This is a genomic window from Clostridium peptidivorans, assembly GCF_900205925.1.
In the GTDB taxonomy this organism is placed as follows: Bacteria; Bacillota; Clostridia; order Clostridiales; family Clostridiaceae; genus Clostridium_AK; species Clostridium_AK peptidivorans.
Genome location: NZ_OAOD01000015.1, coordinates 1 through 57,671 on the forward strand (window position 1 = coordinate 1; position 57,671 = coordinate 57,671).

57 protein-coding genes, 3 tRNA genes, 1 riboswitch and 1 other annotated feature (1 of these 62 running past the window's edge) are annotated in these 57,671 nt (G+C 31.1%); of the genes, 32 read left to right on the forward strand and 28 right to left on the reverse strand.

The window, feature by feature from the left end; all coding sequences use genetic code 11:
* The first annotated feature begins 64 nt into the window (after positions 1-64).
* The 3 genes from CRN98_RS12180 to CRN98_RS12190 all read left to right on the forward strand — a co-directional run bounded on the left by CRN98_RS12180 (position 65) and on the right by CRN98_RS12190 (position 313).
* Positions 65-139: transfer RNA gene (locus tag CRN98_RS12180), tRNA-Thr, on the forward strand.
* Between the two features lie 16 nt (positions 140-155).
* Positions 156-230 (forward strand) — tRNA-Glu (locus CRN98_RS12185).
* A 7-nt stretch (positions 231-237) separates the two neighbouring features.
* A tRNA-Val gene (locus tag CRN98_RS12190) sits at positions 238-313 on the forward strand.
* 58 nt (positions 314-371) lie between these two features.
* Here CRN98_RS12190 and CRN98_RS12195 read toward each other — a convergent pair.
* Positions 372-1,352 carry an ATP-binding protein gene (locus tag CRN98_RS12195; protein ID WP_097027704.1) on the reverse strand — a complete coding sequence of 327 codons (981 nt, stop codon included), beginning with the start codon at positions 1,350-1,352 and terminating at the stop codon, positions 372-374.
* The gene (locus CRN98_RS12200) at positions 1,352-2,326 is read right to left on the reverse strand and encodes a DnaD domain protein (protein WP_097027705.1); all 975 of its coding nucleotides are present in this window, start codon (positions 2,324-2,326) and stop codon (positions 1,352-1,354) included. The genes CRN98_RS12195 and CRN98_RS12200 overlap by 1 nt, the downstream gene beginning before the upstream one ends.
* A 234-nt stretch (positions 2,327-2,560) precedes the next feature.
* Here CRN98_RS12200 and CRN98_RS12205 point away from each other — a divergent pair, with 234 nt between their 5' ends.
* From CRN98_RS12205 to CRN98_RS12275, 15 genes are all read left to right on the forward strand, one after another.
* Complete coding sequence (locus CRN98_RS12205; RefSeq protein WP_097027706.1) at positions 2,561-3,352, forward strand: M23 family metallopeptidase; 792 nt, start codon at positions 2,561-2,563, stop codon at positions 3,350-3,352.
* Positions 3,353-3,442: 90 nt separating this feature from the next.
* Positions 3,443-4,258: an amino acid ABC transporter substrate-binding protein gene (locus CRN98_RS12210; protein ID WP_423237101.1), complete on the forward strand. Its 816-nt coding sequence runs from the start codon at positions 3,443-3,445 to the stop codon at positions 4,256-4,258.
* A gap of 11 nt (positions 4,259-4,269) precedes the next feature.
* Entirely contained in the window at positions 4,270-4,911 is a 642-nt protein-coding gene (locus CRN98_RS12215) for an amino acid ABC transporter permease (protein WP_097027708.1), read from the forward strand.
* Between the two features lie 91 nt (positions 4,912-5,002).
* Positions 5,003-6,085, forward strand: a complete 1,083-nt coding sequence (locus CRN98_RS12220; RefSeq protein WP_097027709.1) for an NAD(P)H-dependent flavin oxidoreductase — start codon at positions 5,003-5,005, stop codon at positions 6,083-6,085.
* The gene (locus CRN98_RS12225) at positions 6,069-6,521 is read left to right on the forward strand and encodes a MarR family winged helix-turn-helix transcriptional regulator (RefSeq protein ID WP_097027710.1); all 453 of its coding nucleotides are present in this window, start codon (positions 6,069-6,071) and stop codon (positions 6,519-6,521) included. Before CRN98_RS12220 ends, CRN98_RS12225 begins: the two co-directional genes overlap by 17 nt.
* Before the next feature lie 19 nt (positions 6,522-6,540).
* The gene (locus CRN98_RS12230; protein WP_097027711.1) at positions 6,541-7,548 is read left to right on the forward strand and encodes a beta-ketoacyl-ACP synthase III; all 1,008 of its coding nucleotides are present in this window, start codon (positions 6,541-6,543) and stop codon (positions 7,546-7,548) included.
* Between the two features lie 33 nt (positions 7,549-7,581).
* Positions 7,582-7,806 (forward strand): acyl carrier protein, encoded by a 225-nt coding sequence (locus CRN98_RS12235; RefSeq protein WP_097027712.1) that lies wholly within the window; start codon positions 7,582-7,584, stop codon positions 7,804-7,806.
* Positions 7,807-7,844: 38 nt separating this feature from the next.
* Positions 7,845-8,786 carry an enoyl-[acyl-carrier-protein] reductase FabK gene (fabK, locus tag CRN98_RS12240; RefSeq protein WP_097027713.1) on the forward strand — a complete coding sequence of 314 codons (942 nt, stop codon included), beginning with the start codon at positions 7,845-7,847 and terminating at the stop codon, positions 8,784-8,786.
* Positions 8,787-8,803: 17 nt separating this feature from the next.
* Positions 8,804-9,706 (forward strand): ACP S-malonyltransferase, encoded by a 903-nt coding sequence (gene fabD, locus CRN98_RS12245; protein WP_097027714.1) that lies wholly within the window; start codon positions 8,804-8,806, stop codon positions 9,704-9,706.
* A 39-nt stretch (positions 9,707-9,745) separates the two neighbouring features.
* Positions 9,746-10,492: a 3-oxoacyl-[acyl-carrier-protein] reductase gene (fabG, locus tag CRN98_RS12250; RefSeq protein ID WP_097027715.1), complete on the forward strand. Its 747-nt coding sequence runs from the start codon at positions 9,746-9,748 to the stop codon at positions 10,490-10,492.
* 1 nt (position 10,493) lies between these two features.
* Complete coding sequence (fabF, locus tag CRN98_RS12255; protein WP_097027716.1) at positions 10,494-11,735, forward strand: beta-ketoacyl-ACP synthase II; 1,242 nt, start codon at positions 10,494-10,496, stop codon at positions 11,733-11,735.
* On the forward strand, positions 11,735-12,202 hold the full coding sequence (gene accB / locus CRN98_RS12260; RefSeq protein WP_097027717.1) for an acetyl-CoA carboxylase biotin carboxyl carrier protein: 468 nt from the start codon (positions 11,735-11,737) through the stop codon (positions 12,200-12,202). Before fabF ends, accB begins: the two co-directional genes overlap by 1 nt.
* 22 nt (positions 12,203-12,224) lie before the next feature.
* Positions 12,225-12,656, forward strand: a complete 432-nt coding sequence (fabZ, locus tag CRN98_RS12265; RefSeq protein WP_179632127.1) for a 3-hydroxyacyl-ACP dehydratase FabZ — start codon at positions 12,225-12,227, stop codon at positions 12,654-12,656.
* Between the two features lie 4 nt (positions 12,657-12,660).
* Complete coding sequence (locus CRN98_RS12270) at positions 12,661-13,998, forward strand: acetyl-CoA carboxylase biotin carboxylase subunit (RefSeq protein ID WP_097027719.1); 1,338 nt, start codon at positions 12,661-12,663, stop codon at positions 13,996-13,998.
* 3 nt (positions 13,999-14,001) lie between these two features.
* Entirely contained in the window at positions 14,002-15,750 is a 1,749-nt protein-coding gene (locus CRN98_RS12275) for an acetyl-CoA carboxylase carboxyltransferase subunit alpha (protein WP_097027720.1), read from the forward strand.
* Positions 15,751-15,797: 47 nt separating this feature from the next.
* On the opposite strand, the gene CRN98_RS12280 is transcribed toward CRN98_RS12275, so the two are convergent.
* From CRN98_RS12280 to surE, 6 genes are all read right to left on the reverse strand, one after another.
* Entirely contained in the window at positions 15,798-16,994 is a 1,197-nt protein-coding gene (locus tag CRN98_RS12280; protein ID WP_097027721.1) for a S8 family serine peptidase, read from the reverse strand.
* Between the two features lie 125 nt (positions 16,995-17,119).
* Complete coding sequence (locus CRN98_RS12285; RefSeq protein ID WP_097027722.1) at positions 17,120-17,551, reverse strand: DMT family transporter; 432 nt, start codon at positions 17,549-17,551, stop codon at positions 17,120-17,122.
* Positions 17,552-17,636: 85 nt separating this feature from the next.
* Entirely contained in the window at positions 17,637-18,128 is a 492-nt protein-coding gene (locus CRN98_RS12290; RefSeq protein WP_097027723.1) for a dUTP diphosphatase, read from the reverse strand.
* A 220-nt stretch (positions 18,129-18,348) separates the two neighbouring features.
* The gene (locus CRN98_RS12295) at positions 18,349-19,287 is read right to left on the reverse strand and encodes an AEC family transporter (protein WP_097027724.1); all 939 of its coding nucleotides are present in this window, start codon (positions 19,285-19,287) and stop codon (positions 18,349-18,351) included.
* A gap of 26 nt (positions 19,288-19,313) precedes the next feature.
* Entirely contained in the window at positions 19,314-20,705 is a 1,392-nt protein-coding gene (gene asnS / locus CRN98_RS12300; RefSeq protein WP_097027725.1) for an asparagine--tRNA ligase, read from the reverse strand.
* 88 nt (positions 20,706-20,793) lie between these two features.
* Positions 20,794-21,031, reverse strand: a binding site (T-box leader).
* Between the two features lie 68 nt (positions 21,032-21,099).
* Positions 21,100-21,855 (reverse strand): 5'/3'-nucleotidase SurE, encoded by a 756-nt coding sequence (gene surE, locus CRN98_RS12305; protein WP_097027726.1) that lies wholly within the window; start codon positions 21,853-21,855, stop codon positions 21,100-21,102.
* Between the two features lie 231 nt (positions 21,856-22,086).
* On the opposite strand from surE, the gene CRN98_RS12310 reads away from it, so the two are divergent.
* Positions 22,087-23,499, forward strand: a complete 1,413-nt coding sequence (locus CRN98_RS12310; RefSeq protein WP_097027727.1) for an alanine/glycine:cation symporter family protein — start codon at positions 22,087-22,089, stop codon at positions 23,497-23,499.
* A gap of 63 nt (positions 23,500-23,562) precedes the next feature.
* Here the strand turns inward: CRN98_RS12310 and CRN98_RS12315 are convergent, their stop codons facing one another.
* The 3 genes from CRN98_RS12315 to CRN98_RS12325 form a co-directional block, all read right to left on the reverse strand.
* Positions 23,563-24,108 (reverse strand): permease, encoded by a 546-nt coding sequence (locus CRN98_RS12315; protein WP_097027728.1) that lies wholly within the window; start codon positions 24,106-24,108, stop codon positions 23,563-23,565.
* Positions 24,105-24,584: a permease gene (locus CRN98_RS12320; protein WP_097027729.1), complete on the reverse strand. Its 480-nt coding sequence runs from the start codon at positions 24,582-24,584 to the stop codon at positions 24,105-24,107. The genes CRN98_RS12315 and CRN98_RS12320 overlap by 4 nt, the downstream gene beginning before the upstream one ends.
* Positions 24,585-24,681: 97 nt before the next feature.
* The gene (locus CRN98_RS12325; protein WP_097027730.1) at positions 24,682-25,986 is read right to left on the reverse strand and encodes an alkaline phosphatase family protein; all 1,305 of its coding nucleotides are present in this window, start codon (positions 25,984-25,986) and stop codon (positions 24,682-24,684) included.
* A 150-nt stretch (positions 25,987-26,136) separates the two neighbouring features.
* Between CRN98_RS12325 and CRN98_RS12330 the strand changes: the two genes are divergently transcribed.
* A complete protein-coding gene (locus tag CRN98_RS12330) occupies positions 26,137-29,742 on the forward strand; it encodes a S8 family peptidase (RefSeq protein WP_179632129.1) in 3,606 nt (1,201 codons plus the stop codon).
* Between the two features lie 26 nt (positions 29,743-29,768).
* Here CRN98_RS12330 and CRN98_RS12335 read toward each other — a convergent pair whose 3' ends face one another.
* Together CRN98_RS12335 and arcA are read right to left on the reverse strand one after the other, a co-directional pair.
* Complete coding sequence (locus tag CRN98_RS12335; RefSeq protein WP_097027731.1) at positions 29,769-30,449, reverse strand: PHP domain-containing protein; 681 nt, start codon at positions 30,447-30,449, stop codon at positions 29,769-29,771.
* 134 nt (positions 30,450-30,583) lie between these two features.
* Complete coding sequence (gene arcA, locus CRN98_RS12340) at positions 30,584-31,807, reverse strand: arginine deiminase (protein ID WP_097027732.1); 1,224 nt, start codon at positions 31,805-31,807, stop codon at positions 30,584-30,586.
* A 175-nt stretch (positions 31,808-31,982) separates the two neighbouring features.
* Positions 31,983-32,093, forward strand: a riboswitch (SAM riboswitch).
* Between the two features lie 111 nt (positions 32,094-32,204).
* Between arcA and CRN98_RS12345 the strand changes: the two genes are divergently transcribed.
* The 4 genes from CRN98_RS12345 (at position 32,205) to CRN98_RS12360 (ending at position 35,540) form a co-directional block, all read left to right on the forward strand.
* A complete protein-coding gene (locus CRN98_RS12345; protein WP_097027733.1) occupies positions 32,205-33,284 on the forward strand; it encodes a methionine ABC transporter ATP-binding protein in 1,080 nt (359 codons plus the stop codon).
* The gene (locus tag CRN98_RS12350) at positions 33,232-33,912 is read left to right on the forward strand and encodes a methionine ABC transporter permease (RefSeq protein WP_097027734.1); all 681 of its coding nucleotides are present in this window, start codon (positions 33,232-33,234) and stop codon (positions 33,910-33,912) included. The genes CRN98_RS12345 and CRN98_RS12350 overlap by 53 nt, the downstream gene beginning before the upstream one ends.
* A gap of 41 nt (positions 33,913-33,953) precedes the next feature.
* Positions 33,954-34,787 (forward strand): MetQ/NlpA family ABC transporter substrate-binding protein, encoded by an 834-nt coding sequence (locus tag CRN98_RS12355; RefSeq protein ID WP_097027735.1) that lies wholly within the window; start codon positions 33,954-33,956, stop codon positions 34,785-34,787.
* Between the two features lie 78 nt (positions 34,788-34,865).
* On the forward strand, positions 34,866-35,540 hold the full coding sequence (locus tag CRN98_RS12360) for a uracil-DNA glycosylase (RefSeq protein ID WP_097027736.1): 675 nt from the start codon (positions 34,866-34,868) through the stop codon (positions 35,538-35,540).
* Between the two features lie 86 nt (positions 35,541-35,626).
* On the opposite strand, the gene CRN98_RS12365 is transcribed toward CRN98_RS12360, so the two are convergent.
* The 4 genes from CRN98_RS12365 to CRN98_RS12380 form a co-directional block, all read right to left on the reverse strand.
* Positions 35,627-36,010 (reverse strand): hypothetical protein, encoded by a 384-nt coding sequence (locus CRN98_RS12365; RefSeq protein WP_097027737.1) that lies wholly within the window; start codon positions 36,008-36,010, stop codon positions 35,627-35,629.
* A gap of 53 nt (positions 36,011-36,063) precedes the next feature.
* The gene (locus CRN98_RS12370; RefSeq protein WP_097027738.1) at positions 36,064-37,236 is read right to left on the reverse strand and encodes a TolB-like translocation protein; all 1,173 of its coding nucleotides are present in this window, start codon (positions 37,234-37,236) and stop codon (positions 36,064-36,066) included.
* Positions 37,237-37,322: 86 nt separating this feature from the next.
* Positions 37,323-38,774, reverse strand: coding sequence for a sensor histidine kinase (locus CRN98_RS12375; RefSeq protein ID WP_097027739.1), 1,452 nt, complete (start codon positions 38,772-38,774; stop codon positions 37,323-37,325).
* Positions 38,764-39,459, reverse strand: a complete 696-nt coding sequence (locus CRN98_RS12380) for a response regulator transcription factor (RefSeq protein ID WP_097027740.1) — start codon at positions 39,457-39,459, stop codon at positions 38,764-38,766. Before CRN98_RS12380 ends, CRN98_RS12375 begins: the two co-directional genes overlap by 11 nt.
* 393 nt (positions 39,460-39,852) lie before the next feature.
* On the opposite strand from CRN98_RS12380, the gene CRN98_RS12385 reads away from it, so the two are divergent.
* Entirely contained in the window at positions 39,853-40,131 is a 279-nt protein-coding gene (locus CRN98_RS12385) for a CD3324 family protein (protein ID WP_097027741.1), read from the forward strand.
* A gap of 291 nt (positions 40,132-40,422) precedes the next feature.
* Positions 40,423-41,082, forward strand: a complete 660-nt coding sequence (locus CRN98_RS12390) for a FusB/FusC family EF-G-binding protein (protein WP_097027742.1) — start codon at positions 40,423-40,425, stop codon at positions 41,080-41,082.
* A gap of 166 nt (positions 41,083-41,248) precedes the next feature.
* On the opposite strand, the gene CRN98_RS12395 is transcribed toward CRN98_RS12390, so the two are convergent.
* From CRN98_RS12395 to CRN98_RS12425, 7 genes are all read right to left on the reverse strand, one after another.
* A complete protein-coding gene (locus tag CRN98_RS12395; RefSeq protein WP_097027743.1) occupies positions 41,249-42,109 on the reverse strand; it encodes a damage-control phosphatase ARMT1 family protein in 861 nt (286 codons plus the stop codon).
* A gap of 76 nt (positions 42,110-42,185) precedes the next feature.
* Positions 42,186-42,665 carry a 23S rRNA (pseudouridine(1915)-N(3))-methyltransferase RlmH gene (gene rlmH, locus CRN98_RS12400; RefSeq protein ID WP_097027744.1) on the reverse strand — a complete coding sequence of 160 codons (480 nt, stop codon included), beginning with the start codon at positions 42,663-42,665 and terminating at the stop codon, positions 42,186-42,188.
* Positions 42,666-42,775: 110 nt separating this feature from the next.
* On the reverse strand, positions 42,776-43,279 hold the full coding sequence (locus tag CRN98_RS12405) for an SEC-C metal-binding domain-containing protein (RefSeq protein WP_097027745.1): 504 nt from the start codon (positions 43,277-43,279) through the stop codon (positions 42,776-42,778).
* Between the two features lie 96 nt (positions 43,280-43,375).
* Entirely contained in the window at positions 43,376-43,939 is a 564-nt protein-coding gene (locus CRN98_RS12410; RefSeq protein ID WP_097027784.1) for a GerMN domain-containing protein, read from the reverse strand.
* Between the two features lie 14 nt (positions 43,940-43,953).
* The gene (locus CRN98_RS12415; protein ID WP_097027746.1) at positions 43,954-44,739 is read right to left on the reverse strand and encodes an MBL fold metallo-hydrolase; all 786 of its coding nucleotides are present in this window, start codon (positions 44,737-44,739) and stop codon (positions 43,954-43,956) included.
* A gap of 18 nt (positions 44,740-44,757) precedes the next feature.
* Entirely contained in the window at positions 44,758-46,017 is a 1,260-nt protein-coding gene (locus tag CRN98_RS12420; protein ID WP_179632125.1) for a UDP-N-acetylglucosamine 1-carboxyvinyltransferase, read from the reverse strand.
* Between the two features lie 210 nt (positions 46,018-46,227).
* Positions 46,228-46,392, reverse strand: a complete 165-nt coding sequence (locus CRN98_RS12425; protein WP_097027748.1) for a DUF1540 domain-containing protein — start codon at positions 46,390-46,392, stop codon at positions 46,228-46,230.
* A gap of 150 nt (positions 46,393-46,542) precedes the next feature.
* Here CRN98_RS12425 and CRN98_RS12430 point away from each other — a divergent pair, with 150 nt between their 5' ends.
* Positions 46,543-47,091 carry a 2'-5' RNA ligase family protein gene (locus CRN98_RS12430; protein ID WP_097027749.1) on the forward strand — a complete coding sequence of 183 codons (549 nt, stop codon included), beginning with the start codon at positions 46,543-46,545 and terminating at the stop codon, positions 47,089-47,091.
* Positions 47,092-47,192: 101 nt separating this feature from the next.
* Here CRN98_RS12430 and CRN98_RS12435 read toward each other — a convergent pair whose 3' ends face one another.
* A complete protein-coding gene (locus tag CRN98_RS12435; RefSeq protein WP_097027750.1) occupies positions 47,193-49,091 on the reverse strand; it encodes a type I glutamate--ammonia ligase in 1,899 nt (632 codons plus the stop codon).
* 223 nt (positions 49,092-49,314) lie between these two features.
* Here CRN98_RS12435 and CRN98_RS12440 point away from each other — a divergent pair, with 223 nt between their 5' ends.
* The 3 genes from CRN98_RS12440 to CRN98_RS12450 all read left to right on the forward strand — a co-directional run bounded on the left by CRN98_RS12440 (position 49,315) and on the right by CRN98_RS12450 (position 51,811).
* Positions 49,315-49,692, forward strand: coding sequence for a DUF3783 domain-containing protein (locus CRN98_RS12440; RefSeq protein ID WP_242960938.1), 378 nt, complete (start codon positions 49,315-49,317; stop codon positions 49,690-49,692).
* A 23-nt stretch (positions 49,693-49,715) separates the two neighbouring features.
* Complete coding sequence (locus tag CRN98_RS12445) at positions 49,716-50,384, forward strand: helix-turn-helix domain-containing protein (protein WP_097027751.1); 669 nt, start codon at positions 49,716-49,718, stop codon at positions 50,382-50,384.
* Between the two features lie 80 nt (positions 50,385-50,464).
* On the forward strand, positions 50,465-51,811 hold the full coding sequence (locus CRN98_RS12450) for a peptidoglycan-binding domain-containing protein (RefSeq protein WP_097027752.1): 1,347 nt from the start codon (positions 50,465-50,467) through the stop codon (positions 51,809-51,811).
* Between the two features lie 31 nt (positions 51,812-51,842).
* Here CRN98_RS12450 and CRN98_RS12455 read toward each other — a convergent pair whose 3' ends face one another.
* Complete coding sequence (locus CRN98_RS12455) at positions 51,843-53,609, reverse strand: SpoIID/LytB domain-containing protein (protein WP_097027753.1); 1,767 nt, start codon at positions 53,607-53,609, stop codon at positions 51,843-51,845.
* 170 nt (positions 53,610-53,779) lie between these two features.
* Between CRN98_RS12455 and CRN98_RS12460 the strand changes: the two genes are divergently transcribed.
* Positions 53,780-55,579: a heme NO-binding domain-containing protein gene (locus CRN98_RS12460; protein ID WP_097027754.1), complete on the forward strand. Its 1,800-nt coding sequence runs from the start codon at positions 53,780-53,782 to the stop codon at positions 55,577-55,579.
* A 62-nt stretch (positions 55,580-55,641) separates the two neighbouring features.
* Positions 55,642-56,295, forward strand: a complete 654-nt coding sequence (locus CRN98_RS12465; RefSeq protein WP_097027755.1) for a phosphatase PAP2 family protein — start codon at positions 55,642-55,644, stop codon at positions 56,293-56,295.
* Between the two features lie 20 nt (positions 56,296-56,315).
* Here CRN98_RS12465 and CRN98_RS12470 read toward each other — a convergent pair whose 3' ends face one another.
* Both CRN98_RS12470 and CRN98_RS12475 read right to left on the reverse strand, forming a co-directional pair.
* Positions 56,316-57,212 carry a radical SAM protein gene (locus CRN98_RS12470; RefSeq protein ID WP_097027756.1) on the reverse strand — a complete coding sequence of 299 codons (897 nt, stop codon included), beginning with the start codon at positions 57,210-57,212 and terminating at the stop codon, positions 56,316-56,318.
* A gap of 61 nt (positions 57,213-57,273) precedes the next feature.
* Positions 57,274-57,671, reverse strand: partial view of a YkvI family membrane protein gene (locus CRN98_RS12475; protein ID WP_097027757.1) — the 3' end only. Its footprint extends 655 nt past the window's final position; the window shows 398 of its 1,053 coding nt (coding positions 656-1,053); the start codon falls outside the window, past its right edge; the stop codon is at positions 57,274-57,276.

Consider the following 57,671-nt stretch of genomic DNA (forward strand, 5'->3'; position numbering starts at 1 on the left):
TAGAGTGCCGGCCTGTCACGCCGGAGGTCGAGGGTTCGAGTCCCTTCTGGGTCGCCATAATATTGCTGGCATGGCTCAACGGTAGAGCAGCTGACTTGTAATCAGCAGGTTGTAGGTTCAATTCCTATTGCCAGCTCCATTAATTTAATAAATAAGGCCCCTTGGTCAAGCGGTTAAGACACCACCCTTTCACGGTGGTAACACGAGTTCGAGTCTCGTAGGGGTCACCAATAATATGGGAGCATAGCTCAGCTGGGAGAGCATCTGCCTTACAAGCAGAGGGTCACAGGTTCGATCCCTGTTGTTCCCACCATTTTTTTTTATTGGAGCTAAAAAGTAAGGTATACATTTTAAATGTATACCTTACTTTTTTACTTTCTTCTTGCTACATTTTTTCTTACTCTTATATCATCACCATAAAATTTATATAAGTTAAAATTCCCAAGTAATCTAGATGATATTCTTTCCGAGTATGTCTTTAAAATTAATTCTAGAGTAAAGTTTGTAGAAATAATCATTTTTTTACCTTTAAGAAGCTTTCTGTTTAATAAGTTAAATAATTCTCCCTTAGAAAATTCAGTCATAGGTTCAGTACCTAAGTCATCAATTATTAATAAGTCGCAATTTAACAGTAAATCTTCTAATTCATCATTATCTCTGTAACGTATTTCCTTTAAGTTTTCAATTAAATCTACTGCTGTTCTATATATAACTAAATATCCGTTGTCAAAAAGCTCTTTTGCAACACAATTAGCTAAAAAACTTTTCCCAGTTCCAGAATCACCGTAAAACAACAAGTTTTCATTTGTATTAGAAAAGTTATTTATAAAATTCCAGCAATTATTTGCTATTTTCTCCATGTTTTTTCTAGGGCTTTCAGGCTCATTTGGTCCTGCATTGGTAGAAAAGTATTCAAAACTAAAATTGTCAAAGTTATTAGTTTTAAGAAGAACATTTAATTCCGAGTTTTGATATAATATTCTTACTAAGTTATGTTTATAGCAACTACACTGAATATTGCCTATACGTCCAGTATCTTTACACTTAGTACATTTATAATGTAATTCTAGGTAATCTACAGAATATCCGCTAGAAACTAACAGCTCTGACTTTCTTATTCTTAATTCTGTTATTTTTTCCTTTTGACTATTTATATAAGAATTTATATCTTCTCTACCCCTTAATATATTTAAGGAAAGCTCTAAGGAAAGCTTTCCTACTTCTTTTTCCAATTTTATAACTTCGGGGAGTTTTTTTTCTATTTCTTCTCTTCTTTTTAAAAGAGCCTGTTCCTCTTGTGTCCTTATATTTTCATAAAGCTTAAGAACTTTTTCATGATAAACTTTAAGCATTATTTATCCCATCCTAACAATTTCTTTTCTAATTCATCAAAATTATAATTTCTTTGATCATAACTATTGAAACTATCCATTTTAACTTTGTAAGAACTATTCTTTTTAATAGTCTTTTTATTATCTTTCTTGTCTATATCTTCTAAGGTTTTAATACCGTCTCTTTGCCAACTATTTAAAATTCCATCTATATATTTAAAGTCAGCTTTATTTATTCGTTGAAAACATATATCACAAGCTCTATGTATTATATCCATGCTAAAGCCATATGTATATAACCACTTAGTTAGCATTTCTTCTTGAGGTTTCATTATTTCTCCATCTTTTATTCCTAAATAAGCTAGGATCTTTCTCATATTAGTCCATTTATTTTCATGTTTTTTTATAAAAGCTTGTGCATCCTCAATGGATTTTATATTAGCATCATACCAAGCAATTGCAATGGTTTCGATATATCGACAGTCAGTTTTGCCTTTAGAAACGCAATATTGAATTAGGAGAAGTATTACTTCAGGTAAAAATGCATAATCTTTAATCCAACCTATATACATAGTCATTTCCTTGCTAGAAAGAGGTCTTCCTAAAAGTTTTTCAATATCTTGAAGCATATCTTTAGTAGAGTTTTTATTTAATTCTTCAAGTAAGTTTATATTATTTTCATTTTCTGCTGATATAGAAGTTGTAATATCCAAAAATTCTATGGTATAGTTTCCCATATTATCTACAGGTATCATCTTCACAAGTCCTTCATCATTCCAATAACTCCAAGCATTAAGTACATCTGTTTCAAGTAAGTGTAGACTACTTGCCATTATACTGGAATTTACTCCAAGTTCTCCAGATACACAATATTTTAGCCCAAGAAGATATACTTTTACAAACTCTCCACGGGCTTTCGGCATGTACTTATCTATAAATATATTGCTTACAGGAGTATACTCGGAATGCTTATTTTTAAATACAAATGTACTCATTTATAAGCCTCCTAAAAATTCCTAATTATTTTACTTCAATTAATTATAACAAAGTATATTTATTATCTCAATAACAAATACTTGATAACTTAGCTAAAAAATAGGATATAACTATATTAAATAAATAATAAATAATAAATAATAATAAATTTATAAAAAACGCATATAATAAATAAAAATTGGTTAAAAATACATTAATATAGCATATAGGGAAAATAGAAAGGAAAATAGAGAATGAACAGAAAGTTAATAATTGCGGTGCTCTCAATAAGTATAACTTTTACTTCTACGGCTTATGTCATAAGCAGCAAGGAGTTATCAAAAGAAGCGAAGTATACCTCTAGTAGTACTATGCAAGAATCAGATATTAATATGGTTGAAGTTATATCTGTAAAATCAGATGGTAGAGAAGTTGCATTAGTTAAAGATAAATCTGAAATTAAAAAGTTGCTTGATATGGTAAAGGAAAAAGCTATAAAGGAAAGTGACGTAAAGGAAGTAGAGGAAGTAAAGCTAAATAGTAAAATTACATATGAACCAAAAAGAGTAAATTATTCAGAGATAAAGGACTTAACACATTATGTTTCAAATATAGTTACAGATCATGATAACAATTGGTCTATAAAGTTTGATATAAAGGGTTATAAAGAAGGAGATAAGTGGATACCAGTTTCAAGAGGAACTATTTCCTCTAGCTTCGGAGAAAGATGGGGAAGGATGCATAAAGGAATAGATATAGCGGCGCCTACGGGGACTCCTATATATGCGGTAAGAAAGGGAAAGGTTATATTTTCGGGGTGGCAAGATGGATATGGAAAAGTAATTAAGATAGATATAGGAGAGGACACTGTTATAATATATGGTCACTGTAGTGTTTTAAATGTTAATAAAAATGATTTGGTAGATGCAGGTGAGAAAATTGGAGAAGTAGGAAGCACGGGAAAGAGTACTGGACCTCATCTTCATTTTGAAGTAAGAAAAGATAATATTCCACAAAATCCGGAGCCGTATTTAAAAAAATATTAAAACAATGAACATTTTAATAATTTAGCGCTTTACAAATTTATCATGCTAAAGTATAATAAGTTTATAAATTTTAAAAGCATAGGGGGATTAATTATGAAGAAGAGATTTTTATTAGGAGCAGCAGCTTTGATATTAAGCTTTAGCATGATAGGATGTTCATCATCACAGGGAAGTAGCAGCAAGGAAGATAAATCTTTAGAAGCAATAAAGCAAAAGGGTGAGTTTGTTGTAGGACTTGATGATACATTTGCACCTATGGGATTCAGAGATGAAAAAGGTGAAATCGTAGGACTAGATATAGATTTAGCAAAAGAAGTAGCAAAGAGAATGGGAGTTAAGGCAGTATTCAAACCAGTTGAATGGGATGGAATAATAATGAGTTTAAATAATGAAGATATAGACCTTATATGGAATGGATTAAGTATTACTGAAAAGAGAAAAGAACAAATAAATTACTCAAGTCCATATATGCTTGATGGACAAGCTATTATAGTAAAGGGAAATTCAAGTATAAAATCTAAGAAAGATTTAAAGGGTAAAATAGTAGCATTACAAATGGGAAGTACTAGTGAAGATGCAGTACAAAAGGAGCCTGAAGTTTTAAATTCATTTAAAGAGTTAAAAAAATATGGAAATTATGCAGAGGCTCTTATGGATTTGCAAATAGGAAGAGTTGATGCAGTAGTTATTGATGAAATGGTAGGAAGATACTATATGACTAAAAAGCCAGGAGTATATACAGTATTAGATGAGGGCTTTGAAGCACAAGAAATGGGAATAGGATTTAGAAAATCAGATATAAGTTTTAAAAATGAAGTAAATAAAATCCTCGATGAGATGAAGGCTGATGGAACAGCTAAAAAGATATCAGAGAAGTGGCTTGGAAAGGATCTTATTGAAAAATAGAGGTGAAATAAATGGATAATCTTCAATCATCAGTACTATTCATATTAAAGGGAAGTATAGTAACAATTAAACTATTTTCTGTAATATTTTTATGTTCTATACCAGTTGCAGTAATATTATCACTTATGAAGGTTTCAAATAATAAAATACTAAAAGGAATAATTGGAGTTTATACATGGGTGTTTAGAGGAACACCCCTTTTACTCCAATTGTTTTTTGTATACTTTGGCCTTCCAGTTGCAGGAGTGAAATTATCTCGTTTTACGGCAGCATCAATTGCTTTTATATTAAATTATTCAGCATATTTTACAGAAATATTTAGAGCTGGAATTCAGTCTATAGATAAAGGACAATATGAGGCAGCAAGGGCTTTAGGAATGAGTTATTCACAAATTATGAGAAGAATTATAATACCGCAAGCAGTAAAAAGAGTAATACCTGCTACTTGTAATGAGAGTGTAAGTTTAGTAAAAGATACAGCACTAGTAGCAACCATAGGTATGGAAGAGTTATTAAGAGCAGCTAAGCAAATTCTTTCAAGAGATTTTACTATTACACCTTTTTTTATAGCAGCATTTATATACTTGATATTAACTTCCATAGTAGTGATATTTTTCAAGAATGTGGAAAAAAAATACTCTGTTTTTGAGTAAATTTTCAATTATTTTATTGACTTTATTTTTTTTTAGATATATACTTTGACTATCAAAATATTTGAATATCAAATAGTAAGGAGGGGAGCTTATGAATATTCCTCCTTTGCAAATTGGAGATCTAACCTTAAAAGTTCCTATTATACAAGGGGGCATGGGAATAGGAGTTTCCTTGTCAACTCTTGCAGCAGCAGTAGCAAATGAAGGAGCTTTAGGAGTAATTTCTGGGGTGCAGATAGGATTTAGAGAGGAAGACTTTAAATCTAATAGCAAAGAGGCTAATATTAGAGCTTTAAGAAAAGAAATAAGAAGAGCTAAAGAACTAAGTCCAAAGGGAGTTATAGGGCTAAACCTAATGGTAGCTATGAATAATTACGAGGACATGGTAAAAACAGCAGTAGAAGAAAAAATAGATATTATAATATCAGGAGCAGGATTACCAACTGTCTTGCCAAAGCTTGTAAAAGGAAGCACTACTAAAATAGCACCTATAGTTTCATCAGCTAAGGCAGCTAGAGTTATATTAAAGTTATGGGGGGAAAAACATAATTATATCCCAGATTTAATAGTACTAGAAGGACCTAAGGCAGGAGGACATCTTGGCTTTAAGAGAGATGAACTAGAAGTTATAGAAAAATATGATTTAAAGAATATATTAAAGGAAGTACTGGATACTGTAAGTGAATATGAATCTAAGCATAATTGTAAGATACCTGTTGTAGCAGCAGGGGGAGTATATTCAGGAAAAGATATAGCAGAACTTTTAAGTATTGGAGCTTCTGGAGTGCAAATGGGTACTAGATTTATAGGAACCTATGAATGTGATGCTCATGAAAATTACAAAAAAGCATTTATAGAAAGTAAAAAGGAAGATATAGAAATAATTCAAAGTCCAGTTGGAATGCCAGGAAGAGCTATAAAAAATTCATTTATAAAAAGTGTAAGTGAAGAAAGACCTAAAATAGATAAATGTTATAATTGTTTAAGAAAATGTGACCCTAAAACTACCATATATTGCATATCTAATGCATTAATGGAGGCGGTTAAGGGAAACATTGAAAATGGGTTAATATTTACTGGAAGTAATGGGTATAAAATAACTAAATTAACTACGGTAAAAGAACTCATAAATGATCTTATTAAGGAAGTGATGGAGTATGAGCAAGTCAATTAGCATACTAAATGAGTTACTGGTGGAATTGTTCAATGACATCCTCACTATAGAGCAAAATGCATTACAATCTGGAGAGTTTAAGGATTTATCTGTAACTGAAATACATACTATAGATGCAATAGGTATGTATAGTAAAAGAACTATGTCTGAAGTTGCACAAGAATTAAGGATTACTGTAGGAACTCTAACAACTGCAATTAATCATTTAGTAAGAAAGGGCTATGTAGAAAGAAATAGATCAGAGGAAGATAGAAGAAATGTATATATAAGCCTTACTAAAAGAGGAAAGCTTGCCTATAGAATTCATCAAAAGTTTCATTTAGATATGGTTAAAAGTACCATATCAGGACTTAAGGATGAAGAGGAAAGAGTTCTTATGGATTCTCTTGAAAAATTAAATACTTTCTTTAAAAGTCATTACGACATAAAAAATTAAAAGAAGGAGACGTAATTAAATGAATGAGGTAGAAATTATAGCAACAGGTAGCTATGTTCCAGAGAGAATAGTTACTAATAAAGAGCTTTCTGAATTCGTAGATACAAATGATGAGTGGATAAGAAGTAGAACTGGTATATCCGAAAGAAGAGTTTCAATTAATGAAAATACGTCAGATATTGCAGCAAAGGCAGCACTTAATGCCTTAAAAAGTTCTAACTTATCTGCTGAAGACATTGATCTCATAATAGTTGCTACAGTTACACCGGATTGTTACACTCCTTCTACTGCATGTATTGTTCAGGAAAAAATAGGAGCAAGTAAAGCAACTTGTTTTGATATTTCAGCAGCTTGTTCAGGATTTATATTTGGATTAAATATCGCATCTCAATTTATAAAAACAGGGGCTGTAAACAATGCATTGGTAATAGGAGCAGAAACACTATCAAAAATTTTAAACTGGAATGATAGAGGTACCTGTATATTATTTGGTGATGGAGCTGGTGCAGCTATTGTAAGAAAAAGCGAAAAACAAGGCATAATAAGCTTTCATACTGGATCAGATGGAACAGGTGGCAAGTTTTTAAGTTGTACTGCTGCACCTTTAAAGATAAATAATGAATACTTTAATGAAAAGCTTAAGGGATCTTATGAAAATTTAATTCATGAAGAATTATTTTTATCCATGGAAGGTAAAGAAGTTTTTAAGTTTGCGGTAAGGGCTATGAATGAAACAATTAAAGAATTATTAAAATCAAATAACTTAACCATTGATGATGTAGATTATGTAATTCCACATCAAGCTAATTTAAGGATAATAGAGCATGTTGGAAAGAAACTAAATATAGATAAGAATAAATTTTACGTAAATTTACACAAATATGGAAATACATCTGCAGCAAGTATTGCAATAGCACTAGATGAAGCAAATAAAAGTAATCTTATTAAAAAAGAAGATAAATTGATATTAGTAGGATTTGGCGGAGGACTTACTTGGGGTGGAACTTTAATAAAATGGGCTATATAAATAAGTATATTTAAATTTGAGGAGGGTATTAAAATGATTTTTGAAAAAATAAAAAATATTATTGTAGAACAATTAAATGTAGAAGAGGAAGGCCTAACTTTAGAAACTAGTTTTGAGGAATTAGGAGTAGATTCACTAGACCTTTTCCAAATAGTTATAGAAATTGAAGAAGAATTCAATCTTCAAATAGAAGATGCAGAAGCAATAAAAACTATAGGCGATGCAGTTAAATTTGTAGAAAGCAAAATAGAAGAATAAAATAAGGCCTTTTACTATTAAAATTTGGGAGGTCGATTATGAATAGTAATAAATTTTGTGAAATGATAGGTATAGAATATCCAATTATCCAAGGGGCTATGGCGTGGATAGCAGATAGTACTTTAGCTGCTGCTGTATCTAATGCGGGAGGACTTGGAATAATCGCTACTGGCAATATGCCTATAGAACTTGTAAAAGAAGAAATAAGAAAAGCAAAAGAGCTTACAGATAAGCCATTTGGAGTTAATATAATGCTTTTAAGTCCAAATGCTGAAGAAGTTGCAAAGATAGTTTGTGAAGAGAAAATAAAAGTGGTAACTACAGGGGCAGGAAGTCCAGGAAAGTATATGGAAATGTGGAAGAGCCACGATATAAAGGTTATTCCAGTAGTAGCTTCAGTAGCACTTGCAAAAAGAATGGAAAAAGCAGGTGCAGATGCAATTATAGCAGAAGGATGCGAATCAGGTGGCCATGTAGGAGAGCTTACGACTATGTCATTAGTGCCACAGGTAGTAGATGCTGTAAATGTTCCTGTAATTGCAGCAGGTGGAATTGGTGATAAAAGAGGAGTAGCAGCAGCTTTTATGCTTGGAGCAGTAGCAGTACAAGTAGGAACAAGATTCTTAGCTGCTAGGGAATGTAATATACATGAAAATTATAAGCAAAAGGTTTTAAATGCTAAAGATATAGATACTGTAGTTACAGGAAGAAGTACAGGTCATCCTGTAAGAGTACTTAGAAATAAACTTACAAGAAGGTTTCAAATTTTAGAAAAAGAAAATGGTCCTTCTGAAGAATTTGATAAACTAGGAAAAGGTGCATTAACAAAGGCAGTTAAAGAGGGAGATTTAGATAATGGATCCTTTATGGCAGGCCAAATTGCTGGACTAATAAATAAAGAGGAAACCTGTAAAGAAATAATAGAGGAAATGTTTGATTTAGTAAGTTTAGTAGAAAAGATTAATAAAGATATAAGATAGATAAAGAGGAGATAAGTATGAGTAATTCAAGTAAAGTAGCTTTCATTTTTCCAGGACAGGGAGCTCAATATATAGGAATGGGTAAAGATTTATATGAGAATTATCCTAAGTGTAGGGAAGTATTTCAAGAGGCAAGTTATGCTTCGGGTTTTGACATGGCAAAGTTATGTTTTGAGGGTCCTGAGGAAAAATTAAACAGTACAGAATTTACTCAACCAGCTATTTTAACTGTAAGTATTGCAGCATTAAAGCTATTAGAAGAAGAAGGAATAAAACCTGACATAGTAGCGGGATTAAGCCTTGGTGAATACTCAGCACTAGTTACGGCAGGAGCAATTAAGTTTAAAGATGCAGTAGCTTTAGTAAAAAAAAGAGGAAGATTTATGCAAGATGCTGTTCCTAATGGAATAGGTGGAATGGCTGCAGTATTAAAACTTGATGAAAAACAAATTTATGAAGTATGTGAAATAGCTAAGGAAAAAGGCATAGTAGAACCAGCTAACTTTAATTGTCCTGGCCAAATAGTAATTGCCGGGGAAATGGAAGCTTTAAGTTATGCTTGTGAAATAGCTAAGGAAAAGGGAGCATTAAGAACTGTAATGCTTCCTGTAAGTGGACCTTTCCATAGTTCTATGCTAAAAGGAGCGGCAGATAAGCTTTATGAGGAACTACAAAATTTAGAAATATCAAAGCCTAATGTACCTGTTATAACAAATGTTACAGGGGAATATATGAATGAAGATAGTATAAGAGAAACATTAAGACTTCAAGTTATGACTTCTGTAAAATGGGAACATAGTACAAGAAAAATGATAGAAGAAGGTGTAGAGTCCTTTATAGAAATTGGACCTGGAAAAACCTTAAGTTCTTTTGTAAAGAAAATAGATAGAAAATTAAAAACTATTAATTATGGAGCATGATAAATTGCTCCATTATAACTTAAAAAAGGAGTTGTTAGTTTGAATAGGGCATTGGAAGGAAAGGTTGCTATAGTTACTGGAGGAAGTAGAGGCATAGGAAAGGCAATATGCTTTAAACTTGCAAGCCTTGGAGCTAATATAGTAATTAACTATAGAAGTAGTAATAATTTAGAAGAACTAGTTGAAGAAATCAAAGCCATGAACGTAGAATGTATTGCTATTAAAGGAGACATAAGTGATTTTAATGAATCAGAAGTCATAATAAAGGAAACAATAAATAAGTTTGGAAGAATAGATATTCTTGTAAATAATGCAGGTATAACTTTAGATGGATTAATCATGAGAATGAAGGAAGAAGACTTTGATAATGTTATAAATGTGAACTTAAAGGGTGCATTTAATTGTATTAGACATGTATCTTCTATAATGGTTAAGCAAAGATATGGTAAAATAATAAATATGTCTTCTGTGGTAGGGATTACAGGAAATGCAGGTCAAGCAAACTATGCTGCTGCAAAGGCAGGAATAATAGGTCTTACTAAAAGTGTAGCTAGAGAACTAGCATCAAGAGGGGTAAATGTAAATGCAATAGCACCTGGATTTATAGAAACCGATATGACAAGTGGCTTATCAGATAAGGTTAAAGAGGAGTCAATAAAGGGTATACCACTTAAGAGATTTGGAAAAGCAGAAGATGTAGCAGAGTTAGTGGCGTTTTTAGCTTCTGATAGTGCTTCGTATATAACAGGTCAGGTTATAAATGTAGATGGAGGAATGGTGATATAGCTTGGAAAATAGAGTAGTAATTACAGGGATGGGAGCTATAACTCCCCTAGGAAATAATGTTAAAGATTTTTGGAATGGTTTAAAAGAAGGAAAGTGTGGAATAGATTTTATAAAAGCATTTGACACAGAAAATTTTAAGTCTAAATTAGCAGCAGAGGTTAAAGACTTTAAACCAGAAGATGTAATTGATAAAAGAGAAGCTAAAAGAATGGATAGGTATTCACAGTTTGCAGTGGCAGCTGCTGAAGAAGCTATGAAAGATTCAAAGCTTGATTTAGAAGCTATAAATAAGGATAGACTTGGAGTAGTTGTAGGTTCTGGAATAGGTGGAATAGACACTGTTGAAAAGCAACATGGAAATCTTGTAGAAAAGGGACCGGGTAGAGTACATCCATTATTTATACCAATGATTATAAGTAATATGGCAGCAGGAAATATTGCTATAAGATTTGGAGCAAGAAATATATGTACAACAGTTGTTACTGCTTGTGCCACAGGTACAAATGCCATTGGTGAAGCATTTGAAATGATAAAATCAGGAAGAGCAGATGTAATAATAGCAGGAGGAACAGAAGCATCTATAACTCCTCTTTCAGTAGCAGGATTTATAACATTAACTGCTTTAAGTAAAAGTGCAGATCCAAGTAGAGCGTCAATACCGTTTGATAAGGAAAGAGCAGGATTTGTAATGGGAGAAGGAGCAGGAATAGTTATTATAGAATCCTTAGAACATGCATTAAAAAGAGGAGCAAATATATATGGTGAAGTAGTTGGCTATGGTTCAACTTGTGATGCTTATCATATAACATCTCCAGCACCAGGAGGAGAAGGTGCTGCAAGAGCCATGAAAATGGCGTTAAAAGAAGCTAATATTAAACCAGAAGAGGTTTCTTATATTAACGCTCATGGAACTGGAACAGAAGTTAATGATAAACTTGAAACAGCAGCAATAAAACTAGTATTTGGTGACAAGGTTAAGGAAGTACCGGTAAGTTCCACTAAATCTATGACAGGGCATCTTTTAGGAGCAGCAGGTGCGGTAGAAGCTATAGCTTGTATAAAAGCTATGGAAGATAGTTTTATACCTCCAACCATTGGATATAAAGTTTTTGATGAAGAATGCGATTTAGATTGTGTTCCAAATAAGGGAAGAGAAAAAGAACTTGAATATACAATGTCAAACTCATTAGGTTTTGGTGGACATAATGCAGTTATTTTATTTAAAAAATGGAGTGATAAGTAATGGATTTTAAGGGAATTACTGAACTTATTAAGGTAATGAGTAGTTCTAATATAAAACTTCTTGAGGTTCAAGAAAATGGAATATCAATAAAGATGGAAAAGGATTCACAAGGTATAGTTATTAAAAATGAAGCACCTGTAGTCAATTCATCAAGCTATGATATTCTTGATGAGGAAGTAAGTAGAGATTTAGCTGTGGAAAAAAAGGAAACAGTGAATGATGAAAATATATATACTATTATTTCGCCTATAGTGGGTACTTTTTATAGTTCACCATCACCAGATAAAGATGCTTTTATAAAAGAAGGAAAAGAAGTAAAGATAGGTGATACTATTTGTATCATTGAAGCAATGAAGCTTATGAATGAGATACAAAGTGAAGTAAATGGTGAGGTAATAGAAGTTCTTATAAGAGATGGAGAAATGGTTGAATACGGCCAAGAAATAGTAAAAATAAAAAAGCTTTAATATATAAGTAACCTAGGAGGCTATTATGGAAGGTTTAGATATAAGAAGTATTATGGAAACAATTCCTCATAGATATCCATTTTTGTTTTTAGATAAAATAGAGGAATTAGAACCAGGTAAAAGAGTAGTAGGAATAAAAAATGTTACCATGAATGATAACTTTTTTCAAGGTCACTTTCCAGGCAATCCTGTTATGCCAGGAGTGCTTATAATTGAAGCTTTAGCCCAAGCTGGTGCTGTAGCAGTTTTAAGTCTTGAGGAATTTAAGGGCAAAACTCCATATTTTGCAGGAGTTAATAAGGCTAGATTCAGAAAAAAGGTTGTACCAGGAGATACTTTAAAGCTTCAAGTAGAACTTACTAAATTAAGAGGAAATTTTGGTGTTGGAGATGCCGTTGCATTAGTAGATAATGAGAAAGTAGCGGAAGCCGAAATTATGTTTATGATAGGGTGATTATATGTTTAAGAAAATATTAATAGCAAATAGAGGAGAAATTGCAGTAAGAATAATAAGAGCATGTAGAGAAATGGGAATAGAAACTGTTGCAGTTTATTCCACTGCAGATAAAGATGCCCTACATGTTCAAATGGCAGATGAAGCAGTTTGCATTGGACCTCCTGCGTCAAAGGATAGTTACTTAAATGTAAAGAATATTTTAAGTGCTACAGTACTTACCGGTGCAGAAGCAATACATCCTGGATTCGGATTTTTATCTGAAAATAGCAAATTTGCACAAATGTGCAGCGAATGTAACATAACATTTATAGGCCCTGATGCTGAAACCATAGACTCTATGGGTAATAAATCCAATGCCAGAAAAATGATGATAGAATCAGGAATCCCTGTAATCCCTGGAGTAGAAGAAAAAATTACGGAAGAAAATATAAAGGATATAGCAAATAATATAGGATATCCAGTTATGATTAAGGCATCAGCAGGCGGTGGCGGAAGAGGAATAAGAATTGTAAGGGAAGAAAAAGAATTATTGGATGCGTTTTTTGCAGCAAGAGAAGAATCCAGGGTAGCCTTTGGAGATGATGATGTATATGTAGAAAAATATATAGAAAATCCTAGGCATATAGAAATTCAAATTCTTGCAGATAACTACGGAAATGTGGTATATCTAGGAGAAAGAGATTGTTCTATTCAAAGAAGAAATCAAAAGGTTTTAGAAGAAGCTCCAAGTCCAATAATGACTGAAGAATTAAGAAGTAAAATGGGAGAGGCAGCTGTAAAAGCAGCTAAATATGTAAATTATAAAAATGCCGGAACCATAGAATTTTTAGTAGATAAACACATGAATTTTTATTTTATGGAGATGAATACAAGAATACAAGTGGAACATCCTATAACTGAATTTATTACTGGGGTAGATTTGATAAAAGAGCAAATTAAAATAGCATCAGGAGAGAAATTGAAATTTTCACAAGAAGATGTTGAAATAAAAGGGCATTCTATAGAATTTAGAGTAAATGCAGAGGACCCTTCGAAAAACTTTATGCCATGTCCAGGGAGAATAGATGGATTATTTATGCCAGGGGGATTGGGCGTAAGGGTAGATAGTGCAATATACGAAGGATATACCATTTCTCCATATTATGATTCAATGATAGGAAAACTTATTGTATATGGAAAAGATAGAAATGAAGCTATAAATAAAATGAGAAGAGCATTAGGTGAATTTTTGATAGAAGGACTTACAACTAATATAGAGTATGCCTTTAAGATCATTGATAATGAGGAGTTTAGTAAAGGAAACTATGATACAGGATTTGTAAGTAGAAACCTAATGTAGGAGATGATTTTGGTGTTTAAAGGATTATTTAAAAAGACTAAATATATAACCGTAAGTACTCAAAATTTAAATACATCAGTAAATGATAAAGAGGAACAAAAACCTAATATTCCAGGAGGAATGTGGGAAAAGTGTGAAAAGTGCGGGCAAATAATATATATCAATGATTTAAAGGAAAATAATAAAGTATGTAGCTTTTGTAAGTATCATTTTAAGATGCCTGCATATGAAAGAATAGAATCTATTTTAGATGAAGGAAGCTTTCAAGAGTTAAATAAGGATATAAGAACCTTAAATCCATTGGATTTCAAGGGGTATGAAGAAAAGGTAGAATCTTTAAAGAGTACTACAGGACTTAACGAAGCTGTTGTCACAGGAATAGGAAGTATAAATGAAGAAAGTGTTGTAGTTTGTGTTATGGATAGCAGATTTTTGATGGCAAGCATGGGATCTGTAGTAGGAGAAAAGCTTACAAGGGCAATTGAATTTGCGACTAAAGAAGGATTACCTCTTATAATTTTCACAGCATCAGGTGGTGCTAGAATGCAGGAGGGAATGTTTTCTCTAATGCAGATGGCTAAGGTTAATTCAGCGCTAGCAAGATTTAAGGAAAAGGGATTACTATATATATCTGTAATTACAAATCCTACAACAGGAGGAGTTACTGCTAGTTTTGCAATGGTGGCAGATATAGTAATTGCAGAACCAGGAGCACTTATTGGTTTTGCAGGAAAAAGGGTTATTGAACAAACCGTTAATGAAAAGCTTCCAGAAGGATTTCAAACAGCTGAGTTTATGTTAAAACGTGGATTTATAGATAAAATAGTCCACAGAAAAAATTTAAGAAATGCATTAGGGTATTTAGTAAAAGTTCATAAAGGTAATCACATTAGGGGTATTAATAACATTGAAAACAATGAAGACAGTAAGGAAAGTGCTGAAGAATATAATGAATTAACGGCTTGGGAAAAGTTAAATCTTGTAAGAAAAGCTAATAGACCTACTGCTCTTCACTATATAGATAATATATTTGATAATTTTGTGGAAATGCATGGAGACAGATACTTTGGAGATGATGGATGCATAATAGGTGGAATAGCTACTATAAATGGCATGCCTTTTACAGTAATAGCTCAGCAAAAGGGTAGGGATTTAAAAGAAAATATAAAAAGAAATTTTGGAATGCCAAATCCTGAAGGATATAGAAAGGCACTAAGGCTCATGAAACAAGCTGAAAAGTTTAAAAGACCTATTATTTGTTTTGTAGATACACCAGGGGCTTATCCAGGTATAGGGGCAGAAGAAAGAGGTCAGGGAGAAGCTATAGGAAGCAGTATTTTAGAAATGAGCCAGATCAAGTCTCCTATTATTTCTATATTAATAGGAGAAGGTGGAAGTGGAGGAGCTTTAGCTTTATCAGTAGCTGATGAAGTATGGATGCTTGAAAATGCCATTTACTCTATATTATCCCCTGAAGGATTTGCAAGTATATTATGGAAGGACTCTTCAAGAGCTGAAGAAGCTTCAGAGATAATGAAAATAACTGCACAAAACTTAAAAGAGTTTAAAATAATAGATAAAATATTAAGAGAGCCATCAGGAGATGCCTCAACAGATGTAGAAGGTTTATCTGAAGAGTTAAAGGTAAATTTAATAAGCAAAATTAATAAATTACTTTTATTATCAGATGAAGAGTTGTTACAAAAAAGATATGATAAATTTAGAAATATGGGTGTTTATTCAGAAGTTTAATTTATTAGGGAGTAATGCAATATAAGATTGTATTACTCCTTAGTGATTTATGGAAGTAATTTTTCTATATCTATTACTCCAGCACCTTGTATCCACCTTGAAATGTTTAGCATATTACAAGATATTTTTAAAAGAGAAGTAACGTCTTTAAATGTAAGATCGGGATTACTTTCAAATAATAAAGCACAAAGCCCTGATATATAGGCTGCTGCACAGGAAGTACCAGTATATGTGATATAGGGGTCATCTAAAGACTTAGGATATATACGCCTGTTATTACGTTCAGATATATAGTTTATATTAGAATTTAGAGAACATATATCTACACAAGATGCAGATAAGTTAGGTTTATCTAATTTACCTACAGGTCCTGAAGATGAATTAGCATAAGCCTTTAAATCATCAGAAGAGGCATCAATTCCGCCTACAGTTATACAATTTGATAAAGTTGCTATACCTCTTATAGAACATTCTATGTTTCCATTATGCCCAGAAGGGACAACAATAACTATTTCATTATCAATTGCCTTTTGAAATAACTTAGAGAATAAGGAAAGTATAAATTCATTGTTTTCATGAAGTTCACAAGGTAAGCATATGACCTTTATGTTATAAATATCCTTTTCTTCTATTAGCTTATTTAAAGAAAATAATATATCAGATACATAACCTTTTCCTAAGTCATCAAAGGCTTTTATACAATATAAATTGCTATTAATAGCTACCCCCCGATAAATCCCTTTAGATGCAGAACCATTGCCACATAATATGCCACTTATAAAGGTCCCGTGTCCATTATCATCATATGGATGCTTATATTGATTTATCAAATCAATAAAGCACTTAATTCTATTATAAGGATTTACTAAATCTGCATGTGGATAAACTCCACTGTCAATTAAGCCAATGGTAATTCCTTTTCCAGTAAGCTTATGATTACTTTGTAAAGCACATCCATTTGACTTTAATATGCTTTTAGCACAAAGAAAAGCTATTGTATCTAAGCTTATATAACTTATACTAGGAAATTCCAATAGTCTTTCTATTGCATTAGGAGATAAATTAGCTACAATACAATTTATATTAGGAAGTGAATGAATAACATGGCCTCTATAGCTTTTTATTTTCCCCTCTATTTTTTCTTGAAATAGCTTACAATGAATGATAACTCTTAAGCTTTTATAAAGCTTATTTTTTACAAGTACCTTTAAATCAGGGCTTAATTTACTTTTAAAAAAATGCATAGTAAGGTACTCCTTAAAATTTATTCCATTATATATTATAGTAGGGAAAGGGCATATATGTGATAAAAACTATATAAATTTTTAAAATAAATACTTAGGAGGCACAAAATGCACCTCCCAAGTATTTAACATTTCCATTTAAATATAATAATTCCTATAATCATAACTCCAACTCCAATTATTTTTGTTAAGCCAAATTTAATTTGTGTGGAATCAAAGAGCCCAAAGGCATCTATGATGGCAGCTGCAGTTAACTGTGCTACTAATATGGTTGCAATTGAGCAGGTAGGACCAAGTGATTTTATTCCCATCATAACTGTATATATTATTATTACACCTAGTATTCCACCAGTAAGATATAACTTATTTGCTTCACGTAAGTTTTTAAAACTACCACTTCCTGAAATTAGAAGCGCTATTAAAGTAACAATTAATCCTGTACCTTGAACAAATACGTTTGTTTCCCAAATGCCTATTTTTTCACCAAGTCTTGTATTGAATACTCCTTGAAAGCTCATAGCTATTCCTGCAATTATTGAAAAAATTACTCCTAGCATAATTAATTGATCACTCTCCTCTTTTTTTTAGTGTAACCAAAGGAGAATGTAATTATAAAAAAAAGAAGCAGTTAAAAACTACCTCTTAGTATCCAATAACCTGCCTTTGATGATTTATAAAATTTTTTTTATGATAACCTTTTTCAATATCTTCATCTGTAAACCTTAAATATTTTCCTAATAAAAGAAAGTCTTCAAATAAAGTTTGATAATGGTCTTTAGAAGGGCAAATTATAAAGTCATTTACATCTATATACAAATTTGTGAATTTATCTGTTATATCTGCCTGTAGGCTAACATCAGGTATAGTAAGTGATACATCAGTATAGTTTTTTTCAAGGCCTATTGTTAATATAAAATGAAGACAATCTACATATTCTTCCAAGATAACATCTTTTGAAGATGGACCTTTAGTACTCCAATATTTAAAGCAACGCGTTTCATTAGCAAGCTCTGCTATTTCAACTTGAAGTGCAAGTAACTTTTGCGGCAAAAGAGGTTTATCTTGAAGATTATGTTGGTTTATTATATACTCATCCAGCTTTTTTTGCATTACAAAAAGATTTTTAAGATTCATATTGTAAGGCCGCCTTTCTATATACTCTTCTTAAGATTTTAGTTACATAATATATTTTATATAAACTTCTTAAAAAGTTAAAGATACAGCAATCGGTTACATAAAAAAAAATTTATATATACGTGGAAAATGGATTAAATGAAATGTGAAAACGATTTTCTTCAGTCAAATCACTAATAAATAAAAGAAACACCGAAAATCGGTGTTTCTTAACTTCACATTAGGTTAATAAAACCTTATAAATAGGAATAACAAGTATACTTAGTAATGTGCTAATTGCAACCATAACAGCTGCATATTTATAGTCTGCATCATAAATTCTCGACATAATAGCTGTATTAGTCATGGCAGGCATTGCAGCTTGTATAGTAAATACGTTTTTCATTAGGGGAGGAAGTGGATAAATAAGAATAATAAGAAGAACTAATATAGGGGAAATTACAAAGCGGCCTAAGAGAGCTCCAATCATATCTTTATCCACTTTAATTCCTTTTAAATCTACATAATAAATAGTATTACCTATAAAAATCATAGATAAAGGTGTAGTGATATTTCCTAAATATCTACAGCTATCTAATATAAAGCTTGGAAGTTTAATTCCTAAAAGAATTAATATTATTGCCGAGGAAAAGCCTAAAAGTGGAGGAGAAATTATTCTCTTTAATGTAGCTTTAGAAAATAACTTAGTTCCGCCAATTTTTCCATCTTTACTTATTTCATAAACTCCGATTGTCCAAAAAAATGTAGTATTTGCTATATAATATAAAAGTACATAAGGAACACTTTGTTCTCCAAAGAGAGCTAGATTCACAGGAAGTCCCATATAAATAGTATTTGATACAAAGAATATAGATTGAAATGTTCCCTGTCTTCCCTTTCTTACTCTAAATACACGGCAAAAGACCTTAGCACAAAGATAAGATAAAGCGATAGAGGCAAAGGGAACAAATAGCCCCTTGCCAGCATCTAAAAGTTTTGCCTTGTCGAAGTTAGTCATTAAGTTATTTATCATCATAGTAGGAAGCCCTATATTGGTAATTAATTTTGCAAAAACCTTAGCATTTTCTTCATCAATCCATTTTTTATGTGTAAGAAAATACCCAAGTGCTATCATTATTACTATGCTAAATACACTTCCTAAGGCATCTAAAAAAGCCATTAAACTACCCCTTTAAAAGTTATTTATTAAAATTCAGCAGAACCTGTAGTTCTTGGATAAGGTATAACATCTCTAATGTTAGAAATTCCAGTGATGTACATTATTATTCTTTCAAAGCCTAAGCCAAATCCAGCGTGTTTAGTACCACCATACTTTCTAAGCTCTAAATACCACCAGTAATCTTCCTTTTTAAGTCCAAGTTCTTCCATTCTTTCTTCAAGTACTTGAAGACGTTCTTCTCTTTGGCTTCCACCTATTATTTCTCCAATGCCAGGAACAAGTAAATCAGCAGCAGCAACTGTTCTATTATCATCGTTTAATCTCATATAAAAGGCCTTTATATCCTTTGGATAATCAGTAACAAATACAGGTTTTTTAAATATTTTTTCTGTTAAATATCTTTCGTGCTCAGTTTGTAGGTCTATTCCCCATTCAACTGGATATTCAAAGCTTTCTCCACAATTTTTAAGAAGTTCTACAGCTTCAGTATAGGAAATTCTTTTAAACTCTGAACTCACTACATTATTTAATCTTTCAAATAAACCTTCATCTACAAAGTTATTAAAGAACTCCATTTCTTCAGGAGCATTTTCCATCACATAGTTAATCACATATTTAACCATATCCTCAGCTAAATCCATGTCATCTTGTAAGTCTGCAAAGGCCATTTCAGGCTCGATCATCCAAAATTCAGCTGCATGTCTTGCAGTATTAGAATTTTCAGCTCTAAATGTAGGGCCAAAGGTATATACATTTCTAAAAGCTAATGCATAGGTTTCAGCAGATAACTGACCGCTTACTGTAAGATTTGATTCTTTGCCAAAAAAGTCCTGTGAAAAATCTATAAGACCATCTTCAGTTTTAGGAATGTTATTTAAATCCAAAGTGGTAACTTTAAACATTTCTCCTGCACCTTCGCAGTCGCTGCCAGTAATTATTGGAGTATGAACATATACAAAGGCTCTTTCATTAAAGAACTTATGTATAGCAAAGGCAGCTAGTGAACGTACTCTAAATACTGCAGAGAACATATTACTTCTTGGTCTTAAGTGTGCTATAGTTCTTAAAAATTCAACAGTATGTCTTTTCTTTTGTAAAGGATAATCGGAAGATGAAAGTCCTTCAATTATTATCTTTGAAGCATGTAATTCAAAAGCTTGCTTTGAATTAGGTGTAGCCACTACTTTTCCTTCTACTGTTAAGGATGAGCTTATAGCAAGTTTTGTAATTTCTGCAAAGTTATCAAGCTTATCATCAAATACTATTTGGACGTTTTTAAAAAAACTTCCATCATTTAATTCTATAAAACCAAATGTTTTAGAGTTTCTTTGAGTTCTTATCCATCCAGATATGCTAACTTCTTTGTCTGTAAACTTTTCTGTTTCTCTGTAAAGTTGTTTAATTAATATATTTTCCATATTTATCCTCCCTGTATCTAATTATATTATGTAAAAATTTATTTATATGTTATAAATAATTTGTAAAAATAAAAAAAGACTTTCATCCTAAAGGGACGAAAGTCTTATATTCGCGGTACCACCCAATTTGCCAAAAGGCCTCTTAACTATATAGAAAAATCTATATGCCAACTATAAGGTGTTGGGAACCTCTAAGCCTACTTTTATGTAAAATTTCGGTTAGAAACTCAAGGATGTTCTTCTGTAAAGGCCTCACACTGATCTTACACCATCATCAGCTCGCTTTGGTTATATCCGATACATACTCTTCCTATCATAGTTTTTATATATTATTATATCTAATAATTATAATAATTCAAATATTTTCTGTCAAGGTAAAGTTTAATAAGATTATTTATTTAAACCAGTTATCAACTTCATGTAATATTTTAAAATTAGTCAAATCATAATGAAGTGGAGTAATAGTTACGTAACCATTATTAAAATAAAATTTATCAGTACCTTCCCCTATATTACCATTTAAGGTACCTCTTAAGAGTACTGAAATTTCATTGCTTTCAGTAGTTGATTCTAAATAATAATTGTCATAAGTTTTATCACCTATGGGGCAAACCTTTATTCCTTTAATATCTTCTTCCTCAATACAAGGTACATTTACATTTAAAACTAAATCTTTATAAATTCCATTTTTAATTGCTATATCTAAAATTTTAGGTGCAAATTTTGCAGCTATATCATAGCAAAGTTTATCTTTGCGGACTTCCGAAGAAATAGCTATTGAAGGAATTTTGTAAATAGCAGCTTCTATTGCAGCAGATACAGTTCCAGAATAAAGTACATCAGTTCCTAGGTTAGTTCCTAAGTTTATTCCTGATATAACCATATCAAAGTTATCACTTGCAAGCTTATCTATTGCAACTCTTACACAATCTGCAGGAGTACCGCTTATGCTATATGCCTTTGATGAGATTCCTTCCAAACTTACTGGTCGTATTATAATAGGACTTTCAATTGTTATAGAATGCCCAGTTGCACTTTTTTGAGCATCTGGAGCTGCTATTATAAGCTCATGTTCCTTTTCTAATTCTTTTGCTAAGGCAAGTAATGCTGAGGATTGTATGCCATCGTCGTTAGTAAGTAATAATTTCATAGTTACCTCCTAAAAATATATTAAAGAATATATTAATATAATTAATTACGCTATTTATTATTTATTATATATTAATATTATATATTTATATATAAATTATTATCTACAAAATTTTTGTGAAATATTTGAATTATTATATTCAAAAAAACATCTATAGCAATAAAAAAGATTAAATTTTTATAAATTGTTTGATATAATTTTAATTATAATAAATAAACAGGAGGAAAGAATATGGGGGAGTTTTTAACTAATACCATTGGTCAAGTAAATAATATATTATGGTCTTATGTATTAATTGCAGTTCTTGTAGGCGTGGGTTTATACTTTGGTTTTATAACAAGATTTGTTCAAATAAGATATTTTAAAACCATGTTTAAACTTTTAGGAGAAGGTGCAGGAAAGGCTATAACACAAAAAAATAAAAATCATGTCTCATCATTTCAAGCATTTTGTATAAGCACAGCTTCAAGAGTTGGAACAGGTAATATGGCCGGGGTAGCAATTGCTATTGCCGCTGGAGGCCCTGGAGCAGTATTTTGGATGTGGGTTATAGCAATCATAGGAGGAGCATCTAGTTTTGTAGAAAGTACATTAGCACAAATTTATAAGGTTAAGGATGGTAATGGAGGATATAGAGGTGGCCCTGCATATTATATGGAACAAGGGTTAAATAAGAGATGGCTTGGTATAATATTTTCCATTCTTATAACAGTAAGTTTTGGATTAGTTTTTAATTCAGTACAAGCCAATACCATATCTGTGGCTTTTGAAGGAGCTTTTGGCGTCAATAAGCTTATAGTAGGCATAGGGCTAATAATTTTAACATCTATTATTATATTTGGAGGAGTAAAAAGAATAGCACAAGCTGCAGAAGCTATAGTACCTGTAATGGCAGTGGCATATGTATTAATGGCATTATTTGTAGTCATAAGAAACATAAATTTAGTACCACATATGTTTAATCTTATAGTTACTAGCGCTTTTGGCATAAGACCTTTTGTGGGAGCTGCCATAGGTACCACTATTATGATGGGAATAAAAAGAGGATTGTTTTCAAATGAAGCAGGTATGGGAAGTGCTCCTAATGCAGCTGCAACTGCAGAGGTTACTCATCCTGTAAAACAGGGATTTATACAAACACTTGGAGTATATACAGATACCATTTTAATATGTAGTTGTACAGCATTTATAATACTTCTTTCAGGGGTTTATACTGAGCCTAATTTAACAGGAATACAGCTTACTCAAAAGGCTTTGAGCTCACAGGTAGGAAGTTGGGGCAATACATTTATAGCAATATGTATATTTTTATTTGCCTACAGCTCTATAATTGGAAATTACTATTATGGAGAAACAAATATTGAATTTATTAAGGCAAATAAGGGATGGCTTTTGGCATATAGAATAGCAGTACTTGGCATGGTTATATTTGGAACAGTAGCTAAAGTACAAATAGTTTGGGATATGGCTGATTTATTTATGGCATTTATGGCACTTATAAATCTAGGTGCTATTGCTATGCTTGGTAAAGTAGCTTTTGCTGCATTAAAGGATTACGAAGTTCAATTTAAACAAGGAAAGGATCCTCATTTTAATAAAAATAGCATTCCTAATTTGGAGAATATTGAATGTTGGGATAAATAAAATATACAAAAGTTTATAAGTTTAAAAGGCATGCAGTGTATTAAATACTACTACATGCCTCTTTTATTTATCAGTGTTTCCAGCATTTAAATAAATATTTTCAAGTTCATCATGGGATAAGAGTCCTTCTATTATAAAGCCCATGAGGATTATGCCAGGGAGATTTATAAAAAGTCTTGCAAAGGTAAACTTATAACCTAAAGCTGTAAGTTCAAATAAAAATGTTGATATCTTTGTGACGCACCAAGCATTCATAAATATTAGTATATTACTAAATCGTACACCCTTTTGTAATAATACAGTTGTAAAAGGAAAGGCTGCATACATAGGACCAGCAGCAAGAGAACCTATAAGTATAGAAAGTAGAATTCCTACAGCACCCGAATTTTTCCCCATATACTTCATCATTGTTTCTCTAGAAACCCATGAATCCATTAGTCCTAGCATTATCATTATTGGAGGTAGTACTGAAATCATTTGTTTAAAACTCGACAGTGCTATAGTAAATGATTTTAAACCTATATTTTTATTAAAGAAAGTTAGCAAGATAGTAGTAAGAATAGCAAATAAAAAAAACCTATATCTTTTTAATATTATAGTAAACTTCATTTTAAAAACCACCCTATGACAAATGCTACTATAAAGGAAAATAAAAAAGCTACAAAGTTTCTTAAAAAAGCAGCTTTTTTACCAATGTATTTAGATTCTAAGGGAAAAGTAATTACTCCTACCAGTGTTAATGTAGATACAAGTGCTCCAACTTGCGCATAGCCAGCACCACTTTTAAGAAGCATGTCAGCAGTTGGAAAAGCAACAAAGGTTGGCATCATTGTTATGGAGCCAATTATTGAAGATAAAAATACTCCAAAAATTCCAGAATTCTTGCCAATAAAGGTTGATATAGTTTCTGGTTTAAGCAGTGCAAGCATTATTCCAACTATAAATATTATCCCTAAAAATTGAGGCATTATATTTTCAAAGGACTTCAGGGATTTAATAAGTGCTTTTTTAGTTTTATTTTTATCTTTAAAATAAGATAATATAAGTAAAATTCCAGCACTTATATAAAGTATTAAAGATGACATTTATACCTCCAATGTGATAAGTGCTAATATACTATTAGTTTATTATAAAAATGCAAATAGGTGATAAGAGTCACTAAACTTTATAAGATACATTACTTTAAATAAATAAATCATCAATTACTTTTCCATCGGTATTCTTCATTGAAATGCCAATTATTTTAGCAAGGGTAGGGCCTTCATCAACAATGTTAGCTTCTTTAATTACTCCGCCTTTTTTTATATTTCTCCCCATAGCCGTAAATATTGTACTGTAATTAGGTTTTAAAGGAGAGTACCCATGAGTAGCCATTGTATAGTGTTTTTTAACTCCTATGAGGGATTCATCTATTTTCTCAAAAATGCTTCCAGTATATTTTTCTAAAAAGTAATATCCTTTTTTAGCTTCAAGCATAAATGAACATTTATCATTAGCACCTAGGCTTATTGCTTGGTCTTTATTAAGTAAAGCTTCTATTCCACTATCTCCACTTTTTATAAAATTTAAAAGTATATCTTCAACCTTCTTAATTAAATGACTATTGTGAGGGTTTTTTAAATAAACATAGCCGCTTCCATCACAGCTGCTAAAGTAAGCCTCCCAATCCTTTAAGCGTCCATTTGAATCTAATGTAATTAGTCCCTTTTCTTTAAATAACACATTTATATTTATTATGGTATGTTCATCTAATGCACTATGGTCACCTAGTATAACAAATGTAGTGTCTTCATATATCCCTATATCTTTAGTAGCTTTTAATATTTCACCTAATCTAAAGTCATGGCGGTGGATAGCATCTATAGATTCTTTAGCGTTATACCCAAATAAATGCCTATTGGTATCTACATCTGTAAAGTGAACTAAAAGCAAATTAGGCTTCTTTTTTTTAATAGTATACAAGGTAGACTGTAGTATAAAATCATCTAAGAATGGTTGAGATATTCCTTTTCTTAACTTACCGAACTTATCATTTAACTTAAGTATATAGCAGGGAGCTCCGCTTAAAAGAGAAACTAGAGCTTGATTTTCATACCATTTATTTGGCCATATTTCAGGAAGATTATAATCTATATTAGCACCAGCAGTTACAGGCCAAAGTAGTGCTGCAGTTTTTAATCCATTTTCTTTAGCTAAATCATATAAGGTAGGGCACTTTACATATTTTCTATACCAGTGCCAATCAGGACTCATTCTTCCAGGTTGAAATAATGTATTATTTACTATACCGTGATTTTTAGGTAGCATACCTGTAATAATAGATGTATGAGCAGGATAAGTTAGGGTTGGATATACAGAAGTTACCTTTTCTATATGGGTACCATTATTCAAAATAAACTTGAAGTTTGGAAGGTCTTTCATATAGTGATAGTCTTCTGAAGACATAGCATCAAAGGATAACACTATTAAGTATTTAGAAGATGTCATTTTATCACCCTTTCAGGTTAATTGTATTTTATATATATTATGTACGTATAAAGTTAATTCCCAAATATTATTAAATATTTTATTATATTGTAACATGTATAGACCATTAATCATAAAATAATTTGATAAACAATTTTTGGGGGGATACTTATAAAGTCTGATGGTTTATTAAATCTTTTAATAAATGTACCGGAAAGCATTTTGGGAAAACTAGCTGAGCTATCAAAAAATGAACAATTTTTAACTGGAAAAGTAGAATTAACTGTAATATATAATGTATCACCTGGGGAAATATCTAGGCAGGTTACAGCTATAGGAGGGACATTTGAGGATTTAGGTTATAACTTTGGAATTATAATTTTAAATGTAGGAGATATTAAAAGAGTATCTGAAATAAGGGGAATACAATATTTAGAGCTTCCGAGAACTCTATTTACTGCGGACTTAAATAGTAATAGAGCTTCTTGTGTTCCGCCGCTATGGGGCAGTGGATTAACAGGTAAGGGAACACTAGTGGGATTTATAGATTCTGGTATAGATTATACAAGTCTTGCATTTATAAAAGAAGATGGGACAACAAGGATTGATTATATATATGATTTATCTCAAGGTGGAGTAGTATACAATAGGGAAGATATAAATAGGGCACTTCAATCTGAACATCCATTTAGTATAGTCCAACAAAGGGATACTCTTGGGCATGGTACTCATGTGGCTGGTATTGCATGTGCTGGCGGAAAAATCCCTAGAGAAAACTATGGAGCCGCCTATGAAAGTTCTATAGCAATGGTTAAGATAACTGCAGGAGGACAAATAAATTATACTAAGGATACTTTAATCATGAGAGCAATAAAGTTTCTTTTAGAAAAAGGTGTAGAACTTAATAAGCCGTTAGTAATAAATTTAAGTTTTAGTACTAATGATGGGTCCCATACGGGAAGCACTTTGTTTGAACAATATATTGATACTGTATGCAGATTAAATCCAATTAGTTTTATAGTTGCAGCTGGAAATGAAGGTGATAGGGCACATCATGCAGGCGGAGAACTAAAAGAAAGTCAAACAGTACCTTTGAACATAGCATCAGATGAGAGAGGGATCATATTTCAATTATATAAGCCTGTATTAAATGATATTACTATACAAATGGTAAATCCAAGTGGAATAGTTTCAGAACAAATTAGCATAGTACAAGGATACAAAGAAGGAACAATAGGGCAAGATAAATACTATATTTATTATACAGGACCTAAACCTTTTAATATGAATGGAGAGATTACAATAAGCTTAATACCTACAGGAAATTTTTTGCTATCAGGAATTTGGAAGCTTAATATTACATCTAGAGGAGAATACCAAGGAAGATATAATATATGGCTTCCAATAGCACAAGGTTTAAACCCCAGCACAAGTTTTTTGGAACCAGATGTATACTTTACTATAGGTATACCAGCTACTGTACAAAGTGTATTTTCTGTAGGAAGTTATAATGGAATTACAAATACAATTTCAAGCTTTTCAGGGAGAGGACAGCTTAGTACAGATATAATAAAACCAGAATTAGTAGCCCCAGGGGAAAATATTGAGTCTGTAATACCTGGTGGAAGGTTAGACACTAAAAGTGGAACTTCTATGGCAGCTCCTAATGTAAGTGGAATATGTGCACTTCTTATGCAGTGGGGCATGGTAGATGGAAATGACCCATTTTTACATGGGGAAAGGCTTAAATATTATCTTGTTCGTGGCGCAAGAAGGGGTAGGCCTCAAGTTGTTTATCCTAACCCTACTTGGGGTTATGGGCAGGTGTGTGCACAAGCATCCTTTGATTCATTAAAACTTCTCAGAGGTGATTTATTGAATATAAATAATAACTATGATAATAAGCTAATCCGTGAGCAGCAAGGAGCTCAGCCAGCAACAGAGGGTCAAACATCTCCTCAAGTTCAAGAAATTAATCCAGAGCCAATTTTTTTAAACTATCTTGTAGAATATGATGGGGATATAGTTGCAAGACTTAAGCAAGTGCCCTATGCAGGTGTATCAATTTTAGATGAAAATTATGCAATAGTATCGGTAGAACGAGGTAGGGAAGCAGAAATTTTAAAAATACCAGAAATAGTCTTTGTAGATAGGACTGCTTTATATACTTTAATGCAAATACAGCCTCAGGAAGCTGCAAATATATATCAATTTCATGTAAATCCATATCTCAATTTATTAGGTACAGGGGTATATGTAGGACTAATAGATACGGGAATAGATTATTTAAATAAAGAGTTTATATACGAGGACGATACAACAAAAATATTTAGTATATGGGATCAAAGTGATAATGGGGGACCCCATCCACAGGGATTTAATTATGGTACTGAATATAATAGGACACAAATAAATCAAGCAATAACTATTTCAAAAAATCAAGGAGATCCCTATGGCATTGTAAGAGAAAGAGATATTATAGGACATGGGACGCAAATGGCAGGGCTTATAGGATCAAGGGGGTATAATAAGGAAATTATAGGTACTGCTCCTGACTCGCAATTTATAGTTGTAAAGCTTAGACAGGCAAGTGCTGATGCTATAGATGAGGGAATAGCGAGCATTTCAACTCCAGTACCTGTGTATGAAGGGACGGACATTATAACGGCAATAAAGTACGTATATAATGTAGCAAGATCATTAAACAAACCTACAGTGATTTTTATACCACTGGGAACCAATTCTGGACCACGTGATGGAAATACAATTATAGAAAGATATATAGATGAAGTTTCAAAAGTAAGAGGAATAGCAGTGGTAACAGGTACTGGAAATGAAGGAGACCAAAACGGACATACTTCTGGAACTTTAGAAAAACAGGGTGATAGAAAAGTTATTGAATTAAATATGGCTCCAGAACAAAGAAGCTTAGTTTTTGAAATATGGGTAAGAAAGCCTGATGTATTTTCTATAGGTATAGTATCGCCTTCGGGGGAAACCATAGATAGGATTCCAGCTAAGCTTCAAGAAGTAGAACAGATAAACTTAGTATTTGAAAGAAGCAAGATATTTGTAGAATATTCACTTCCTGAAGCGTTAACAGGAGATGAGTTGATAGTAATACGAATTGAAAATGCTAGACCTGGAGTATGGAAGTTTATACTATATGGAGACATTGTTTTAGATGGAAGATATGATGCATGGCTTCCTCAAAAGCCATTAGTTAAAGAAGGAACGAGATTTTTAAATCCTACACCTCTTATTACAGTTCAAACACCATCTACTGCAAGGCAAGTATTAGTAGCTTCCTTTTATAATCAGAATACTAATGCAATAGTTGTAGAATCTGGCAGAGGATATACTAGGGACGGAAGGATAGTCCCTAATATAGCAGCTGGTGGTATAAATGCTAAAACTACGGCAGTAGGAGGAGGGGTTACTACAGTTAGTGGCAGCAGTGTGGCAGCAGCGGTTTATGCTGGGGCTTGTGCATTACTATTTCAATGGGGACTAGTAGATGGAAATGATCCTACTCTTTATGTAGGGAAGATGAGAACTTATTTTATAAGAGGGGCAAGAAGAAGGGAGGGGGATATCTATCCCAATCCTGAATGGGGCTATGGGCAATTGGATTTAGAAAAGGTCTTTGAAGCAATTCGTGCTAGAAATAGAAATCTAGATGAAAAAGTGCTAGGAAGTAGAGAAATATTAATAAAAGAAGACTGTATAGAGTGTAGTATAGGTAAAATATTTTTAAGAATACCAAAAGATATGTAAAGTCGCCATTTAGGCGACTTTATAATTTAAAACAGTATCTTTAAAAACTTATCTATTTCCCGGGAATTTAGGTATATGTCTCCGATTAGTCCATGCTTTAAATTAGTTTGCTTATTTGTATGAAAGTCAGAACCAGCAGTATAAAACAATCCACTTTCAACAGCTATTTTTATGAAAAACTCTATATCGCTAGGCGTATGTCTAAAGTGCTTTGCTTCTATACCATCAAAGGGCATATTAATAATTTCTGTAAGACAATTTTTGTTTATAAGAATTGGATGGGCTAAAACTACTATTGCTCCAAATAATTTTAGAGCCCTAATTCCTTCATAAACGGATAGCCTATAGTTACTTTTATTAATACCACTATTTAGGTTTATTAAGTGTTTTGCATCCCTTGCCTTGTGATTTTTCACAAGTCTTAAAAATCTTTCAAAATTCTTATCTTTATATCTATCATCTTTAAAATAACCTAATATGTGAACACTTTTATTCTTATGGCGTGTAGATAGTTCAACGCCTGGAATTACAGTAACTCCAAATTTAGCACCTGATTTAACAGCTTCATCTATACCTAATATAGTATTGTGATCTGTAATAGATATTATATCCATATGTTCATCACTGGCAAGGCGTACTATTTCAGTTGGAGTAAGGTCACCATCGGATGCAGTAGAATGTATATGGAAATCGCCTTTATAAAACATTTAAAAATCCTTTAATTTATTACTATACATTTATATTATTAAAAAACATTGATAAAGGATACTAGCAATTATAGATATTATAATAAAAATGTAACTTTAAATAGATCATTATTAATATAAAGCTTAATATTTATCTACAGCTTTTCTCTAACTATAGGCATACTCATACACCTAGGACCGCCACGTCCACGAGATAGTTCATAGGATTGAAATTCCAATACTTCTACATTATTTTTTCTAAGTGCTTCATTTGTAATATAATTACGGTCATAGCAGACAACTTTTCCAGGAGAAATAGCTAAAGTGTTACTTCCATCACTCCATTGCTCTCTACTAGCTGCAATAGGATCTCCATTCCCACACCTTATTAAATTTACTGCAGGCAAGTTTAGGTATTTTTTTAATATGTCACATAAATCATCGCATTCATAATTAATACGTACTTCATTATTTTTAGCTTTAGTTATGCTATATACATCTAATGGTTCTTCAATTCCTGGATATATGCTAAACTTATCATAGTCCACCATTGTAAATACTGTATCTAAGTGCATATATGCCCTTGCTTTTGGAATATCTAAAGCTAAAACTACTTCAAAGGATTCATCTGAAGCTAAAAGCTTATGTGATAATCTTTCAATAGCCATTGGGTCTGTTCTATCACTAATACCTATAGCTAATATTTTGTCAGAAAGAACTAAGATATCCCCACCCTCAATAGGATGTGTTTTATCTCGATTATACCAACGGTTTACATCTTTAAACCTAGGATGATAGTTAAAAATATACTTAGCAAATAAGGTTTCTCTGTTTCGAGTGGTATTTGCCATAACATTTAAAGAAATCCCTCCTCCAATGGAGGCAAATGGATCTCTTTGAAAATAAAGATTTGGAATGGGATCCAAATAAAATGGATAGGGGTTTTTTACCATGTCTCCTAGGGATTTTGGTTTAATATGCCTAAGCTCTTCTTTACGAACTCCTGATATACATTTTCTTATAAGTTCGTGAGGGGAACATGGATTAAATAATTCCATAAGAGCTTCTTGTAAGCCCCATGTAACAACTCCGCCTTCTTCCATAAATTCCGTTAAAAATTCTTGCCTGATTTGTGGATATTGTAAAATTTCTGCCATTAAATCTATCAAATATAAGACCTCTACGCCTTCTTTTTTTAAAATGTCCGCAAATTCAGTATGCTCTTTGCGAGCTTGCTTTAAATAGGCAATTTCATCAAATAAAAGTCTTCTTAAATAGTCTGGTACTATATTTTCAATTTCTTCCCCTGGGCAGTGAAGTAGTACACATTTTAGTTTTCCTATTTCATTGTAAACAGAAATACTTGGGTTAGAATACATAGACTTCATCCTTTCTATCATCTATTCTAACCATTAGTTTATCAATTCAATAAAATATTATGCTAATTTATGTTTACATAGGAACTATTAAATAAAAATTTCTATTGACATTTAAAAAATAGGATAATATAATAAGTCTCAAGCAGAAAATGCCAACTTAAAAATCGAATATAAATCCTTATCTAGAGAAGCTGAGGGACTGGCCCAATGAAGCTTCAGCAACCAGCAATGCTTATTTGCAAAGCAAGGTGCTAAATCCTGCAGACATTAGTCTGAAAGATGAGGGAAGGTAATAGTTTAAAAGCGGCCCTTCCATGGGGCTTTTTTTATTAAATTTATCCTCTTCCTCATTTGAGAAAGAGGATTTTTTATTTTATTTGTTTTAGGAGGGAAATAAATGATTTATTTAAAGGATGTTAAGAAGATCTATGAAACTAAAGAACATAAAATAGAAGCAGTAAAGGGAGTTAACTTACATGTGGAAGTTGGAAAGATTATGGGTATTATTGGATACAGCGGTGCGGGAAAAAGTACTCTCATAAGATGCATCAACTTGCTTGAAGCCCCTACTTCTGGGGAGGTAATTGTAAACGGCAAGGATTTAACTAAACTATCACCAAAGGAACTTAGAAAAACAAGAGAAAAAATAGGTATGATTTTTCAGCATTTTAATCTTATGAGAAGTAGAAATGTATTTGAAAATGTAGCTTATCCTCTTAAAGGAAAAGGCCTTGCTAAAGAGCAAATTAGAGAAAAAGTAGAAAATCTTTTAGAATTAGTTGGATTAAGCGATAAAATTAAAGTTTATCCTGGAGAGCTAAGTGGTGGACAAAAGCAAAGAGTTGCAATTGCTAGAGCACTAGCAAATGATCCACAGGTACTTTTATGTGACGAAGCTACTTCAGCATTAGATCCTCAAACAACTAGATCAATTTTAAAGCTTTTAAAACAAATAAATGAAAAATTAGGTCTTACAATAGTTATCATTACTCACCAAATGGAAGTTGTTAAAGAAATATGCCATAAGGTAGCGGTAATGGAGGGTGGACAGGTTATTGAAGAAGGAGATATTCTTCAGATATTTGTAAATCCTAAGGCACAAATGACTAAGAATTTTGTATCTACAGTATTTCATTATGATAAAATTTATGAAGTTTTAGATAAGGAATCATTTATAGGAGAGCTTACTGAAGAGGAAGTAATTGCAAAAATATCATTTATGGGTCAAAAAACAGGCCAAGCCTTTATTTCAAAGGTTTCTAGAAAATTTAAAGTTGATGCAAGTATTTTATTTGGTAATATCGAGCTGATTCAAGAGGTGCCTATAGGAAACTTAATTGTTAAATTTAATGGTTCTAAAGAAGGAATAATTCAATCAATGAATCATTTAAAACAAAATGATATTTATGTGGAGGTGATTAAAAATGCTAGAACTTCTGAATACCTTTATGCCGAATGTAGTAGAACTCTTTCCTGATATGATGAAGGCATTAGGAGAAACCATACTTATGGTGGTCATAGCAGGAAGTATTTCAACTGCTATAGGAATAATAATAGGAACAATTATTGTAGTAACAAGGCCAGGAAATATACTTGAGAATAATGCTATTTATAGTACTGTGGGAAAAATAATAAATATATTTCGTTCAATTCCCTTTGTAATACTTTTAGCAGCAGCTGTACCTTTTACCAGACTTATAGTCGGAACAACAATTGGATTAAAGGGTGCCATAGTTCCACTAGTACTTGGGTCTGTTCCATTTGTGGCAAGGCAAATTGAATCAGCTCTTTTAGATATTGATAAGGGGATAATAGAGGCAGCACAGGCCATGGGGGCAAGTCCTTTTGAGATAATCTACAGGATTTTATTAAAGGAAGGACTCCCAGGTATCGTTTATGCTCTAACAATTACAACAGTTAGCTTAATAGGATTTTCAGCTGTTGCAGGAACTGTAGGAGGGGGTGGACTAGGAGACTTTGCAATAAGATATGGCTATCAATACTTTAAAACTGACATTATGGTAGCTACTATAATAATTCTTCTTATCCTAGTTAATGGAATACAAAGCTTTGGTGATTTTTTATTAAAGAAGTTAAGTCATTAATAAGATGAAAATATTTAAGATAATTTAAGGGGGCTTTAATAATGAAAATAAAAAGATTAGCAGCGTTAGTATTAGGGGTAGTAATAACTTCTACAGCATTTGTTGGATGTGGACAATCAAAAGGGGCATCTGCAGATGCAAATAAGAAACAGGTTATAAAATTAGGGGTTACAGGGGATGATCATGAAGTTTGGGATAATGTAAAAGAGAGATTGGCAAAGGAAAACATAGAGCTTAAAATTGTAAGCTTTAGTGATTATGTAAGACCAAATATGGCGTTAAATGATGGAGAAATAGATGCAAATGCCTTTCAAACTGCGGCATATTTTGAACAATTTAAAAAAGATCGTAATTTAGATCTTACTGCCATCGCAAATACTGTTTTAGCACCAATGGCTATATATTCAAGTAATTTAAAGGACTTAAAGGAATTAAAAAATGGAGATAAAATTGCCATACCTAATGATGCAACCAATGGTGGAAGGGCGCTTCTACTTCTTCAAGAAGCAGGATTAATTAAACTAAAAGAGGGATCAGGTATCACACCAACTGTTAAAGATATAGTGGGAAATCATAAGAATCTTGAAGTAATACCACTTGTAGCAACACAAATTCCAAGATCCATAAAAGATGTAGCGGCTGCAGCTATTAATAATGGTGTTGCAGTAGAAGCAGGTTATTCTCCACTAGAGGATTCTATATACGTTGAAGATACTAAAAAGGAAAGTGCAAAAAACTATTTTAATATTATAGCTGCAAGAACTAAGGATAAAGACAATGCAGCGCTTAAAAAACTAGTAGAAGTGTATCAAACTGATGAAACTAAAAAGCTTATAAAGGAAACAACTAAGGGGTCATCTATTCCAGTATTTTAAAGTTTTAATTAAAACAGTCATATCTTTTAAGCAGGGATATGGCTGCTATTTTATGATATAATATATCAGGGTGATGACATGAAAATATTAAAAAATGATTGGCAAAATTTATTGCAAGATGAATTTAAAGAGGATTACTACTTAAAACTTAGAAAGTTTTTAATAAATGAATATGAAACAAAAACTATATATCCAAATATGTATGATATATTTAATGCCCTACACTATACAGAGTATAAGGATGTAAAAGTGGTTATATTAGGTCAGGACCCATATCATGGCCCTAATCAGGCTCATGGCTTGAGTTTTTCTGTAAAGCCAGGTGTACCAGCTCCTCCTTCTCTTATGAATATCTATAAGGAGCTTAATAGTGATGTAGGTTGCTATATCCCCAATAATGGTTACTTAAAGAAATGGGCTGACCAAGGGGTTATGCTTCTTAATACTGTGTTAACAGTTAGAGCAGGTGAGGCAAACTCCCATAAGGGTATGGGTTGGGAACACTTTACTGATAAGGTAATTAGCTTATTAAATAATAGGGAAGAGCCTATTGTTTTTATATTATGGGGAAAAAATGCTCAATCTAAAGTTAATATAATAAAGAATTCAAAGCATTACATAATAAAATCTGTTCATCCAAGTCCACTATCTGCTCATAGAGGTTTCTTTGGAAGTAAGCCCTTTTCTAAGACTAATAAATTTCTTATATCTATAAGTAAGCAGCCTATAGATTGGCAAATTGAAAATATATAAAGCTGTAGAAAATAAGATAATAGAAATGTGTGGCTGTATCAAAATAATTTTTTAAATTATTTTGATACAGCCCATTTTAAGGAATATTACTTTATGTTGGTACAACGAGTATTAGGCCATTCTCTATAAATTACAAATGCCAATATCATATAACCTAAGATTAATGGACTATTTTCTCCCAGGTTTCTTAGTGAAATCATTAAATCTGAGTGCTCTATAAACCCAGATAAAAGACAAAGAGCTAAAAAGAATGTGGAAAGTAATCCATAGGTTATAGATAACACAATACTTGTAACTGACTTTATTTTTAAACTATTAATTTTCATTGATAATTTATATAATAGGGGTAAAATCATTAATGTTATTACTTCCCAACCCACAGGATGTCTTAGTGTAGATATGCCACAATATAAAATTATTGTTAATATAGATACATTAATTATTTGATTATTTGTCATATGATTTTTCATTTATAAATAATTCCTCTCATTATAGCTGATATAATAAACCATCCACAGGTTTACTAATCTAAAGTAATTATATTTGTAATATCAACTGTACTTCCATCTTTTTGTTCTGTACTATGAACCATTATTTTTTTACCAGATGGACTCCATGCAGAAGGTGTATAATACTCCCCTTTAGAAATTAATGATTTTTTCTTTGTTCTGATATCTACTACATAAATACCTTCATTTCCATCTTCATTGGATATATAAGATACCTTTGTTCCATCTGGTGACCAATTCTCACCAAATATAAATCCTTCATCTAAGGTTTGTACATTCTCACCATTTAAGTCTGTTACTATTAAAGCATTATTTTGTTTATTAGGATAATTTACTTCCATAATAAAGTGATTTTTATCAGGAGATAATTTAAAGTTAAAAATTTGCTCGTTAGTGAATTCTTTAGTTTGTTTTGTTTTAATATCATAAACCTTCATTTTTTTCTCTTCACGCTGTTGTGTTCTATAATATATCTTATTTCCAACCATTACTGGATTCATTATACACATTCCATTAAAAAGGGCTTCATTATGGAAGTTTGGTGCATCTCCTGTTGCCATTTGTTCTTTTTCTACATTTGCTATTTTTGTCGAAGTTCCATCAATTTTTACAATGTAAAAGCCTTTAATATTCATATATGGCATAATTAATTCTTCATTATTAATCCATTGAGCTTGTGTTAAATCAGCCATATCCATAGACGGCTCATTAATCTTAACTTTTATATTCCCTTCTGAATCTGTAATACATCCCATATTCTCTTTTTCAAAATCATTTACATAAAATACATGTTTCTTATCAGGTGAAGAAATAGCATAACTTTGTAGCTTTGATTTATCAGCAATACTTTTTTCTGTTTTAGAATTTAAATCATATGAATAAAGACTTTGCACTTTAAATTCTCCAAGGTTATTTTTTATAGGATCTAATTCTTTATTTTCCTTTGAAACAAGCATTTTATTTTCTGATAACCAATCATATCCTATTAATCCTTCATAAGTATTAATTTTAGATGCAGTAACATTATCTGCTAAAATATCTTTTGTGTCTTTTACAATATGTATTTTTTTATCTCCCATTTTAATTATATTTTGGCCTTTTAATTGTTTGTGTGCAAGTACTGGAATTGCTGATGCCGCTAAAGAGCATACAACTACTGTTAATATTAATAATCTTTTCTTTATCATGTTTAATCCCTCCAAATCTCTTATGAGTTTACTATATCAATTTGATTTTTCAAAAGTATATCTACTTGTTTCAATACTGTAAACTTTTATAAAAATGGAAAAGAAATTAAGAAGGTTGTACCTTTTGGTTCATTATCTTTTAAAGAAATAGTTCCGTTTTGTTTCTCTATTAACTCTTTTACAATTGAAAGTCCAAGACCTACTCCACCATATTTTTTCGAGCGATCCTTATTAACTGTATAAAAAGCATCAAATATCCTTTCTTTTGATTCTTTTGGAATTCCTATTCCTGTATCTATTACTTCTATGCATACATATTTATCTTTAATATAACTGTTTATAAATAGATTTCCGTTAGGTTCATTATATTTTATACCGTTGTCTATTAGATTTGTAAAGATATGAACCAAACTTTCCTTATCACCCAAAATAGATGCGGATTGTATATTCGTTATCATTTTAATATTAAATTTTTGTGATTTTCCTTTCATGCGGCTGCATATGTCCTCAAGTACTTCTTTGATATCAAGCTTCTCTGTTTGAAGCTCAAAATCATATTTCTCAAGCGAAGATAAATACAATATTTTCTCTACCATTTCATAAAGTCTTTGAGTTTCCTTTGCTATATTAGCTTTAGCATCCTGAAGTAAGTTAGGATCATCAGAATACATATCTAATAAATCAGAATATGCTTTTATAACTGTGAGAGGGGTTTTAAATTCATGGGTAATGTTACCTATAAATACTTTCTGCTGCCTTTCTAATTTTTTTACTTTTTCTAGTGCCAATTTTAATTTTTGTTGTTCATCATTGATTTCTTTGATATTTTTTTCAATTTCATTGCTCATATAATAAAGTACTTCACTTAATTCACCAAGTTCATCATTTCGTTTACATGGAAGGATACTATCATATAATCCACTCTTAATATTAAGAGCATCTTTTTTAAGCCTTAAAATAACCTCTACATATCTATTAAAGTAAAAATATCCTGCAATAAAACTAAATATAAATACGACACATCCTATACTAATAAAAAGAGATTTAATATCATTGTAAAAATCAATATCATTTGCAATAGAATACTCAAATTTAATTGCTCCTATTTGATTGTCTTTATATAGTGGAGCGATATAAATTATAGTGTTATCTTTAACTTCATAGGCTATATTCCCATTAAGTGCATGAGAAAGTATTTCTTTAATTTTAGTTGTATCATTAAAGGCCATAGAGCTAACAATTTCTTTTCCACTCATATCATATATAACTGCACGCATCCCATTTATTGAATTTAACTGCCTTACAAGCTCATGGGCATTTTTTTGTAAAAATTCATTTTCATTCTTTATAGAATCTGTAAGATATATTTGTTTAATATATGTATTTGCAATTTTGGCCTGACGTGCTAAATACTCTTCATGCTGCTTTTCTTGATTATTTTTTATTCCTTTAAGTACTAAAATACTGAGTATACTTACAGTCAAAATTAAAAGAGTTGCCAAAAAAACACTAGATTTAATCTTTATGCTAATTTTCATAGATTCCACCTACAGCCTTATATCCTACCCTATATACAGTCTGTATTATATCTTGGTAAGGATCTTGCAGTTTCTTTCTAAGCCTTTGAATATGAATATCTACAGTCCTAGTTCCGCCGAAATAATCCATTCCCCAAATTAAATCTAACAAATCTTCTCTTGTATATACTCTATTTAAATTTGATAATAAAAGCACTAGCACATCAAATTCCTTAGGGGTTAATTCTAATTCTTCTTCTTTTATAAGAACCTTTCTTTGCTTTAAAATAATCTTTAGATCTTTAATTTTTATCTCATCAGCCTCAGAGTCATTAACATTTTTATTTAATCTTCTAAGCAGTGATTTTACTCTTGCTAATATTTCTCTTATATCAAAGGGTTTTACTATATAATCATCCGCACCCAATTCTAAGCCTAATACTTTATCTACAATATCGTTTTTTGCAGTAAGCATAACAATGCCCAAATCTTCTCTATCATCCAATTTTTTACATACCTCATAACCATTCATTTTTGGCATCATTACATCTAAAATAACCACATGTGGTTTAAAGATTTCTATTTTATTTAATGCCTCTTCTCCATCATAGGCTGTCTCAACGCTGTATCCCTCTCTTTTAAAAGCATAAGCAATTGCATCAGCAATACTTCTTTCATCATCTACTACTAATATTCTTTCTTCCATATTGTCACCATCCTTAATAATTTGAGGATAATACTAATTTTTATTAAAACAATTATTACAAGTGCACTTTTCTATATAAAAATAATTCTGTAAATTTATAATATATTATACATCATATTCTACTGAAAGTAATTAAAATAAGTATTTATAAAAGTCTACACTAATTATGATATAATAGGCGTGACGTATTGGAGGTGTTTTTATGAAGGTCTGTGATACATTCAGCTGTAAATCAACTTGCTCCTTGCAAAGACTACAACAAAGTCAGCTATGCTTTGTTTGGGGCCTAAGCTGTTAAGTTAGCTGAAATGCGTACATGTTTTAGGCTCTGTAACACATAGCTTTTTAGTATTCTTTGCTTTAATACTATGATAGAAGTGAAGGAGTAAGGAAATGAAGTATGTAAAAGCACAAGATGTGTTACCAGAGGAGATTCTTAAAATAATACAAGAATATGTAGATGGAAAATATCTTTATGTACCCAGAAAAAATGAAAATCATAAAGCTTGGGGAGAAAAGAGTGGTATAAAGAACAGCCTTAAGGCGAGAAATAGTGAAATTTATAAAAAATACATTAATGGTACTACTATTAATGTACTAACTCAAGAATATTACCTGTCAGAAAAGAGTATAAGAAGAATAATAGGTCAAGAGAAACGTCTATGCTCATAATCATTACAGAATTATTTATTAGATTGAATACTTATTTTGAAATATGTTATGATTTCATTGTGGCATTCTAATGAAAGATATCATTTTTAATTTAAGACAATGTTCAGAAGTAAAATGATTGTGAATATGTAGTATGTTTTAAATCGAGATGATTATTGTTACTTTCAATTAGAGTAATAATAATCATCTTTTGGTTAGCTGGCTTATAGTAAAATGAAGCTTGAAGTAAGGTATTATTTACTTAAATGAATAATAAAAATTACGCATATTAGAAAAGAGGTGCTGGACTTTATGAAAGCTTTTATAAAAAAATATGAGTATAATTATATAAAGAAATGTTTACATGATTTATATAATGTTTTCGTAGGTTGTATAGATATTAATGTTATTGAAGTAAATAAAGCATATACACATAATAAAATATTAGGTCTTTTTACAAGTTTATCCGAAGAAGAAAAAGAGATACTTGATATTAGTAGAATAAATGATCCATTGCACATTGATAAGTATTTAGCCGAGTTGAATGAATATGTATACGGAATGCCAAGTATTACAAAATCAGAAATTAATAGATTGTTTAAAAAAGAAAAGAATTTTAAATTACCCGACTTAAATGCACAGGATTCAAAGAATGTGTATTTAGGTTGGATTGATGAATCCAGTAGAAAATTATTTCTAGCTTACAATATGAATGATAAACTTGTAGGTATGGTATGCATAATTCCAAGTTATAGTTCTAGCAACACTCATATGTGTTCACTTTGTAATCATGTAGGTCGCCAAAACGAAGTAGCCTTTGTTTCATCTATCTGTAAAACATCTAATACTGGAGAAGGTGCCTATAAATCCATAGGCTTTAATATATGTTTAGATAGCGAGAAATGTAATGAACGAATTGTAGCTATCGAAAAGTTTGAGAAAATTTTAAGGGATGTTAACAATATAAAATAATAGTGATAATCTAAATTAATCATTACTTATAATTGATGCTATTTATGATGCGATATTTTTGATTATAAAAGTAGCCTTAGCCAGGTAATATTAATGGTTAAGGCTCTTCATACCGCTCTAACTGCGGTTTTTTAATAAGCTTTTAAGTGCTGTGGCTGGCACCATACTAGTAACTTGTAAGCACATAATCCATTTGTTTACACCCGATAGCAGAAGCAACTGAACTGCATTTTGCTCGCAATAGATAGAATATAGTTTTATCTTTAATATCACTCAATGTTTCAAAATTCGCTTGCCCTTTACTTATAATAAGATCTGCTTTGTTAAATTCACTCTTAAATGTACTTGAGCAATCTTTTAATATTGTTCCTTGCGCAGCATGTCCATTGTCGATAACTTTTACTAAGTCTGCAACACCTGTATTTATTGCATAGTACATTGTTGCATCATTAACTATTGGACCTCCCTTTACCACATAAGTAACCTTGTTTATTGGAAGATTCTCTAATAGAAATTTATCAAATATGATTTCCCCAGCATTGTCAGCAATATACATAATATTATTTGACTTTTCTACTGCTTCTCGAAGAGCACTTGTTCCAGTACCAAAAATATCATGCTTGATACTGTCCTCAACCGACTTAACAATATCTGAGTGCTCTAGCTTTAGTCCAACTGAAAAATCTATAATATTTCCCGCAATAGCCAGCCTACAGGCCATATCCAAGCGATCTTCTGCTTTATCTAACCATCTTTCTTCAATAATTCTCTCATAAATCTTTTTAGCAATTTCATTGTACTGTTCTTTCAATCTTGCATATGGGTCAATAATTCTAGTAATATTCTTAGCATGTTGATGCATCCTAAAAGCAATTTCAGGTGCCGTTTCATTGAAGTCCATTTCTGCTAATTCCTTGAAAGATCTTTTGATTATTTCTTCTTGCATTGTTACATTGCTTGTGGTTTCTTCAGCTATTTCTACTGCTTGTCTAGCGAGACAGTGAATGCATTCACGTGATATTTTCATAGAATCGTCTCCTTAAGAGTAATATAACTGGTATGTCCATATTATATTGTTTCAATTTGTGATTAAAAAATTGCAGTTATTTATGATAGGGTTCTCCCTTTATTATTCTAAAAGATCTATATATTTGCTCTAAAAGCATTACTCTAAACAATTGATGTGGGAAGGTCATTTTGGAAAAGCACAATTTGTAATGACACCTACTTAAAACTTCTTGAGAAATACCTAAAGAACCACCAATAATGAAGGTTATGTGGCTATTACCTGATAGAGCGCGATCTTCTATAAATCCAGCAAGTTCTTCAGATGAAATCATTTTACCTTTTAAATCTAAGGCAATTACATACATGTTGTCTTTAATGTGTTTTAAAATTGATAGACCTTCTTTAAGCTTAATATTTTCCTCTTCCTTGGGTGAAGCATTTTCGGGAGTCTTTTCATCAGCAACTTCTATAATTTCAAGACTACAATATTTACTAAGTCTTTTAGAATACTCATTTATTGCTTCTTTAAGGTATTTTTCTTTTAGTTTACCAACAGTTATTATTGTAATATTCATTTTGGCTACTCCTAATAGTCATTAAATTTAAAATAAAATACAGAAAGTCGGGGATAACCCGACTTTCAATTAAAACCTATCAATGCTGGTTATTAATAATTAATCACTAATTAAGCTTCTTTACCACAGCACTTTTTATATTTCTTACCACTTCCGCATGGGCAAGCATCATTTCTTCCTACTTTATTGTTATTAACTATTACCTTAGAGTCCTTCCACTGATTACGGATTTCTTTTCTCTTTTCAGGGGAGAATATAGCTTCCCATTGAGGAAGAGCATAAAGATAATCAGCTTTAGCATCTAACATGTTAAAGTATAATTTGTCAAAGTCTATAGCTAAATTTAATTCTGTGTTGGCGTCTATAGCTTCTAAATCTAGAGGATTAATTAGGCTATCGTTTACTCCATCAATAAATCCCATAAAAAATATTGTAGAAGTATTAAAATCATTAGCTAAATCTTCTAGTTTGCCGCTAATTTCTTTTGTATGATTGGCAAGTATTTTAGTATATATATTTTTTTCTACAGCACCATATTCCTTCCAAAAGGCAGCTTCACCTTTTGTCTTAACGTAATCTACAACCATATCTGTCCATTCTGTATATAAACTCATATCCATTCTCCTTTTGTAAAAAATATAAAATTTTACAATAATATTATAATAAAAAAAGTTAAAGATTTCAATTAAAAGCAAGTTGCAAAAATATATTTATCTTTTTTCTAATTGTTCCACATCAGACTTTCCTAAAGGCTTAGAAATATTGAAATTGCCACCTAAAGTATCAACAGGCTTGTTTTCCACTAATATCTTAATTTTTTCAATTGAAGGCACTTGAGTAAGTGACCATATAAGGCTTCTTAAGCAGGCCTCTTCAGCCACAGGAGACATATTTATAATGGCTTCTTTGCTTAAATTTACATATCCAATTCCATCATTAATAGAAAAACTTAAAAGTCTTGTATTTTTAGGTAAAATAGGGCTTAGGTTACTATTTACCGCAGGACCCTTTATAAGCTCACGAACTATAATCTCTCCAATTAGTTCATTTTCCTTAATAATTCGCTCTTCCTTAGTAATAGCTACTTTCTTATTATCTTTAGACGAATTAAAGTACAAATTTAATTCTAAAGTATCTTTATCAGCTTCGGACAAAGTGAACTTCTGCACTTTTTGCTTATTTTGTGAACTTAAAGCATCTGTTTTTTCACAACCTGAAAATGTAAAACTTAAAAGTATCATAAAAGAACATGATAAGATAATAGACTTTTTCATTAACTTCACCCCTTTTAAAACTCTATACATTTAGTGGGTGCACTTCTGTCAGCCATAAGTAAATCGATATCCTTGTTTAATTTTAAGTTATTTTCTATAAGAATATTTTTTACAGTTTCGTAAGCTAGTTCAGGATAATTATTAGTTTTACTCAAATGCCCAAGCATTATCTTTTTAAAGCTACCATCCATTATGTTGAGGATTGCTTTACCACAATCTTCATTAGAAAGATGGCCTTCATTGCTTAATATTCTTCTTTTTAAAACATAAGGGTAAGGACCAAACTTTAGCATTTCAACATCATGATTGCTTTCAAGTAATATGGCATCAGCACCTTTTAGAGCTTCTTCAACTTCCTTAGAAAAGTAACCTAAATCTGTAGCAATGGAAAACTTTTTATTATTGCTACAAATAGAATACCCATGAGGGGAAGCAGCATCATGAGATATTCTGTGGCTTAAAATGTCCATATCTTTGATATTTACATGATTATTTTCAATAATTTTTATGTTTTTTTCTTTGATTTTTCCTATTGATTTACTCATGGCTTCCCAAGTAAGGGCATCAGTATATATTGGAATATCATATTTTCTTGATAAGACTCCAACACCTTTAGTATGATCTGTATGCTCATGAGTAACAAATATAGCATCTATTTCATTGGGAGCCTGACCTATACTTGACAGAGCATTTTCAATACTTTTCCCAGGCAATCCTGCATCTATTAATACTTTTGATTTATCTGTAGAAACTAAAATACTATTTCCACTGCTACCACTATATAAAGAACAAAAAAACATACGTTAATTCACCTTGCCTTAGGAATAAGATATGCGCTTGATATCTGCACCTAACTTATTAAATTTATTTTCAATATAAGGATAACCTCTATCAATGTGTTCAATATTAACCACTTCGGTAATTCCTTCAGCAATTAATCCAGCTATTACCATAGCAGCTCCTGCTCTTAAGTCTGTAGCTTCTACTTTAGTACCTTTAAGTTTATCAACTCCGTCTATAGTGGCAACTCTACCATCTACTTTTATAGATGCTCCCATTTTTATTAGCTCATCCACATGCTTAAATCTGCTTTCCCATATACTTTCATTTATTATACTAGTCCCCTTAGAAATACATAATAAAGTACTCATAGGTTGTTGAACATCTGTTGGGAATCCTGGGTAAGGTAATGTTTTAATGTTAACTCCCTTTAGATTTTTGTCAGATTTAACACGTACAGATTCACCATTTTCAATAACCTCTGCACCCATTTCTATAAGTTTCGCAGATATAGATTCTAAGTGTTTAGGTATAACATTGTTTACAGTAACGTCTCCACCACAAGCGGCTGCAGCAATCATATAAGTCCCAGCTTCTATTTGATCTGGAATTACACTATAAGAACATCCTTTTAATTCTTCTACGCCAGTTACTCTTATAATATCAGTTCCTGCTCCTTTTATATTTGCACCCATACTATTTAAAAAGTTAGCTACATCTACGATATGAGGCTCTTTAGCTACATTTTCTAGTGTGGTTATACCTTCGGCTAAGGTAGCAGCAAGCATGACATTAATAGTAGCACCTACACTAACTACATCAAAGAAAATATTAGTTCCTATAAGTTTATCTGCTTCTGCAGTTACTACACCATCTTCAAGAGTAACCTTTGCACCAAGAGCTTCAAAACCTTTAATATGTTGATCTATAGGTCTTACACCTATAGGACATCCCCCTGGCATTTCAACTCTTGCCTTTTTAAATCTACCAAGTAAAGCACCTATAAGATAATATGAGGCTCTCATTTTTTTCACGTCTTCACTATTAGCATTATAGCTATGTAGAGTTGTACTATCTATAATAGCAGAATTATCCTTTATTGATACTTTACAGCCTAAGTTTTCTATAATTCGTTCTATACAATGAACATCTTCTATATTAGGAATATTATCAATATAACAAGTTCCTTTACTAGCGATTATTGCAGCAGGCAATATTGCTACTGCAGCATTTTTAGCACCACTAATATCAATGCTTCCAAAAAGGGGTTTACCACCATTAATAACTAACTTTTCCATCCCCGCATCCATCCTTATCTATAAATTTTTAATTTATATGTAAATTTACTAATGTAAATTGAAAAATTCATCATTATTTATTCATAACCCCTATTATATCATAATTTCATATTATTTTAACACGAAATTTTAAAATATCTACAAGCGTATTAAAAAAAAAATTAAAAATCCAAAGGAATTATATAAAACCTTTGGATTTAAAGGAAATTATTATTCTTTTTGGAAACTACCGCAATCTGTACATTCAACAGTAGTGGCTACAGGTTCGTGCTTTGATACTTTAATTTGATCAAGAGTGCAATAGTTATCATCCTTACAGTGAAATTTGCACTCATCAACTGTACATGCTATACTATCATTATGATCATGTCTCATAGTATAATCCCTCCTACATATTTTTTTATACTAATGCCAATAATATTTTTGATATAATTGACAAATTTATTTTCCCACGAAGGATTTTTTATATGCATGTGTAATTTAATATTATTAAGAGTTAATAAATACTATAATTGGGGGAAAAAGATGAAATATTATTTAGTTGCTTTGTTTGATGAAGAATCACAAAAATCAATGGAAGAAATGCAGAGGAAAATATCTAAAAAGTATAAAATATATCGTAGTACTCCTGCGATACATTTGACATTAGAGGTTATAGATAATCCTAACTTAGAAAAACTTATACCTATAATTCAAGATATATTAAAACCATATAAGAGGTTTAAAGTTTCTGTAGATGGTGCTTTGTGTTTTGATTCGCCTTATAAATCTGTTAATTTAAAAATTGAGAATAAGGGGTATGCAATAAGAATCAGTAGAAATTTAAATGAAATTCTTAAGCTATCTGGATTTAATGTTAGAGAAAATATAGATAAATGGGATTTGCATGTAGCATTAGCTAATACAAATTATGCTGCAAGGGAATGGAGTAATAAGGAATATAATGCAGCATGTGAAGTTACTAAAATGGAGAATGTAAACAAAATGGCAACAGTTGATAGAATTGAACTGTGGAAGCCTATTAACAATAAAAAAGAAATGATTGTTAAATCATTCCCACTAAGAGAATATTAAGAGGTGTTAAGTGTTTTTATAGATAATAATTAAGGTAGAAAATTACCCTTAGGTGGTTTTCTACCTTAATTATTATTTATACCAAGTTTCTTAGCAGTTTATTAAAAATCTAAAAGGTTTTTCTTGTAATTGGAATATAGTCCTCTTAGTGTACTAATTTTTTCATCTAACTCAAGTTGTAATTCAGAAACTTGAGCATAATCTTTTTTATCAGCAGCATCTTTGATTCTTGTAAATAAGCTCTTAGTAGTATAAGTATCTTTCATTAGATATTGTCTTAATTCATTAATAGTCATCCAGTTAGATAAATCTAAATCCAATGCAGTGTCCATTGAATGAAGTCTCTTAAAACTTCTTATTTCTTCTGCATAATTATTTATAAGTCTATTAGTTATTTCTGTAACCCATCTATTTATAGTTGATAGTTTAAAGCTGTTAACAACTTTATCACTTAATATATTTCCTTCTTTTAAAACAGCTAGCTTTTCAGGATATTTTTCAAATGCTGTTAAATTTTCATATACTGTTGCAGGAACTTTTCCAAAGAAATTTTCACGTTCTTCTTCAGTAAAGTCTTCAAAGACATCTTCTTCACTTCTATAAGCTCTATCTTTTTCTAAGTAATCAGCTTCTTCGCCAGGATTTTTAGATAACTCTTTTAATAAATCATCTTGAGATTTATTGTTTAACACGGAATACTTAATTCCATCTAACATAGCTAGATATAAAGTAGAAATACATATATAAGTATTAGTAAAAGGGTTTGGAGCTCTTAACTCAAATCTTGTACCTAAAGGATTTTGTAAATCTCTTATTACACCTATTAGTATAGTTCGATTTCTAGAAGGAACTTCTACTGTGTGACCTATAGATGTAACAATACAAACAGGAGCTTCAAAGCCAGGTTTTAATCTTCTAAAGGAATCATTAGTGGAAGTAACAAATGGGTTTATTACTTCATAGTTTTTAAGCATTCCCATTAATGATGAGTAACCAATGCTACTTAAGAAGTGGTTTTTATCTGTAGCAAATAGGTTTACTCTCTTTCCGTTCTTTAATTTTAGGGAAATACCTACATGAACATGTTTTCCATTACCTGCAACTCCATCTACTGGTTTTGCAAGAAATGTTACATCTAAGCCATTGCGTCTAAAAGTTTCTTTTACAGCTATTCTAGCCAATAATTCATTATCAGCAGCTTGAAGAGGGGAGGAGTACTTCCAGTCTATTTCAAGTTGCTCCATTATGTGAGTTAGCTTACCGCTATCATCTAATTTAGCTTTTACTCCACCAACTTCTTTATGACCCATTTCTGGCTCTAGTCCATAGTATTCTAAAAGCAGTAAAGATTGCTCTAAAGCTGTTCTTACAGAACCCTTAGTTCTAGTCCAGTATTGTTCATGAAGTACTTGAGAAGTTGAAAGTTCTTCTGTTTCGGCTTTATCATTAGGGGTTTTAACCCAAAATTCAAGTTCTGTAGCAGAAGTTATTACTATATCTTCTATATCGTCAAAGGTAGTATTAAATTCGGAAAGTACATAAGGGTGAGATTTAAGTAATTCCATAAGAGAAGATTTAATGTGTTCAATTGAACTTTTTAAAATGTGTCTTGAGTCTATTGGCTTATTTTCATGATATAAAAAGCAAGGTATTCTAAGCGTACCAACAGGATTATTTGTTTCAGAATCTATATGTTCATAGTTATAGTCTACAAACCAATTAATATCAAGGTCTGCAATCATATCAACTTTTGCATTATTTAAAGTTGCTATTCCAGGAAAGAAAACAGAAGAACCATCTGTTTGCACTCCACCTGTTAAAAAGGTAGACATGTCGTCTAAAAAAAGCGAAACTGGAATCTTTTCATCAGTATCATTACCAGAAAGGTCTATTCCTACAAATGAAACAAATTTTATTTCAGTATGGGAATTTAGTATTGAGCGCAAACTCTCTTCTGAATGCATGGTAGGTGGTATTAAATACAGCAAATCTTTTAACATAGTTGGCCTCCTTAAAATAACTGATATTATGATTACATTATATGATAAGCTACATAAAAAATATATGCTTGATTTTACAACTTGCCATAATTTTTGTCAATGATTCTTATCAGTAATTTCTGAAATATATTTTTAATAAATAATAAATAATGTATAATGATTAATAATGAAAATAAGGACCTAATATTATATAATTATTACAAAGGAAGGGAGTGGCTTGATTTTGGAAAATGATAAGATGATATTAATATATGGATTAAATGAACAAGAAACTAATGCATTTAAAAAAATAGCATCTGAGTATAACTTGCCAAAACACAAAATTATTAAAAATGATATGGGTAAAATGACGATTAAAGACATATTAGGTGGTTTAAATTTAGAAGTGTTTAATGCAAATTTACCAGAAGAAAAGGTAATTCTTTTTAGTAACTTTACTGATGCAGAGTTAAAGTATACTATAAACCTTATAAGAACAACATTTTCTTTTTCACCTATATTAGCAGTAATTACTCCAACTTCTATAGAATGGACTTTTGAAAATTTACTTGAACACTTAATTGAAGAAAGAGAATGGTTTAAAAAACAAAAAAATAAATAAGGATAATTTTACGAGGTGATACTATGAGCAGAATAGGAGAAAAGATAAAAGAGATTAGAATAGCAAAGGGATTAACACAAAAACAGTTAGGGAAAAAACTTGGAGTAGCAGAAGGATTTATAAATGAAGTTGAAAGTGGAAGAAAGGTTATAAATCAATCTCTTATAGATAGAATAGGTAAGGTCTTAGGAAAAGATTTAAATGATATAACTATGTCCTTTGAGGAAGAAGTGTATAAAGAGGAAAAACAAACTAAGTTTGAATATCAACCTAAAAAGGAAAAGATAAATGATGTATGGAATGAAGCCTTTGGGTCTGTTATTAAAAATATACCAGTATATTCATATGAGTTAAACAAAATGTTAGGGCATAAGAAAATGCCTCTAATAGAAAATAAAATAGAAGGTTTTCCACAAGATAAGGTGTTATTTTTACAAATACAAGATGATGAAATGATGGGATTTAGAATTGCTAAAGGAGATATAGCATTTGCAAATCTAACTAATGAAGTACAGAATAATTCCATATGTCTTGTGGAATATGGAAACGAAAGAAAGATAAGACAAATAAAAACTTTAGATAGTAATAAAGTTTTGCTTATAAGTAATTCAGGAAGTGTAAGAACAGAAACTATAGAAAAGAAAAGCTTAAAGGTAATAGCAAAATTAAATAAATTAGAAATAATTCTTTAAAATAAAAATTAAATAAATGGCAACAAATCAAACATTATTTCATATTTATAGTAATGAATAAATGATATAGGAGTAATGTTATGGCCATAGGTAGGCTAAAAGTTCAAGTTTTTAGAGGAAATACACTTACACCTGTAGATAATGCAAGAGTAACTATACTTCCAAGTAGTTCACAGCTTACAAGAGAAGCTCCCAAAGTACTTAGAAGTGGTTCTTCAGGTATTACAGGAGAACTAGAGCTTACAGCTCCTCCACTAGAATATTCGCAGGCACCTACAAATAACCTTCCATATAGTTTATATGATATTAGGATTGAGGCAGATGGATTTGTGCCTCAATTCATAGAGGGGTGTCAAGTGTTTCCAGATGTGGTTGCACTTCAACAAAGTAATCTTATTCCTCAGGCTACAAGGCAAGTACAGGTAGAGCAAACAATAACTGTTCAGCCAAATACATTAGTTGGAAATTTCTTGCCCAAGATACCAGAAGATCCCAATAGGCCAGATCCACCGCCACCTACAGGATTTGTAGTTTTGCCTGAACCTGTAGTTCCTGAATTTATAGTAGTTCATGCTGGAAGACCTGATGATGATTCGGCACCTAATTATAATGTGAGGTATAGGGACTACATTAAAAATGTGGCATCTTGTGAAATATTTTCTACATGGCCAGAAAATACAATTAGGGCAAATGTTATGTGTATAATATCTTTTACATTAAACAGAATATACACAGAATGGTATAGAGGCAAGGGAAAAAATTTTGATATTACAAGTTCTACTGCTTTTGATCATGCCTTTAATTATGGTAGAAATATATATGATACGATAAGTGTTGTTGTAGATGAGTTGTTTGCAACCTATATGAAAAGACCCGATAGGAAGCAGCCACTACTTGCTCAGTACTGTGATGGCGTGAATGTACAATGTCCAGGATGGCTTACACAATGGGGTAGTAAATTCCTAGGTGATCAGGGAAGAACTCCATATGAAATATTAACGAATTTTTATGGTAGTGACTTATCTTTAACTCGTGCAAAAGAGGTAGAAGGTATTCCTAAATCTTATCCTGGGACACCGCTACGCCAAGGGAGTAGAGGAACTGATGTTAGAACAATCCAAACTTATTTAAATAGAATAGCAGAAAATTATCCTGCTATTCCGAAGATACGAGTAGATGGAATATTTGGTCCAGAAACTGCAAGGTCTGTATCTGTATTTCAACAGATATTTAATTTACCACCTAATGGAGTAGTAGATTATGCTACTTGGTATAGTATATCAAATATATATGTAGGAGTTACACAAATAGCAGAACTAAGGGGTATAGAATATAGTGAGCTTAAAAATGGTATTTTTGTACCGCCAGCATATAGGGCAGGAACTAGAAATTTTATACCAACTGCCATGTATCCAGAAGAAGCTTAAAAAATTTCCCGGAAAATTTTCCGGGAGATTTTTAATATAATTTAGTTAAATTTATATTTTTATAATAGGTATTTAGGATGGCTTTGAAATCTTTCCCACTTCGGGATAGCGCCATAGCTCCATATTGACTCATACCTACACCATGACCATATCCGCCACCGTATATTGTAAAATTATCATTAACTCTCTCAATAGAAAAAAATGAGGATGGTAAAAATTTATTATTTACTAGAGGTTCGCCTTTATGTCTTATAATAGGTATAATTTCACCTGTATAATCTTTATTAAGTCTTATAGCACTTCTAATATTATAGTCATTTTGTACATTTACTGTTGCATTAGAGAATATAAAGCTTATTTCTATTATATTTCCATACTTGCTACGGTTAATTACTTTAATATCCTTTAATTCTTTAAGTTCAGGGAAGTCTTTAGATGAATTGTTGGGCTTTATAGCTACATAATCTTTTCTGTTTTCAAATAAATACTTAAGTGATTTTATAAGCGATTTTTCAAGTGAAGTTTTTTTAATTTCTACATTCCATCTAAAGTAAGGTGATTCTAAATCTATTGCATCATATTTTGAACTTTTAAAAAAATTTAACCACTCTTCTTCATTCACCGGTAGCTTATTAATATTATTAATATAATATCCTGTAAAATAATAATTTTTACTTTCAGAAGTTCCATATTTTTTAAACCATACGTCATCATATAAGGTTCCAAGGCCAGGGGAGGTTGAGTAGTATTTAGCGTCTATAGGCTGATCTTTATGTGTCATAATTATTCCTTTAGTTAAATTAACAGCTTCAGTTGCTATAGAGTTAGTAAGAGTATTATTATAAACTTGACTTTGAGTACTATCATCTACATAAAATCCAAGTTCTGCAAATCTGCATTGTAGCATATCGGATAATGCATAAGTTCTTGCAGCGATAGCTTGACACTTTAAGGATTCCAAGCCTCCGGTAGTGGGCATTTCAGAGGGAACAACCTTAATTAGATAATCTTCTAAAGAGGTTTCATTAATCATAAGTAAATTATTATTTTTTTCAGAAGTTATTTCAAGAATTCCACTATAAGAAGGAATAAAATCAGGACTACCTCTTTTTATAGAATTAACTTTTAGGTTTTCTCCTTTTATATAAAGTCTTTCTTTAAATTTTATTTCTTTATCATTTAATAAAACTGTCTTTGAAGTTATAATGATTTTACTATTTTTCGAAACATATAAATTTAAATCTTCTCTTAGACTATAGAGTAGAGCAGAAGATAAACATTCTATCTCAATAGTTGAATGATAAATAGATGAAAACCCAGTGGTGGATATTGCAATTCTCATATTGGTATAATCCTCTGGAGTGATTATAAATGTTTTTAATTTATTTATATTATCAAGATACATATTTAAATTATTTTTCCCTACTAATATTTTTTGGCTATCAGAAGGAACAAGTATCTTGCCATCATAAAAGTAATACTGCGATTTAGATGCAAGGGACATAGTTCCTTTCTTTTCAAGATCATAATTATCAATATTTTTTTTCATTACACGTTCCTTTAAAGGCAATTCCTCCTTGAGTGAAAATATACCTATAAAGTTATATTTATAGCTTAAGACTGTTCCCATATTAAAAGTTTTTGGTAGCTTTACTTTATGAAGTTTATTATTTATGTATACTTTCGTATATTGATTATATTTTCCAGCTACCACTGCATGAGTAACCTTTCTTGGGAAGAACAGTATAAAAGTGAGTATGATTAAAAAGATTATTAGTAAATTCTTAGATTTAAACAAACTTCCACCTCTCAAAGTAAATTCTTTAATTTATGATTATTATAATATCATATAAATTATAACCCATTATATTTTGTAAAAACATGAATAATAAGTTATAATTTATATAAAAGTGATTTTTTATCCAATAGGATAACAGTATTTTAATATATTTATTAGGGGGAAGGTTAATGAAAGGTACAATAGTTGCTACATGGTTAAAAACTTGTAGAAATCTTTATAAAGATGAAGTAGTAAATAAGGCAATGGAAACTGTGGGATGGAATAGGAGTAAGATATTTTCTCCTGTGGAAACTGTAGAGGATTCTCAAGTAAAAAAAGTAATAGAATATATAGCTGATGAAAATAATATAAGTGAAAAAGAATTATGGAAAAGTATAGGGATAGATAATATCACTGCATTTCATAATGATTTTCCAGCATTTTTTGAACATGAAAATTTATATTCCTTTTTTAAATCAATGTTTGATGTGCATGTGGTAATGACTAAGAAATTCCCAGGGGCAAAACCACCTTTGGTTACTATAGAACCTATTTCAAGCAATGAGGCTATATTTTACTATAAATCTGATAGGGGAATGTTCGATTATTTCTTAGGACTTACAGAAGGAAGCATAAGGTTTTTTAAAGAAAATATAAAAATACAGGAAGTTGAAAGAGATAAAAATTCTCTAAAACTTAAATTAACCTTTGAAAATGATATATATTACAAAAAGGTTTATAGATTTAATAAAATTATGTCATTAGGATTTATAAAGGACATAGGAATAAAAGTAGGAATAATTACATTTGCAACATCTTTAATAAGCACATTAGGATTTATTGGAGCAAACAATATTGTAAAAGTATTATCTATATCAGTTATAAATGGAGTGCTTTCGTATATAGCTTCTAGTATGTTAATGGCACCTAAGAAGGCAATAAAAGAAGAAATTGAAAAGATAGTAAGTAATAAGTACATAGAAGACGGAGACATTGTGACAGGAGATAGTTTCGAAGACATATTTGCACTTTTAAAACAATATAAAAGAAATATAAAAGCTGATTTTGTAGGATTTAAAGGTGTTACAGATGAAATGCATACATTTGCAGATAGAATAAATAATATTAGTAGTTTCATGAATCAAACATCAGAAGAAATATCTGGAGTTGTAGATCAAGTGGCAGAAAGTGCTGTAAGTCAAGCTGAAAATACTGAGCATGCTGTGACTGTGCTAAGTGATAATATACAAAATTTAAAGAAAATAGTAAACAGTGAAAATAGTAATAAGTTAGAGCTTGAAAGAGCAATCAATAAAATTAACACTAGCTATGAATACGTAGTAAATAGTAGTCAAAATATTATGTTGAACCTTCAAAAATTTCAACAAGTAAGGGATAAAGGAATAGAGCTTCAAAATAAGGCTAAGGATATAACAAATATTGTTTCTATGGTATCTCAAATATCTGAACAAACAAATTTATTAGCTTTAAATGCTTCTATAGAGGCAGCAAGGGCAGGAGAGCAAGGAAGAGGCTTTGCAGTAGTTGCAGAAGAGGTAAGAAAGCTTGCAGAAGAAACTAAAAATGCTGTGGGGGAAATTAATATTAATTTAATTAGCTTTGCAGAACAAACAAAAATTCTTTCTGAAGAAATAGATACACAATATGTAATATTAGAAGGTGAAACTAAAAATTTGGAAAATGTTAAGGATATAAGTTATGAAGCGACCACTTCAGTTAAAACTGTATCATCTTCTATGATAGAGACCATTAATGAATTAAATAATGAAGCTAATTTAATTTCAAGTGTATTTGAAAATATAGAATCCTTAGCAGCTATTGCACAAGAAAATTCTGCATCATCTGAAGAAGTAAGCGCTAATGTTTCTAGCTATACTAATGAATTAAAGAAACTTATTAATAATATTAAAGAATTCAAGAAAGTTACAGAAAGCTTTAAAGGAGAACTTTCTAAATACATAATATAATAATGAATGGGAGGTGAAGGCTGCTTTTATAGTAAATAAGTTTTATTTACAGCAGCTTTCCTATGGAACATCTTCATAATGTGCTCTTTTGCAAATGGAAGGAAATATCAAAACGAGCGGCGTTTAGTTTAGTAATTCCAGCTATAAGTATGATATATCCTATTTTAAATAGACCAAGTGAAGGGGCAGCTGTTATGCATACATTTATAGATGACATCATTCCGTTTAATGCTTTTTTTGTAGTACCATATGTGTTATGGTATGCCTATGTAGCGTGGTTTTTATTATATCTTTGTATAAAAGATAAGGATAATTACTTTAAACTCTTAACCAGCTTAGCAATAGGAATGTTGATAAGCTATGGAGTGTTTTATTTCTATCCATCTCATGTGGCAAGACCTATAATAGCAAAAAAAGATGTTTTTTCAGAGCTGGTAGCATTTATATATCAAAGGGATAATCCTTACAATTGTTTCCCAAGTATTCATGTTTTAAATTCATTATTAGTTGCTATGTATGTAAATGCAAGTTATAAAGTAAAGATAGGAACAAAAATAACTTGTAGTGTGCTAGCCACATTAATAATCATGTCTACTTTATTTATAAAGCAACACTATTTTGTAGATGTAATAGGAGCTATATTTTTAGGGTGTACATTATTCAAGTTAATGAATATTATAACGACTAAACAGATAAGAGATACAAGAAACCTGTAGATAATATTATCTACAGGTTTTTAGACACCTCTCATATCAAACTTTGGAACAAAACTTTCTTTTACTGTACCTTCTTCTTGTATAAAGCCTTGAGTAATTCCTATAGAAATGCAATAATCTATAAATGATTCATATATTTTAGGATTTATAGGCTTGTTTATTTCAGGATAATCCTTAGCTTTATTTAAAGGAGTATACTGATTCATTATGCTAACATACACTAAATCTTTAAATTTATTATGAATATAATCTATTATTTTCTTTGAGTCAAATAATAGTCCCGGGAGCATCATATGTCTTATTATAACCCCATTCTTTATTATGCCATTTTCGTCAAACTCACAGTTACCCACTTGAGCTACCATTTCCTCAATAGCAAGTGAGGCATGCTTAAAATAATTAGGAGCATTGGAATACTTTATGGCAAATTTATCATTGTAATACTTTAAATCAGGAAGAAATATATCTATATATCCTTTTAAGGACTTTATAGTTTCTATATTTTCATAGGAGCTAGTATTGTATATTATAGGTATATAAAGGCCACTAGCTTTAGATATATCAAGGGCTTCTATTATTTGTGGAACATAGTGAGTAGGAGTCACAAGGTTTATATTATGAGCACCATTTTCTTGTTGCTCTAAGAAAATTTCACTAAGTCTTTTTATAGATATTTCTTTTCCTACATGCTTTTGACTAATTGAATGATTTTGACAAAATACGCAAGACAAGTTACACTCTGAAAAAAATACTGTCCCAGAACCCTTTGTCCCAGAAATACAAGGCTCTTCAAAATGATGTAAAGATACTCGAGCTACCTTAGGATTTATAGTTGCTCTACAGAATCCTTTTTCACTATTTAACCTATTTGTATTGCAATTTCTTGGACATAACTTACACTGAGAAAGTATATTCATCAAATCAAACACCTCATTTGTTTTAATTACAAATAATAATTATACAGCAAATATTATTATTTTAAAACATACATTTATTTTTAAAATAAAATATAAAGCATTGTACTATAAATATTAGCCCTACAGCTCCAAAGGCTGGATATAAAAAAGTTATAAGATTTACAAATCCTATTTGAGAAATTAGGATAGCTAAAGTTAGTATAAGAAAACATGCGATTTTATAAGGAATTTTAAATTTTTGTTCTAAAGTCTTGCTTACGCTAAATACATCAGACACTTCAGTAGAAAACATTTCAAGCCAAATAATAGCTAAAAGCATTACTTGAATTGCTCCTCCAAATCTATTAGAAACATATAATAGTGGAATTTCGTAATTAAATATATAAGGAATATTTAAAATTAATAAAAGATTTATTATAAATGATAGTATAGTGAGTCCTAAAGCACCTATAACTACTC

Excerpts from the sequence above, each read along its gene's own strand:
- CRN98_RS12195 (WP_097027704.1), bottom strand. The coding sequence starts at position 1,352 with ATGCTTAAAGTTTATCATGAAAAAGTTCTTAAGCTTTATGAAAATATA.
- CRN98_RS12200 (WP_097027705.1), bottom strand. The coding sequence starts at position 2,326 with ATGAGTACATTTGTATTTAAAAATAAGCATTCCGAGTATACTCCTGTA.
- CRN98_RS12205 (WP_097027706.1), top strand. The coding sequence starts at position 2,561 with ATGAACAGAAAGTTAATAATTGCGGTGCTCTCAATAAGTATAACTTTT.
- CRN98_RS12215 (WP_097027708.1), top strand. The coding sequence starts at position 4,270 with ATGGATAATCTTCAATCATCAGTACTATTCATATTAAAGGGAAGTATA.
- CRN98_RS12220 (WP_097027709.1), top strand. The coding sequence starts at position 5,003 with ATGAATATTCCTCCTTTGCAAATTGGAGATCTAACCTTAAAAGTTCCT.
- CRN98_RS12225 (WP_097027710.1), top strand. The coding sequence starts at position 6,069 with ATGAGCAAGTCAATTAGCATACTAAATGAGTTACTGGTGGAATTGTTC.
- CRN98_RS12230 (WP_097027711.1), top strand. The coding sequence starts at position 6,541 with ATGAATGAGGTAGAAATTATAGCAACAGGTAGCTATGTTCCAGAGAGA.
- CRN98_RS12235 (WP_097027712.1), top strand. The coding sequence starts at position 7,582 with ATGATTTTTGAAAAAATAAAAAATATTATTGTAGAACAATTAAATGTA.
- fabK (WP_097027713.1), top strand. The coding sequence starts at position 7,845 with ATGAATAGTAATAAATTTTGTGAAATGATAGGTATAGAATATCCAATT.
- fabD (WP_097027714.1), top strand. The coding sequence starts at position 8,804 with ATGAGTAATTCAAGTAAAGTAGCTTTCATTTTTCCAGGACAGGGAGCT.
- accB (WP_097027717.1), top strand. The coding sequence starts at position 11,735 with ATGGATTTTAAGGGAATTACTGAACTTATTAAGGTAATGAGTAGTTCT.
- CRN98_RS12270 (WP_097027719.1), top strand. The coding sequence starts at position 12,661 with ATGTTTAAGAAAATATTAATAGCAAATAGAGGAGAAATTGCAGTAAGA.
- CRN98_RS12275 (WP_097027720.1), top strand. The coding sequence starts at position 14,002 with ATGATTTTGGTGTTTAAAGGATTATTTAAAAAGACTAAATATATAACC.
- CRN98_RS12280 (WP_097027721.1), bottom strand. The coding sequence starts at position 16,994 with ATGCATTTTTTTAAAAGTAAATTAAGCCCTGATTTAAAGGTACTTGTA.
- CRN98_RS12285 (WP_097027722.1), bottom strand. The coding sequence starts at position 17,551 with ATGCTAGGAGTAATTTTTTCAATAATTGCAGGAATAGCTATGAGCTTT.
- CRN98_RS12290 (WP_097027723.1), bottom strand. The coding sequence starts at position 18,128 with ATGAATCTTAAAAATCTTTTTGTAATGCAAAAAAAGCTGGATGAGTAT.
- CRN98_RS12295 (WP_097027724.1), bottom strand. The coding sequence starts at position 19,287 with ATGGCTTTTTTAGATGCCTTAGGAAGTGTATTTAGCATAGTAATAATG.
- asnS (WP_097027725.1), bottom strand. The coding sequence starts at position 20,705 with ATGGAAAATATATTAATTAAACAACTTTACAGAGAAACAGAAAAGTTT.
- surE (WP_097027726.1), bottom strand. The coding sequence starts at position 21,855 with ATGAAATTATTACTTACTAACGACGATGGCATACAATCCTCAGCATTA.
- CRN98_RS12310 (WP_097027727.1), top strand. The coding sequence starts at position 22,087 with ATGGGGGAGTTTTTAACTAATACCATTGGTCAAGTAAATAATATATTA.
- CRN98_RS12315 (WP_097027728.1), bottom strand. The coding sequence starts at position 24,108 with ATGAAGTTTACTATAATATTAAAAAGATATAGGTTTTTTTTATTTGCT.
- CRN98_RS12320 (WP_097027729.1), bottom strand. The coding sequence starts at position 24,584 with ATGTCATCTTTAATACTTTATATAAGTGCTGGAATTTTACTTATATTA.
- CRN98_RS12325 (WP_097027730.1), bottom strand. The coding sequence starts at position 25,986 with ATGACATCTTCTAAATACTTAATAGTGTTATCCTTTGATGCTATGTCT.
- CRN98_RS12335 (WP_097027731.1), bottom strand. The coding sequence starts at position 30,449 with ATGTTTTATAAAGGCGATTTCCATATACATTCTACTGCATCCGATGGT.
- arcA (WP_097027732.1), bottom strand. The coding sequence starts at position 31,807 with ATGTATTCTAACCCAAGTATTTCTGTTTACAATGAAATAGGAAAACTA.
- CRN98_RS12345 (WP_097027733.1), top strand. The coding sequence starts at position 32,205 with ATGATTTATTTAAAGGATGTTAAGAAGATCTATGAAACTAAAGAACAT.
- CRN98_RS12350 (WP_097027734.1), top strand. The coding sequence starts at position 33,232 with ATGCTAGAACTTCTGAATACCTTTATGCCGAATGTAGTAGAACTCTTT.
- CRN98_RS12355 (WP_097027735.1), top strand. The coding sequence starts at position 33,954 with ATGAAAATAAAAAGATTAGCAGCGTTAGTATTAGGGGTAGTAATAACT.
- CRN98_RS12360 (WP_097027736.1), top strand. The coding sequence starts at position 34,866 with ATGAAAATATTAAAAAATGATTGGCAAAATTTATTGCAAGATGAATTT.
- CRN98_RS12365 (WP_097027737.1), bottom strand. The coding sequence starts at position 36,010 with ATGAAAAATCATATGACAAATAATCAAATAATTAATGTATCTATATTA.
- CRN98_RS12370 (WP_097027738.1), bottom strand. The coding sequence starts at position 37,236 with ATGATAAAGAAAAGATTATTAATATTAACAGTAGTTGTATGCTCTTTA.
- CRN98_RS12375 (WP_097027739.1), bottom strand. The coding sequence starts at position 38,774 with ATGAAAATTAGCATAAAGATTAAATCTAGTGTTTTTTTGGCAACTCTT.
- CRN98_RS12380 (WP_097027740.1), bottom strand. The coding sequence starts at position 39,459 with ATGGAAGAAAGAATATTAGTAGTAGATGATGAAAGAAGTATTGCTGAT.
- CRN98_RS12385 (WP_097027741.1), top strand. The coding sequence starts at position 39,853 with ATGAAGTATGTAAAAGCACAAGATGTGTTACCAGAGGAGATTCTTAAA.
- CRN98_RS12390 (WP_097027742.1), top strand. The coding sequence starts at position 40,423 with ATGAAAGCTTTTATAAAAAAATATGAGTATAATTATATAAAGAAATGT.
- CRN98_RS12395 (WP_097027743.1), bottom strand. The coding sequence starts at position 42,109 with ATGAAAATATCACGTGAATGCATTCACTGTCTCGCTAGACAAGCAGTA.
- rlmH (WP_097027744.1), bottom strand. The coding sequence starts at position 42,665 with ATGAATATTACAATAATAACTGTTGGTAAACTAAAAGAAAAATACCTT.
- CRN98_RS12405 (WP_097027745.1), bottom strand. The coding sequence starts at position 43,279 with ATGAGTTTATATACAGAATGGACAGATATGGTTGTAGATTACGTTAAG.
- CRN98_RS12410 (WP_097027784.1), bottom strand. The coding sequence starts at position 43,939 with ATGAAAAAGTCTATTATCTTATCATGTTCTTTTATGATACTTTTAAGT.
- CRN98_RS12415 (WP_097027746.1), bottom strand. The coding sequence starts at position 44,739 with ATGTTTTTTTGTTCTTTATATAGTGGTAGCAGTGGAAATAGTATTTTA.
- CRN98_RS12420 (WP_179632125.1), bottom strand. The coding sequence starts at position 46,017 with ATGGAAAAGTTAGTTATTAATGGTGGTAAACCCCTTTTTGGAAGCATT.
- CRN98_RS12425 (WP_097027748.1), bottom strand. The coding sequence starts at position 46,392 with ATGAGACATGATCATAATGATAGTATAGCATGTACAGTTGATGAGTGC.
- CRN98_RS12430 (WP_097027749.1), top strand. The coding sequence starts at position 46,543 with ATGAAATATTATTTAGTTGCTTTGTTTGATGAAGAATCACAAAAATCA.
- CRN98_RS12435 (WP_097027750.1), bottom strand. The coding sequence starts at position 49,091 with ATGTTAAAAGATTTGCTGTATTTAATACCACCTACCATGCATTCAGAA.
- CRN98_RS12445 (WP_097027751.1), top strand. The coding sequence starts at position 49,716 with ATGAGCAGAATAGGAGAAAAGATAAAAGAGATTAGAATAGCAAAGGGA.
- CRN98_RS12450 (WP_097027752.1), top strand. The coding sequence starts at position 50,465 with ATGGCCATAGGTAGGCTAAAAGTTCAAGTTTTTAGAGGAAATACACTT.
- CRN98_RS12460 (WP_097027754.1), top strand. The coding sequence starts at position 53,780 with ATGAAAGGTACAATAGTTGCTACATGGTTAAAAACTTGTAGAAATCTT.
- CRN98_RS12465 (WP_097027755.1), top strand. The coding sequence starts at position 55,642 with ATGGAACATCTTCATAATGTGCTCTTTTGCAAATGGAAGGAAATATCA.
- CRN98_RS12470 (WP_097027756.1), bottom strand. The coding sequence starts at position 57,212 with ATGAATATACTTTCTCAGTGTAAGTTATGTCCAAGAAATTGCAATACA.